The organism is Sphingomonas paucimobilis NBRC 13935 (assembly GCF_000739895.2).
GTDB lineage: Bacteria > Pseudomonadota > Alphaproteobacteria > Sphingomonadales > Sphingomonadaceae > Sphingomonas > Sphingomonas paucimobilis.
In genome coordinates this window covers 1-57,259 of sequence record NZ_BBJS01000018.1, presented here as the reverse complement: position 1 = coordinate 57,259, position 57,259 = coordinate 1, and the positions used below count along the sequence as shown (strand labels likewise).

Annotated in this window: 55 protein-coding genes and 2 tRNA genes (1 of these 57 cut by a window edge); 42 read left to right on the top strand and 15 right to left on the bottom strand. The window is 65.1% G+C overall.

Annotated features, from left to right (window positions below; genetic code table 11):
- Positions 1-307: the final stretch of a glutamate racemase gene (gene murI, locus SP6_RS07850; RefSeq protein WP_037567800.1), read on the top strand. The gene continues 491 nt to the left of window position 1, outside the view; 307 of the gene's 798 nt are visible here — the last part of the coding sequence; its start codon lies beyond the left edge, outside the window; the stop codon is at positions 305-307.
- 236 nt (positions 308-543) lie between these two features.
- Positions 544-1,785 (top strand): 5-aminolevulinate synthase, encoded by a 1,242-nt coding sequence (gene hemA, locus SP6_RS07845; RefSeq protein WP_037567798.1) that lies wholly within the window; start codon positions 544-546, stop codon positions 1,783-1,785.
- Between the two features lie 155 nt (positions 1,786-1,940).
- Here hemA and SP6_RS07840 read toward each other — a convergent pair whose 3' ends face one another.
- Together SP6_RS07840 and SP6_RS07835 are read right to left on the bottom strand one after the other, a co-directional pair.
- Entirely contained in the window at positions 1,941-2,489 is a 549-nt protein-coding gene (locus SP6_RS07840) for a Uma2 family endonuclease (RefSeq protein WP_007403856.1), read from the bottom strand.
- A gap of 44 nt (positions 2,490-2,533) precedes the next feature.
- Positions 2,534-2,983: a hypothetical protein gene (locus SP6_RS07835; protein WP_037567796.1), complete on the bottom strand. Its 450-nt coding sequence runs from the start codon at positions 2,981-2,983 to the stop codon at positions 2,534-2,536.
- Positions 2,984-3,101: 118 nt separating this feature from the next.
- Between SP6_RS07835 and rpiB the strand changes: the two genes are divergently transcribed.
- The 7 genes from rpiB (at position 3,102) to SP6_RS07800 (ending at position 7,092) form a co-directional block, all read left to right on the top strand.
- Positions 3,102-3,545, top strand: coding sequence for a ribose 5-phosphate isomerase B (rpiB, locus tag SP6_RS07830; protein ID WP_007403770.1), 444 nt, complete (start codon positions 3,102-3,104; stop codon positions 3,543-3,545).
- 23 nt (positions 3,546-3,568) lie between these two features.
- On the top strand, positions 3,569-4,861 hold the full coding sequence (gene glyA, locus SP6_RS07825) for a serine hydroxymethyltransferase (protein WP_007403641.1): 1,293 nt from the start codon (positions 3,569-3,571) through the stop codon (positions 4,859-4,861).
- 17 nt (positions 4,862-4,878) lie between these two features.
- Positions 4,879-5,070, top strand: a complete 192-nt coding sequence (locus SP6_RS07820) for a hypothetical protein (RefSeq protein WP_007403767.1) — start codon at positions 4,879-4,881, stop codon at positions 5,068-5,070.
- The gene (gene nrdR, locus SP6_RS07815) at positions 5,071-5,538 is read left to right on the top strand and encodes a transcriptional regulator NrdR (protein ID WP_007403678.1); all 468 of its coding nucleotides are present in this window, start codon (positions 5,071-5,073) and stop codon (positions 5,536-5,538) included. It begins immediately after the preceding gene.
- 180 nt (positions 5,539-5,718) lie between these two features.
- Entirely contained in the window at positions 5,719-5,952 is a 234-nt protein-coding gene (locus SP6_RS21690) for a GIY-YIG nuclease family protein (RefSeq protein ID WP_325065529.1), read from the top strand.
- A 92-nt stretch (positions 5,953-6,044) separates the two neighbouring features.
- Positions 6,045-6,776, top strand: coding sequence for an RNA methyltransferase (locus tag SP6_RS07805; protein ID WP_007403643.1), 732 nt, complete (start codon positions 6,045-6,047; stop codon positions 6,774-6,776).
- 76 nt (positions 6,777-6,852) lie between these two features.
- Entirely contained in the window at positions 6,853-7,092 is a 240-nt protein-coding gene (locus SP6_RS07800; RefSeq protein ID WP_037567794.1) for a hypothetical protein, read from the top strand.
- A gap of 12 nt (positions 7,093-7,104) precedes the next feature.
- On the opposite strand, the gene SP6_RS07795 is transcribed toward SP6_RS07800, so the two are convergent.
- On the bottom strand, positions 7,105-7,410 hold the full coding sequence (locus SP6_RS07795; protein WP_007403778.1) for a chorismate mutase: 306 nt from the start codon (positions 7,408-7,410) through the stop codon (positions 7,105-7,107).
- 100 nt (positions 7,411-7,510) lie between these two features.
- Between SP6_RS07795 and SP6_RS07790 the strand changes: the two genes are divergently transcribed.
- Entirely contained in the window at positions 7,511-7,735 is a 225-nt protein-coding gene (locus tag SP6_RS07790; protein WP_007403815.1) for a hypothetical protein, read from the top strand.
- Between the two features lie 160 nt (positions 7,736-7,895).
- Entirely contained in the window at positions 7,896-8,510 is a 615-nt protein-coding gene (gene rpsD, locus SP6_RS07785; RefSeq protein WP_037567791.1) for a 30S ribosomal protein S4, read from the top strand.
- A gap of 106 nt (positions 8,511-8,616) precedes the next feature.
- Here rpsD and SP6_RS07780 read toward each other — a convergent pair whose 3' ends face one another.
- Positions 8,617-8,994 carry a lysozyme inhibitor LprI family protein gene (locus tag SP6_RS07780; protein ID WP_007403896.1) on the bottom strand — a complete coding sequence of 126 codons (378 nt, stop codon included), beginning with the start codon at positions 8,992-8,994 and terminating at the stop codon, positions 8,617-8,619.
- Between the two features lie 246 nt (positions 8,995-9,240).
- Between SP6_RS07780 and SP6_RS07775 the strand changes: the two genes are divergently transcribed.
- From SP6_RS07775 to aguB, 7 genes are all read left to right on the top strand, one after another.
- Entirely contained in the window at positions 9,241-9,945 is a 705-nt protein-coding gene (locus SP6_RS07775; protein WP_007403936.1) for a bacteriorhodopsin, read from the top strand.
- Positions 9,945-10,793, top strand: a complete 849-nt coding sequence (locus tag SP6_RS07770; protein WP_007403717.1) for a Brp/Blh family beta-carotene 15,15'-dioxygenase — start codon at positions 9,945-9,947, stop codon at positions 10,791-10,793. The genes SP6_RS07775 and SP6_RS07770 overlap by 1 nt, the downstream gene beginning before the upstream one ends.
- 65 nt (positions 10,794-10,858) lie before the next feature.
- On the top strand, positions 10,859-12,490 hold the full coding sequence (locus tag SP6_RS07765; RefSeq protein ID WP_007403923.1) for a M28 family peptidase: 1,632 nt from the start codon (positions 10,859-10,861) through the stop codon (positions 12,488-12,490).
- Between the two features lie 29 nt (positions 12,491-12,519).
- Positions 12,520-13,482, top strand: a complete 963-nt coding sequence (locus SP6_RS07760) for an agmatine deiminase family protein (protein WP_007403658.1) — start codon at positions 12,520-12,522, stop codon at positions 13,480-13,482.
- 152 nt (positions 13,483-13,634) lie between these two features.
- Positions 13,635-14,075: a hypothetical protein gene (locus SP6_RS07755; protein WP_007403877.1), complete on the top strand. Its 441-nt coding sequence runs from the start codon at positions 13,635-13,637 to the stop codon at positions 14,073-14,075.
- A gap of 53 nt (positions 14,076-14,128) precedes the next feature.
- Positions 14,129-15,139, top strand: coding sequence for a hypothetical protein (locus tag SP6_RS07750; RefSeq protein ID WP_007403859.1), 1,011 nt, complete (start codon positions 14,129-14,131; stop codon positions 15,137-15,139).
- Between the two features lie 33 nt (positions 15,140-15,172).
- Entirely contained in the window at positions 15,173-16,021 is an 849-nt protein-coding gene (gene aguB, locus SP6_RS07745; RefSeq protein WP_007403703.1) for an N-carbamoylputrescine amidase, read from the top strand.
- A 38-nt stretch (positions 16,022-16,059) separates the two neighbouring features.
- Here the strand turns inward: aguB and SP6_RS07740 are convergent, their stop codons facing one another.
- Complete coding sequence (locus SP6_RS07740) at positions 16,060-16,731, bottom strand: uracil-DNA glycosylase (protein ID WP_007403762.1); 672 nt, start codon at positions 16,729-16,731, stop codon at positions 16,060-16,062.
- A gap of 22 nt (positions 16,732-16,753) precedes the next feature.
- On the opposite strand from SP6_RS07740, the gene folK reads away from it, so the two are divergent.
- The 5 genes from folK (at position 16,754) to SP6_RS07715 (ending at position 21,071) form a co-directional block, all read left to right on the top strand.
- Entirely contained in the window at positions 16,754-17,242 is a 489-nt protein-coding gene (folK, locus tag SP6_RS07735) for a 2-amino-4-hydroxy-6-hydroxymethyldihydropteridine diphosphokinase (protein ID WP_007403901.1), read from the top strand.
- A 20-nt stretch (positions 17,243-17,262) separates the two neighbouring features.
- Positions 17,263-17,338, top strand: a tRNA-Lys gene (locus SP6_RS07730).
- 771 nt (positions 17,339-18,109) lie between these two features.
- The gene (locus SP6_RS07725) at positions 18,110-19,705 is read left to right on the top strand and encodes a Tad domain-containing protein (RefSeq protein ID WP_050794128.1); all 1,596 of its coding nucleotides are present in this window, start codon (positions 18,110-18,112) and stop codon (positions 19,703-19,705) included.
- A complete protein-coding gene (locus tag SP6_RS07720; protein ID WP_037567784.1) occupies positions 19,702-20,298 on the top strand; it encodes a TadE/TadG family type IV pilus assembly protein in 597 nt (198 codons plus the stop codon). Before SP6_RS07725 ends, SP6_RS07720 begins: the two co-directional genes overlap by 4 nt.
- Positions 20,299-20,351: 53 nt before the next feature.
- Positions 20,352-21,071 carry a TadE/TadG family type IV pilus assembly protein gene (locus tag SP6_RS07715; protein ID WP_050794127.1) on the top strand — a complete coding sequence of 240 codons (720 nt, stop codon included), beginning with the start codon at positions 20,352-20,354 and terminating at the stop codon, positions 21,069-21,071.
- A 164-nt stretch (positions 21,072-21,235) separates the two neighbouring features.
- On the opposite strand, the gene SP6_RS07710 is transcribed toward SP6_RS07715, so the two are convergent.
- Positions 21,236-21,544 (bottom strand): hypothetical protein, encoded by a 309-nt coding sequence (locus SP6_RS07710; protein WP_126053215.1) that lies wholly within the window; start codon positions 21,542-21,544, stop codon positions 21,236-21,238.
- A gap of 152 nt (positions 21,545-21,696) precedes the next feature.
- Positions 21,697-21,957 carry a hypothetical protein gene (locus SP6_RS20870; protein ID WP_126053216.1) on the bottom strand — a complete coding sequence of 87 codons (261 nt, stop codon included), beginning with the start codon at positions 21,955-21,957 and terminating at the stop codon, positions 21,697-21,699.
- 1,517 nt (positions 21,958-23,474) lie between these two features.
- Between SP6_RS20870 and SP6_RS07705 the strand changes: the two genes are divergently transcribed.
- Positions 23,475-24,125 carry a phosphatase PAP2 family protein gene (locus tag SP6_RS07705; protein WP_113667907.1) on the top strand — a complete coding sequence of 217 codons (651 nt, stop codon included), beginning with the start codon at positions 23,475-23,477 and terminating at the stop codon, positions 24,123-24,125.
- Here SP6_RS07705 and SP6_RS07700 read toward each other — a convergent pair.
- On the bottom strand, positions 24,105-24,944 hold the full coding sequence (locus tag SP6_RS07700; RefSeq protein ID WP_007403875.1) for an HpcH/HpaI aldolase/citrate lyase family protein: 840 nt from the start codon (positions 24,942-24,944) through the stop codon (positions 24,105-24,107). The genes SP6_RS07705 and SP6_RS07700 overlap by 21 nt on opposite strands.
- A 6-nt stretch (positions 24,945-24,950) precedes the next feature.
- On the bottom strand, positions 24,951-25,955 hold the full coding sequence (gene galE, locus SP6_RS07695; protein WP_037567778.1) for a UDP-glucose 4-epimerase GalE: 1,005 nt from the start codon (positions 25,953-25,955) through the stop codon (positions 24,951-24,953).
- 79 nt (positions 25,956-26,034) lie between these two features.
- Between galE and msrA the strand changes: the two genes are divergently transcribed.
- Positions 26,035-26,574: a peptide-methionine (S)-S-oxide reductase MsrA gene (gene msrA, locus SP6_RS07690; RefSeq protein WP_007403688.1), complete on the top strand. Its 540-nt coding sequence runs from the start codon at positions 26,035-26,037 to the stop codon at positions 26,572-26,574.
- A 131-nt stretch (positions 26,575-26,705) separates the two neighbouring features.
- Here msrA and SP6_RS07685 read toward each other — a convergent pair whose 3' ends face one another.
- Positions 26,706-27,641, bottom strand: a complete 936-nt coding sequence (locus SP6_RS07685) for an L-threonylcarbamoyladenylate synthase (RefSeq protein ID WP_007403832.1) — start codon at positions 27,639-27,641, stop codon at positions 26,706-26,708.
- An 88-nt stretch (positions 27,642-27,729) separates the two neighbouring features.
- On the opposite strand from SP6_RS07685, the gene SP6_RS07680 reads away from it, so the two are divergent.
- The 13 genes from SP6_RS07680 to SP6_RS07620 all read left to right on the top strand — a co-directional run bounded on the left by SP6_RS07680 (position 27,730) and on the right by SP6_RS07620 (position 42,491).
- Positions 27,730-28,548 (top strand): arylamine N-acetyltransferase family protein, encoded by an 819-nt coding sequence (locus tag SP6_RS07680; protein ID WP_007403855.1) that lies wholly within the window; start codon positions 27,730-27,732, stop codon positions 28,546-28,548.
- A 456-nt stretch (positions 28,549-29,004) separates the two neighbouring features.
- Complete coding sequence (locus SP6_RS07675; RefSeq protein WP_007403826.1) at positions 29,005-29,319, top strand: STAS domain-containing protein; 315 nt, start codon at positions 29,005-29,007, stop codon at positions 29,317-29,319.
- Positions 29,316-29,684 (top strand): response regulator, encoded by a 369-nt coding sequence (locus SP6_RS07670; RefSeq protein WP_007403667.1) that lies wholly within the window; start codon positions 29,316-29,318, stop codon positions 29,682-29,684. Before SP6_RS07675 ends, SP6_RS07670 begins: the two co-directional genes overlap by 4 nt.
- The gene (locus tag SP6_RS07665; RefSeq protein WP_007403742.1) at positions 29,681-31,651 is read left to right on the top strand and encodes a chemotaxis protein CheA; all 1,971 of its coding nucleotides are present in this window, start codon (positions 29,681-29,683) and stop codon (positions 31,649-31,651) included. Before SP6_RS07670 ends, SP6_RS07665 begins: the two co-directional genes overlap by 4 nt.
- Positions 31,638-32,165, top strand: a complete 528-nt coding sequence (locus tag SP6_RS07660) for a chemotaxis protein CheW (protein WP_007403882.1) — start codon at positions 31,638-31,640, stop codon at positions 32,163-32,165. Before SP6_RS07665 ends, SP6_RS07660 begins: the two co-directional genes overlap by 14 nt.
- 27 nt (positions 32,166-32,192) lie before the next feature.
- The gene (locus SP6_RS07655; protein ID WP_037567773.1) at positions 32,193-33,989 is read left to right on the top strand and encodes a methyl-accepting chemotaxis protein; all 1,797 of its coding nucleotides are present in this window, start codon (positions 32,193-32,195) and stop codon (positions 33,987-33,989) included.
- 224 nt (positions 33,990-34,213) lie between these two features.
- Positions 34,214-35,896: a methyl-accepting chemotaxis protein gene (locus SP6_RS07650; protein ID WP_037567771.1), complete on the top strand. Its 1,683-nt coding sequence runs from the start codon at positions 34,214-34,216 to the stop codon at positions 35,894-35,896.
- Positions 35,893-36,390, top strand: a complete 498-nt coding sequence (locus SP6_RS07645) for a chemotaxis protein CheW (RefSeq protein ID WP_007403771.1) — start codon at positions 35,893-35,895, stop codon at positions 36,388-36,390. Before SP6_RS07650 ends, SP6_RS07645 begins: the two co-directional genes overlap by 4 nt.
- 73 nt (positions 36,391-36,463) lie before the next feature.
- The gene (locus SP6_RS07640) at positions 36,464-37,315 is read left to right on the top strand and encodes a CheR family methyltransferase (RefSeq protein ID WP_007403884.1); all 852 of its coding nucleotides are present in this window, start codon (positions 36,464-36,466) and stop codon (positions 37,313-37,315) included.
- A 4-nt stretch (positions 37,316-37,319) separates the two neighbouring features.
- Positions 37,320-38,393, top strand: a complete 1,074-nt coding sequence (locus SP6_RS07635) for a protein-glutamate methylesterase/protein-glutamine glutaminase (RefSeq protein ID WP_007403788.1) — start codon at positions 37,320-37,322, stop codon at positions 38,391-38,393.
- A gap of 16 nt (positions 38,394-38,409) precedes the next feature.
- On the top strand, positions 38,410-40,119 hold the full coding sequence (locus tag SP6_RS07630; protein ID WP_007403867.1) for a hypothetical protein: 1,710 nt from the start codon (positions 38,410-38,412) through the stop codon (positions 40,117-40,119).
- A 132-nt stretch (positions 40,120-40,251) separates the two neighbouring features.
- On the top strand, positions 40,252-41,976 hold the full coding sequence (gene poxB, locus SP6_RS07625; RefSeq protein ID WP_007403908.1) for a ubiquinone-dependent pyruvate dehydrogenase: 1,725 nt from the start codon (positions 40,252-40,254) through the stop codon (positions 41,974-41,976).
- Positions 41,973-42,491, top strand: coding sequence for an FUSC family protein (locus SP6_RS07620; RefSeq protein WP_007403820.1), 519 nt, complete (start codon positions 41,973-41,975; stop codon positions 42,489-42,491). The genes poxB and SP6_RS07620 overlap by 4 nt, the downstream gene beginning before the upstream one ends.
- A gap of 37 nt (positions 42,492-42,528) precedes the next feature.
- On the opposite strand, the gene SP6_RS07615 is transcribed toward SP6_RS07620, so the two are convergent.
- The 4 genes from SP6_RS07615 to SP6_RS07600 form a co-directional block, all read right to left on the bottom strand.
- Positions 42,529-45,294, bottom strand: coding sequence for a TonB-dependent receptor (locus tag SP6_RS07615; protein WP_037567768.1), 2,766 nt, complete (start codon positions 45,292-45,294; stop codon positions 42,529-42,531).
- Positions 45,295-45,379: 85 nt separating this feature from the next.
- Entirely contained in the window at positions 45,380-48,010 is a 2,631-nt protein-coding gene (locus tag SP6_RS07610) for a carbohydrate-binding protein (RefSeq protein ID WP_007403726.1), read from the bottom strand.
- Between the two features lie 23 nt (positions 48,011-48,033).
- The gene (locus SP6_RS07605; RefSeq protein WP_007403861.1) at positions 48,034-49,428 is read right to left on the bottom strand and encodes an MFS transporter; all 1,395 of its coding nucleotides are present in this window, start codon (positions 49,426-49,428) and stop codon (positions 48,034-48,036) included.
- Between the two features lie 62 nt (positions 49,429-49,490).
- Positions 49,491-51,542: a glycoside hydrolase family 31 protein gene (locus tag SP6_RS07600; protein ID WP_007403766.1), complete on the bottom strand. Its 2,052-nt coding sequence runs from the start codon at positions 51,540-51,542 to the stop codon at positions 49,491-49,493.
- A 121-nt stretch (positions 51,543-51,663) separates the two neighbouring features.
- Between SP6_RS07600 and SP6_RS07595 the strand changes: the two genes are divergently transcribed.
- Positions 51,664-52,728, top strand: coding sequence for a substrate-binding domain-containing protein (locus SP6_RS07595; RefSeq protein WP_042468804.1), 1,065 nt, complete (start codon positions 51,664-51,666; stop codon positions 52,726-52,728).
- 273 nt (positions 52,729-53,001) lie between these two features.
- Complete coding sequence (locus tag SP6_RS07590; RefSeq protein WP_082052452.1) at positions 53,002-54,879, top strand: glycoside hydrolase family 127 protein; 1,878 nt, start codon at positions 53,002-53,004, stop codon at positions 54,877-54,879.
- Between the two features lie 307 nt (positions 54,880-55,186).
- Here SP6_RS07590 and SP6_RS07585 read toward each other — a convergent pair.
- Positions 55,187-55,262 (bottom strand) — tRNA-Val (locus SP6_RS07585).
- 188 nt (positions 55,263-55,450) lie between these two features.
- Between SP6_RS07585 and SP6_RS21340 the strand changes: the two genes are divergently transcribed.
- Positions 55,451-55,933 (top strand): hypothetical protein, encoded by a 483-nt coding sequence (locus tag SP6_RS21340; protein WP_007403785.1) that lies wholly within the window; start codon positions 55,451-55,453, stop codon positions 55,931-55,933.
- A complete protein-coding gene (locus SP6_RS07575; protein ID WP_007403879.1) occupies positions 55,933-57,243 on the top strand; it encodes a DNA-packaging protein in 1,311 nt (436 codons plus the stop codon). Before SP6_RS21340 ends, SP6_RS07575 begins: the two co-directional genes overlap by 1 nt.
- Positions 57,244-57,259 lie beyond the last annotated feature (16 nt).

Below are 57,259 nucleotides of genomic sequence, written 5' to 3'. Positions count from 1 at the left end.
ATCCTTCACGGCGGTGCTGGACGGGCTATTCGGGCAGGAGGGCGGAGAGGCGATCGACGTGATCGTCAATGCCTGCACCCATTTCCCGCTGGTCGAGGCGGAGTTGGCCGCGGCGGCGCCCCATCCGGTGCGCTTCGTCGATGGCGGGCCGGGAATCGCGCGGCGGATCGCGTTTCTGACGCAAGGGCAGGACTGGCCCGCCGATCGGGGCGAGGGGGTGGCGGTATTCACCCATCTCGGCGAGCGGGAAGCGGCGTTGCGACCAGGATTGGCGTTGCGGGGTTTCACGCGGATCGAGGCGCTATAGCTCCCAAATCCGGTCAGGGTGAGCGAAAGCGAAGCCCGAGGGAAACCCTTGCGGCCAGCAAATCCCGTGGCCTTCGACTGCGCTCAGGCTGAACGGAGGTTGGTCTGCACCGCCCCTGCGAACCACCCGCATCAGGAACCGATCGATCCGTGGGACAATATGTCCACCATGATCGATCACAGTCAGTGTAGTTCTCGACTCGATTCATTCGCCGGTTCGTCCTACATCTTCATCCCATGAGCATCGACGGTACGGACGCGCGCGTGGATTATTCCCGCGTCTTCACCCAGGCGATCGACCGCCTGCACGCCGAGGGACGTTACCGCGTCTTCATCGACATCCTGCGCAACAAGGGCATGTTCCCCAATGCCCGCTGTTTTGCGGGGCATAACGGACCCAAGCCGATCACGGTCTGGTGCTCCAACGACTATCTGGCGATGGGGCAGCATCCCAAGGTCATCGCCGCGATGGAGGAAGCGCTCCATGACGTCGGCGCGGGCTCGGGCGGCACGCGTAATATCGGTGGCAACACGCATTATCATGTCGATCTCGAGGGCGAGCTGGCCGATCTGCACGGCAAGGAAGCGGCGCTCCTCTTCACCAGCGGCTATGTCTCCAACGAGGCGACGCTGGCGACGCTGGCCAAGATCCTGCCCGGCTGCGTGATCTTTTCCGACGAACTCAACCATGCCTCGATGATCGCCGGCATCCGCAATTCGGGATGCGAGAAGCAGGTCTTCCGCCACAATGACCTCGCGCATCTGGAGGAGCTGCTGGCGGCGGCCGATCCGGCGGTGCCCAAGCTGATCGCGTTCGAGAGCGTCTATTCGATGGAGGGCGATGTCGCGCCGATCGCGGCGATCTGTGATCTGGCCGACAAATATAACGCGCTGACCTATCTCGATGAGGTGCACGCGGTCGGCATGTACGGCGCGCGCGGCGGCGGCATTTCGGAGCGCGACGGCGTCGCCCACCGGCTGACCGTGATCGAGGGGACGCTGGGCAAGGCGTTCGGGGTGATGGGCGGCTATATCGCGGCCGACCGGATGATCGTCGACGTGATCCGGTCCTATGCGCCGGGGTTCATTTTCACCACCTCGCTGTCGCCGGTGCTGGTCGCGGGCGTGCTGGCGAGCGTGCGCCACCTGAAGCAAAGCTCGGTCGAGCGCGAGGGCCAGCAGGCCGCCGCCGCCAAGCTGAAGGCGATGATGCGCGAGGCGGGGCTGCCCGTCATGCTGGGCGAGACGCATATCGTGCCGGTGATGGTCGGCGATCCGGTCAAGGCCAAGAAGATCAGCGACATCCTGCTCGCCGAATATGGCGTGTACGTGCAGCCGATCAATTACCCGACCGTCCCGCGCGGCACCGAGCGGCTGCGCTTCACGCCGGGTCCGGCGCATGACGAGGCGATGATGGCGGAACTGGTCGCGGCATTGGTCGAGATCTGGGAGCGGCTGGACCTGAAGATGGCGGCGTAAGGCCTGGCCACACTTCCCTTCCACCCGGCCAGGGCCGGGGCCCAGTTTCGCTGAATTATCGTCTTCGGCCTTGTCGTCTTGCGCTTCTCAGGCTTGGTGGAAGCTGGACCCCGGCCTTCGCCAGGGCGGTCTCATTTTCCAGAAGGGCGAAGCGCTCAGTCTAGCGTGATCGTGGCGTCGCTGCCCGGCACTGCCAAGGCTTCGCCAAATCGGACCGTGTGGACGCTGCTATATTCGCCCTCCACCGGATCGGCATAAACATGGACGACGCGGCGCATGCCGTCGATCGCCCAGTAGGTGGCGATACCCGCCCGCGCATAGAGCATGCGCTTGAGCCCCAGATCGCGGCTTTGTGTCGTTTGGGCAATCTCGACGACAAGCAACAGGTCGGCCGGTGTAAGGAAACGATCCTCGGCGACGGGGGCGTGGAGCAGGGCCGCATCACACGCCACCACGGTCGAATCGTCAAGGACGATGCCGACCTCGCCCAAGACTCGATTCATCGGCATGACCGATGTCAGCCGGACCAGAATGTTCGTCTGCGCCTTGGCATGGCCACCCATCGGCGGGTTCATCCGTTCCAGCTCCCCGTCGATCAGTTCGACCGTCATGTCCTCGAACGCGCCACTTTCGACCATGCGCAAGAACTCCGCGCTGGTGAAGCGCGCGCGGGTGTCGGGGGACAGGCGGGCCAGTTGGTTCACGGTGGCGATCCTATCATGACGGCCCCGGCGAGCCTAGCCGCGCCTCACGCCTTGCAATAGCCCTCGCCCGGCTTCACCGTCAGGCACTGGGTCTTGCCCGCCAGATACTTCAATCCCGTCGCATCGCCATGGGTCGGGCGCAGCGTCTCGCGCACACCGTTCCGCTCGAACACGATGGTATCGCCGACCTGCTCGCCCCGGAACTCGCCCTTGTGGTCGAGGTCCCATTGCATCTCCAAGCGATAGCGACCCGGCGTCGCGGCGTGTTTGATGGTGAGGTACATGCCCTCCACCCCGATCCAGCGGCCGACATAATCGGGCGCCTTTTCCTTCGGCACGCCGATGAAGGTCGTGCCGTCGCCGGCAGGGCCGGCCGTGGCAGCCGGACCGGGGGTGTTCGTCACGGGTGCGGCGGCGTTCCGGACCTCTTCCGGCGTCTCACGCGAGCAGGCGGCCAAGGAAATCAGGGCGGACAGGATCAGGATGCGCTTCATGCCGCGCAGAACCGACCAGATCGGCCACCCGTTCCCTCCACAAGGGGTAGCCATAGCCCATGCGCGCGCGTAAAGGCGCACCCATTCCATTCCTACCCCCTTCAGGAGCGCCCGTTCCATGCGCATCGCGATCGCATCCGATCATGCCGCCGTCTCGTTGAAGACCGTGCTGGCGGACTGGCTGCGCGGGGAGGGGCATGAGGTGCTGGACCTCGGCACCGATGGCACGGCGAGCGTCGATTATCCCGATTTCGGCCGCGCCGTCGGTGATGCACTGGCCGATGGTCGTGCCGAGCGCGGCGTGGCCCTGTGCGGGTCGGGCATCGGCATTTCGATCGCTGCCAACCGCAATCCCGCCTGCCGTTGCGCGCTGGTCTCCGAGCCGCTTTCGGCGGCGCTCGCCCGCCAGCATAACGACGCCAACGCCATCGCCATGGGCGCGCGCGTCATCGGCGAGGAAATGGCCAAGGCCTGCCTCCAAGCCTTCCTGTCCACCCCGTTCGAGGGCGGACGTCATCAGCGGCGCGTCGACATGCTGTCCACCGCGCCCGCCCAGAATTGATAAGCCAAGGAAACCGCGCCCCCATGAGCACGCTCAACCAAGTCCAGCCCGCCGGCTTCTTCACCCGCACCCTGGCCGATGCCGATCCGGCCGTCTTCGCGGGCGTTTCGCATGAGCTGGAGCGCGAACAGACCCAGATCGAGCTGATCGCATCCGAGAACATCGTCTCCAAGGCGGTGATGGAAGCGCAAGGGTCTGTCTTCACTAACAAGTACGCCGAAGGCTATCCGGGCAAGCGCTACTATCAAGGCTGTGCGCCGTCGGACGAGGTCGAGCAGCTTGCGATCGACCGCGCCAAGCAGATTTTCGGCTGCGGCTTTGCCAATGTCCAGCCGCACTCGGGGGCGCAGGCCAATGGCGCGGTGATGCTGGCGCTGGCCAAGCCCGGCGATACGGTGATGGGCCTGTCGCTCGACGCCGGCGGCCATCTGACGCACGGCGCCAAGGCAGCGTTGTCGGGCAAGTGGTTCAATGCGGTCCAGTACGGCGTCGACCCCGAGACGCATCTGATCGACTATGACCAGGTGGCCAAGCTGGCGCGCGAAAGCCAGCCCAAGATCATCATCGCGGGCGGATCGGCCTATCCGCGCGTCATCGACTTCGCCAAGTTCCGCGCCATCGCGGACGAGGTCGGCGCCTTCTTCATGGTCGACATGGCGCACTTCGCTGGGATCGTCGCGGGCGGGCTGCACCCGACCCCGTTCGGTCATGCGCATGTCGTGACCACCACCACGCACAAGACGCTACGCGGGCCCCGCGGCGGCATGATCATGACCGATGACGAGGCGATCGCGAAGAAGATCAACTCGGCGGTCTTCCCCGGCCTGCAGGGTGGTCCGCTGATGCACGTCATCGCCGCCAAGGCGGTCGCGTTCGGTGAGGCGCTCCAGCCCGACTTCAAGACCTATATCGCCGCCGTGGTGGAGAATGCGCGGACCCTGGCCGCCACGCTCAAGGCGCGCGGTGCGAACCTGGTCGCGGGCGGCACCGACACGCATCTGGCGCTGGTCGACCTGACCCCGTTGGGCATCACCGGCCGCGATGCCGATGAGGCCTTGGAGCGCGCCGGCATCACCTGCAACAAGAACGGCATCCCCAATGACCCGCTGCCCCCGATGAAGACCAGCGGCATCCGCGTCGGCTCGCCGGCCGGCACGACCCGCGGTTTCGGCACTGCCGAGTTCGAGCAGATCGGCCATATGGTCGCCGACGTGCTCGACGGTCTGAAGGCCAAGGGCGAGCATGGGGACCCCGAAGTCGAAGCAAACGTTCGGACCCGTGTGCGTGAGCTTTGCGCACGCTTTCCGATCTATTAGGGATAAGGACGTTTCGAATGGCCAAGTTGGACCAGAAGATTTCCGAGGTGCATGGCGACATCAAGTCGACCCCGGGCCTTGGCAAGAGCATGGCCAAGTGGGGCGCGCTGGGCGCGGTCGTCGCCATCCCGGTGCCGTTCGTTGGCCCGATCTTCGGCGCGGCGGCGGGTGCCGGCTACGCCTATTTCAAGGCAAAGAAGAAGGCCTGAATGCGCTGCCCCTTTTGTGGCCATGAAGACAGTCAAGTAAAGGATAGCCGCCCCACCGAAGATGGGGCGGCTATCCGCCGCCGCCGCCAATGCGAGGGCTGCGGCGCGCGCTTCACCACGTTCGAGCGCATTCAGTTGCGCGAATTGTTCGTGCTGAAGAGCGAGGAGCGGCGCGAGCCGTTCGACCGCGAGAAATTACTCCGGTCCATTTCCATCGCGACCCGCAAGCGCCCGATCGACCCGATGCGAGTGGAAAAGCTCGTCTCCGGCATCCAGCGTCAGCTGGAGACGAGCGGCGAGGGCGAGGTGTCGTCCAAGCGGATCGGCGAGATGGTGATGGAGGGGCTGAAGCGGCTCGATTCGGTCGCTTATATCCGCTTCGCGAGCGTGTACCGGGAGTTTGGCGAGGCGAAGGATTTCGAGGCGTTCGCGGGGACGGTCGAGGAAGTGGCGCCGAAGGGGGAGTGAGTTAGGCTCGTGGTGGGGGCGGGGCGTAGGCTTCGACTTCGCTCAGCCTGAACGGAAGTCGGGGTACTCCGTACTATACAAACAGCCGTTCAGGCTGAGCAAAGTCGAAGCCCAAGGGAATCCCTTTGCTCCAAATCCCGAAAACGATAGCCTTGCGGTGCTCGCTTTCGAGGAAAGTGAATGGCCTTCTATTGCTACATCCTCCGTTGCTCGGACGGCAGCTTCTACACCGGCCACACCGAAAACCTCGAACACCGCATTGCCCAGCACCAGTCCGGCGAAATCCCCTGCTACACCCAGACCCGCCGCCCGGTCACGCTCACGTGGTCGCAGGACTTCCCCCCCCCCGTCACGAACCCCTATCCGCAGAACGCCAGATCAAAGGCTGGTCCCGCGTCAAGAAACAGGCCCTGATCGCATCGGACTGGACGCGCCTTAAAGAAGCCGCGATACCGCGCGCGGAACGTGCCCTTCGACTTTGCTCGGGGCGAACGGAAGATTGAATTTTGTCTCAGCCCCCATCCCAGCCCCCCGTCATCGTCCTGGTCCGCCCGCAGCTCGGCGAGAATATCGGCAAGGCCGCGCGCGCCATGCTCAATTTCGGGCTGGTCGAGATGCGACTCGTCACCCCACGCGACGGCTGGCCCAACCCGCAGGCCGGCCCCGCCGCCTCGGGCGCGGACATCGTGCTGGAACAGGCCAAGGTTTATGAGAGCGTCGCCGATGCGGTGGCCGATTGCGCGCAGGTCTATGCCACGACGGTGCGTAAGCGCGGCGTCACCAAGCCGGTCGTGACCCCGGAAGAGGCCGCACGCGAAATCCATGCCGATACCGTTGGCCGCGCGGCCTTTCTGTTCGGCCCCGAACGCTCGGGCCTAGAGACCGACGATGTCGCCATCGCGCGCAAGATCGTGACGGTGCCGATCAATCCGGAATTCGGCAGCCTGAACCTAGCGCAGGCAGTGATCCTGATCGCGTACGAATGGTCGAAGGGCGTCGATCTCGCCCAGCCGCCCGAAACCGAACTGCCCCCCGTTGCGCCGCAGTTCGAACTGGACGGGATGATCGGCCAGTTGGAGGAGATGCTCGACGGTGCAGGCTATTTCTTTCCGCCCGATCGCACCCCCGCGACCAAGCGCACGCTACGTACGCTGCTGACCAAGCCCGGCTGGTCGAGCCAGGAGGTGCGGACCCTGCGTGGTGTGTTGTCCACTTTGGCCCGTCCGCGCGAGCGGTGATCTTGCCCGCTGGTGTCTTCGTGATACTCTAGTCGCCGGATCTGTCAGACGATCCATCACGCACGGGGGGGTGTTCATGCTGCTTCTACTTGTCGCCTTGCAGATTTCTTCGGTTCCCGCAGAAACCGCGCCGAAGGAAAAGGTGATCTGCAAGACCATCCATGAAACCGGCTCGTTCCTGAAGTCGCGTAAGACGTGTCTGACCGCGGCGCAATGGCGGCGGACGGCCGAGGTGAACCAGGGGGCGGCGCGCAGCGTCGTCGCGGCCAACACCGGCGTGCCCCAGGGAAATGCGGTGTCGCTGACCGGCGAATAACCGGCGACCGCGCTAGTCCCGACGGTCGAACGCCGCCAGTTCATAGGCGATCGACCCCTCGACCAGCGTTTCCCACATCTCCACGACTACCGTCTCCGGCACACCCAGCCGCTGGGCCTCGGCGCGTGCCTGTTCGATCACTTGGGCCTTGCGGTCCTCGTCGCGCACCCGGTCCCGCGTCGGCTTGATGCGGGCGGCGGCGTCCATATAGGCGAAGCGTCGGGCGAGCATCGCCACCAGTTCGCGGTCGAGCTGGTCCACGCCCGCGCGGACCTCCGCCATGGTCGTGCAATCGGGGCCGGCAAGAATCTGAGTCATGACTGGGCTCTGCCGGGTGGTGTTCGCGCTGTCCAGCCCGGCTTGGCGGATGGCCGGCGTCGGGATAGCATATCGGCTCGTTCCAATGGGAGATAGGACGATGCTGACCACGCTCATGCTGCTGGCGCTTGCCGGCCAACAGACCGAACCGACCCCGGTGCCCGCCAAGGAAAAGAAGATCTGCCGGGTGCAGGAAACCACCGGCTCGCGCCTGGGCGCCAAGCGCATCTGCAAGACCCAGGCGGAATGGGACGAGATCGCGGCCAACGCCCGCAACGACGTGGAGAATGCCACGACCAAGCTGAACACCGCCGGCGGCCGCTGACCCACCGCTTCGCTTGACTCCGGCGCGCGCCTCCGCTAGGCGCGCCGCTTCGCGATTGCCCCCGCATCCCGGTGAAGCGGTGGGCCTGCGCTTGTCCCTCAAAGACGGGCATGGTGCGATACCGGGACCAACGTCGTTCGTAATTGCCAAGGAATACAAGATGTCGAAGCGTCAGAGCGCGAAGTACAAGCTCGATCGCCGTATGGGCGAGAACATCTGGGGCCGCCCCAAGAGCCCCGTCAACAAGCGTGAATATGGCCCCGGCCAGCACGGTCAGCGTCGCAAGGGCAAGATGTCGGACTTCGGTCTGCAGCTGCGCGCCAAGCAGAAGCTGAAGGGCTATTATGGCGACGTGACCGAGAAGCAGTTCAAGGCCTGCTACCAGGAAGCCGCCCGCATGAAGGGCGACACCTCGCAGAACCTGATCGGCCTGCTCGAGCAGCGCTTGGACATGATCGTGTACCGCGCCAAGTTCGCGCCGACCATCTTCGCCGCGCGCCAGCTGGTCAGCCATGGCCACATCCGCGTCAACGGCGTGAAGTGCAACGTCGCGTCGCGTCGCTGCTTCGTCGGCGACGAGATCTCGCTGGGCTCGAAGGCCGCCGAAATGGCGCTGGTCCTCGAGGCGCAGCAGCTCGCCGAGCGTGAAGTGCCCGATTACGTCACCGCCGACGGCAACACCAAGGTCGCCCTGACCCGCGTGCCGACGCTGGACGAGGTGCCCTATCCGGTGAAGATGGAACCGAACCTGGTCGTCGAATTCTATTCGCGCTAAGTTTTCGGTCCTACCGAATTACGAAAAAGGGCGGTCCCGATGGGGCCGCCCTTTTTCGTTGCGGGGGAAAGCGGGAATGCCGAAGAGCCGGTATCGCGCATCCGGTTCAGAAGCGGACCTGACGTTCCAGCTCGTCGGCGCGCAACGCCGTCTTGGTGACGATGCAGCCCGTATCGATCGTGTCGCCATTGATCTTGCAACTATAGTCGCGTTCCCGAATCCAGCGGCGCTGCTGGTCGCGCAAGGCTGTCTTAGCCGCCGGGCGCGATGCCAGTTGCCGCATGACCTGCTGATAGGCCTTGTTCAGCCGATCGTCCTGCACCGCCGCCTCACGCTGCGTACAGACGCCGCTCTGCACCGTGTTGCTGCCCGCACGGTCCATGCAATTGGTATAGGCGGCGGAAATATTTGGCGAGATTTGCGCGACAGCCGGCGCGCCCATTCCAACGATGGCCATTGCAGACATGGCGGCGACCAGTTTCATATGTCCCTCCTTTTATCCGGCCGAAAGCTTTCATTGACCGGTACAGGCGTCAACCATTTGTCGTCGCAACAGTTGCGGATCGAGATCATGGGATCGGCCAAGACGGATACTCCAATCCTGAGCGCAGGATGAAGACGGCCAAATTCTAACATTTCTGTCATACGGGATCGACAAGCCTTACTCGCTGTTGAGGGATGTGGGTCGGCCACCTGTCGCCCCGGAACAGGAGGGTTACAGATGGATTGGATGGCATTCCTGATCGGCTTCACGATCATGTCTTTGGCCTCGCTGGCCATCTATGCGAAGGGCAGCAAGACATCACCGGCCCTGCATCATACCTTGTTGCATGCGGCCGTTCCGTTCATCGCGGCCACTGCTTATCTGGCCATGACATTCGGCATCGGGACGCTCGTCAACTTCAACGGATCGGTGACGTATCTTGCGCGCTATGCGGATTGGTCGGTGACGACACCGATCCTTCTGGCCAGCTTGGTGTTGCTGGCTTTTCATGAGCGTGGCCGGACCGGAGAGGTTGGCGGGTATCTCACGGCCATCATTGTCCTCGACGTTCTGATGATCGTGACCGGCCTGATCTCGTCGCTGGCCGTTGTACCGGCGCTGAAATGGGTGTGGTATCTCTGGTCGTGCGCCGCTTTTCTGGGCGTGCTCTATCTGCTGTGGGTACCGTTGCGGGCCATGGCCGTCGAACGGGGCGAAGCGTTGGGAACCGCGTATCAAAAGAATGTCGCATTCCTGACGGTCATTTGGTTCCTGTATCCGATCGTGTTCCTGATCGGGCCGGAAGGGCTGAAGATCATCAGCGATCCGACGTCGGTTTGGGCGATCCTGATCATGGATGTGCTGGCAAAGGTCGTTTACGCCTTTTATGCGGCCGCCAATCTGGAGACGGCGCTGCGGCATCATGACGTGCGTCACGACGATCGCTTCTGATGAATCGAACCCCGGCGATCGGCTGGACCATCTTGACGGGGGCGGCGCTGGCCGCCTCCTTTGGGTCGCTCCTGATCCAGCTGGGCTTCGCGATCCTGGCGATCGGCGTCGTCGGCATGGCGCACGGAGCCAGCGACCTGGCAATCGTCGAACCACGTCGTCGACCATTATTCCTGATACTCTACGCAGCAATATCCCTGATCTGTCTGGCCTGGTGGACGGGCTATCCGCAGGTTGCACTGCCGCTGTTCCTGATCGCGTCGGCCATCCATTTCGGGGTGGAGGACGCGCCGGACGGCTCGTTGTGGGAGCGCGTGGCGCGGGGCCTCTTTCTGGTGACGACCCCGGCCGTTCTGCACCAGCAGGGCTATGGGATCATCCTTTCCTTTGCGGCGGGTAACGAGATTGCGCCTCTGGCCCTTTCCATGGCGAGTATCATGGGAGGTGTTGCAGCGGCCTTCGTTCTGGCATTGGCCCTTCAACGTCGCGACGGACACCTGTTGATCGGCACAGGCGCCCTGCTGATCCTGCCGCCCTTGGTCGGCTTCTCCGTCGGCTTTCTCGTACTTCATGCGCTGCCGCAGACCGATATACGGCGTGCGGAGATCGGCTGCGCGAGCTACCGCGCCTATGTCAGAGCGGTCGCGCCCATTCTTTTGGCGGCGATCATCATCGCCGCATCGGTCGGCGCGCTTTTTTTCTATCGGGAAGGCACCGGCATCCGGGCGCTTTTCGCCGGCATCGCGGCATTGGCCATGCCCCATTTGCTCGTGACGCCTTGGTTTGAGGGACGGATGCGGTTCTGCACCATGACGATGGGCAAGGGCCGGGTCACGCTGTCGTCCTGACGGCTTGCTATTGCTCCTCACCTATCGGCCGGGCACAACATCCCCAAACACAAGGGGAAATCGTCATGCGCCGTCTGGTCCTATTGTCCCTCCTGCTCTCCGGCACCGCGATCGCGCAGGACAAGCCCGACATCTCGGTCGAGACGCTGAAGACCGTCACACAGGTCCTGTCCTCGGATGAATATGAAGGCCGCGCGCCGACCACGCCGGCGGAGGACAAGACCGTCGCCTACATCATCGAGCGCTTTCAAAAGGCCGGGTTGAAGCCGGGCAACAAGGGTAGTTGGACCCAGGACGTGCCGATGGTCGAGATCACCGCCACCGACGTCCGCCCCTTCACCGTGGCGGGCAAGGGCGCCCCCATTTCGCTCGACTATCGCCGCGATATGGTCGTCGGCACCTATCGCGTGACGCCCAAGATCGATCTGAACAACAGCGAGATGGTATTCGTCGGATACGGCATCACCGCGCCCGAAAAGGGCTGGGACGATTATGCCGGGGTCGATGTGCGCGGCAAGACGGTGGTGATCCTGGTCAACGATCCCGATTGGCAGACCATGGGACGCGAGGGGCCGTTCGAGGGGCGGGCGATGACCTGGTATGGCCGCTGGCCGTACAAGTTCGAGAACGCCGCCAAGCACGGTGCCGCCGCCGCGCTAATCGTGCATCAGACCGAGCCGGCCGCTTACCCCTGGGCGGTGGTGCAATCCTCCTGGACCGGACCGCAGCTCGAACTGGACGAGCCCGGCGATCATGCCGACCAGAGCCAGGTCATCGGCTGGATTCAGCAGCCGGTCGCCGAGCGCATCCTGACGGCGGCGGGGCGTGACCTGGCCACCCTGACCAGGGCGGCGCAGACCAAGGGGTTCAAGGCGGTGCCGCTGGGGCTGACCCTGTCGGGCGGCTTCGGCAACGCGATTCGGCGTCAGGCATCGAAGAACGTCATCGGCGTCCTGCCCGGCACGGCCGAGCCCGATGACTATGTCCTCTATTCGGCGCATTGGGACCATCTGGGCCGCTGCGATGCGGTGGACGGCGACGATATCTGCAACGGCGCGCTCGACAATGCGAGCGGGATCGCCGGGCTGGTCGCGCTGGCCGAGGCGCAAGCCAAGGCGGGGCCGGCCAAGCGCTCGATCGCGTTCCTGGCGGTGACGGCGGAGGAAAGCGGGCTGCTGGGCTCGGGCTTTTATGCGCAGCATCCGGTCTTCCCGCTCGCGCGCACGGTCGGCGGGGTGAACATGGACGGGCTGAACATCTCGGGCCGATCCAAGGACTTCGTGCTGGTCGGCAAGGGCAAGTCCGAGATCGAGGATCTGGCCGTGCCCTTCGTAAAGGCGCAAGGCCGCTATATCGGCGAGGAGGCCAATCCCGAGCGTGGCGGCTATTACCGCTCGGACCATTTCTCCTTCGCCAAGCTGGGGGTGCCGATGCTCGATGGCGGATCGGGTGAGGACAAGGTCGTTGGCGGCAAGGCGGCGGGCAAGGCGGCTAGCGACGATTATGTCGCGCATCGCTATCACAAGCCGGCGGACGAATATGATCCCCGCTGGGATTGGACGGGTGCCTTGGAGGATTTGACCGTCTATTACCAACTTGGCAGGACGCTGGCCGACCGGCCGGGCCTGTGGCCCAATTGGTATCCCACCGCCGAATTTCGCGGCATTCGAGACAAGAGCAGGAAGAACGCCCAGTGACGACGCCCTCCACCACGTCTTCCCGGACCATGCCCCCGCCCGCCGAATGGGCGCCCCATGCCGCCGTCTGGATCGGTTTCCCCAGCCATCCCGAATTATGGGAAGAGGATCTGGAGCCTGCGCGTGAGGAGGTGTTGGCCTTTGCGCGTGCGGTTCATGCCGATGGCCGGGGCGAACGGGTGATCCTGGTCGCCGCCGATGGCGAGGCGGCGGATGCGGCGCGCGCCATGGCGGGCAATGTGGCGGACGTGGTGGTACAGCCGTTCGGCGACATCTGGCTGCGCGATACCGGGCCGATCGTCACCGGCGACGGCTCGGCCCGGCTGTTCCAGTTCAACGGCTGGGGCGGGAAATACGATCTGCCTGGCGACGACACGGTCGGCGGGCGGCTGGCCGAGGATCGCGGCCTCGCCGCCACGGCATGCGACTGGGTGCTGGAAGGGGGCGCGATCGATGGCGACGGCACCGGTCTGGTCGTGACCACGCGCCAGTGCCTGCTCAACCCCAACCGCAACCCCGAGCTGGACGAAGCCACGATCGAGCAGCGGCTGGCCGAGGATTTGGGGCTGACCCGCGTGGTCTGGCTGGGCGACGGGCTGCTGAACGATCATACCGACGGCCATGTCGACAATCTGGCGCGCTTCGTCGGGCCGAACCGCGTCGCGATCCCCGAGGCGGCGGAGAACGACCCCAATTGGCAGGTCTATGCCGCCGCCCAGCGCACCGCCAAGGCGGCCGGGTTGGACGTGGTGACGATCCCGTCGCCGGGCCGCGTCCTGCGCGATGAAGAGATCGTGCCGGCCAGCTATATGAACTTCTATATCGGCAATGCGGCGGTGGTCGTGCCCATCTATGGCACCGACAATGACGAGGCCGGCGTCGCGGCGATCCAGGCGATCTTCCCCGATCGTCAGGTGGTGGGCCTGCGCGCCGATGCGATCCTGACCGGCGGCGGCAGCTTTCACTGTATTTCGCAGCAGATTCCGGCCTGATCGCTGCCACTGATCCAAAGCCCGCGCTTCCCCGGCGAAGCGCGGGCTTTTTTACGTCCGCTCGGGGACGGGCCTTTACCCGCCATAAACCGAAACCTGCATAATAGGGCCGATCACCATTCTGGGATCGGGGGCGCGCCTTGAAAGTTACGATGGAGCTGCTCCGAGGTCAGCATGACGAGATCGCCGAAGCGGTGGATGCCCTGCTGATCTTGTTCGACAAGCCTTATGCCGAAGTCGCATCGGTTGTCGGGGCGGCACGGATGCAGATCGCGCGGGTCGTTGCCAAGCATCTCAAGACCGAGGATGAGGTGCTTCTGACCCCACTGCGCGAACGGCGGTTGATGGCCAGCATCGCCGGGTGCGAAGCGATCGTCATCGAAACCCGCAATCTGCGCCTGGCCTATTCCGAACATATCGGCGTGTGGACCGCACGGGCGATCGAGGAGCGGTGGAACGACTATGTCATCGTGACGCGGCAGCTCAACCGCCGTCTGGTGGCATTGTGCGACCAGAAAATGAAGCATTTCTACCCCGTGGCCCTGCGCCATATCCTGTCCGATCCGGCGGCGATCCCAGCCCAATCGGCGTGACGGGCGGCGCGGCGCGGTCTAGCATGGCCAAGCCGCAAAGCAGGGGAGTCGCCGTGACCGCCGTTCGATCCGCCCGCTATGTCGATCGTTCGCGCATGGCGGCGATCGCACCGCCGCTGGTCATTGCCATGGCCGCCGCGCTGCTTCGCTTGCCGATCGCCGCCGCCCATCCGCGGGTGGCGGCTTTGCTATTCCTGTGGATCGCCTCGGACGCGATGATGCTGGGGCTATTGGGACGCACGCGTCGCCCCGGCTGGCGAGCGGGGATCGCCGCCATGGCTTCGGCCGGCATGGCGGTGCTCAGCCTGTCGCCACCTCCCGTTCGAGCGGCGCTGCTTGCCATGCCATGGGCCATCGCTGTACCGGCCGTGGCGATCGCCCTGCATGGCGGCTGGGGGCTGTGGCGGGTTACGGCGCGCATTCGGCAGTGGAATCCGGCCGAGCCGGATCGCTGGCTCCTTCTCTTCGCCGAGATCATGCCCCGGCCGCTGGTACGGCTGGCACTGGGCGAAATCCGGTTGCTTCATCTGGCGCTGTTCCGCTGGGGTGCGGCGCCCGATATCCCGGCGGACACGCGGGGCTTTGCCTATCACCGGCATCTCCAGCCGATGATGATCGCGTTGCTGATCCTGTCCTGCATCGAGATCGGGGTCACCCATCTGCTCGTCGCGCATTGGAGCCGGACGGTGGCGCTGATCCTGTCCGTCGTCAGCGACGTGTCGCTCCTCTATCTGATCGGGCTCATCAAGTCGCTGCGGCTGGCGCCGGTCCTGCTGACCGCGACGGGCGTGCGGCTGCGCGCCGGGTTCCTGGTCGATCGGACCATTCCCTATGACGCGATCGCTGGCGTGACCGCGCATCCCGATGGCGAGACGGTGCGCGCGCCCGACAGCTGGAACATCGCGCTGCTCGCCTGGCCCAATATATTGCTCCGCCTGTCCACGCCCCTGCCGCCGCGGTTGTGGCGGCGGCGCATTCCGGTCCGCGCGGTGGCGTTTCGGCTCGATGAGCCGGGGCCCTTTCTCGACGCCCTGCAAGCCCGGCTGGACGCGGAAGCGGGGTGACGCGCCGCGTGCGAGCCATTAAAGGGCGGGGCCATGACCCAGATCACCGTCGCCGCGCTGCAACTGGCCTTCACCGCCGATATCGACCGCAACATCGCCGAGGTCTCGCGCCTCGTCCGTGAGGCGGCCGCCCGGGGCGCGCAGGTGATCCTGCCGCCCGAATTGTTCGAGGGCGAATATTTCTGCCGCGTCGAGGACGAGGGACTGTTCAGCAACGCCAAGCCGACCGCCGAGCATAAGGCGGTGTTGGCGATGCAGGCGCTGGCGTCCGAGCTGAAGGTCCATATTCCGACCAGCTTCTTCGAGGCGGACGGGCCGCATCATTACAACTCGCTGGCGATGATCAACCCGGACGGCCAGGTCGCGGGCGTCTATCGCAAGAGCCATATTCCGGACGGTCCGGGCTATGAGGAGAAATTCTATTTCCGCCCCGGCAATACCGGGTTCAAGGTGTGGGACGGCCCCGCGACCAAGCTGGGCGTCGGCATATGCTGGGACCAATGGTATCCCGAGACGGCGCGCGCGATGATGCTGATGGGCGCCGAGATCCTGTTCTACCCCACGGCGATCGGCAGCGAGCCGCATGACGACAGCCTCGACACCGCGCGGCTGTGGCGGCGCGCGATGCTCGGCCATGCCGTGTCCAACGTGGTGCCGATCGTCGCGGCCAACCGCGTCGGCTGCGAACATGGCCAGACCTTCTACGGCACCAGCTTCATTTGCGACGAGCGCGGCGACATCCTGGCCGAGCTGGACCGCGAGGAAGAGGGCGTGATCGTCGCGACGCTCGACCTCGACCGGGTCAAGCGCCACCGCGCCGCCTTCGGCTTCTTCCGCGACCGTCGGCCGGAACTGTACGGCCGGCTGGTGCAGGATATCTGAAGCTGCTCCTCCCCGAGCCAAGCTTGGGAGGAATGGGATCATCCCCGCAGTGCCACGGCCCGCGCAAACACCGCCTCGAACATCTCGGGCGTCAGGCGGCCGGTATTCTGGTTGTAGCGCGAGCAGTGATAGCTATCGAGCACCACCGGGCCGCCCGGCATCCGGTGTTCGGCGAGATGCGCGAACCGTGCCTTGGGCAGGCGGCCGCCCAGCGCCTTGACCACCGACTGGTGCGCGATCTGGCCCAGCGCGACGACCACCTTCAACCGGGGCAGCGCCGCCAGCTCTTGTTCCAGAAACGAACGACAGGTGCGGATTTCGTCGGGCGTCGGCTTGTTCTCCGGCGGCAGGCATTTGACCGCGTTCAGGATCACCGCGCCGGTCAGCGTCAGGCCATCATCGATCCGCGCATCAAACTGCCCCTCGGCCAGTCCGAACTTGGCGAGCGTGCCATAGAGCAGCGGCCCCGCGCCATCGCCGGTAAAGGGTCGGCCCGTGCGATGCGCGCCATGCTTGCCGGGCGCAAGGCCGACCACCGCCAGCCAGGCTTCGCCATCGCCGAATGGATAAACGGGGGCGTTCCACCAAGTGGGATATTCCGCCGCGACCGCATGGCGGACCTCGACCAGTCGGGGGCAGAGCGGACAGTCGCGCGGTGGCTGGATCGGGGCGAGGGGTGCCGGGATGGCGGGAAAGGATGCGTCGGGCATCGCGCTCGGGTAGTCGGGGGACATGACGACGACAAGCTATGCCATCGCGCTGGGTTCCAACCGTCCGGGACGCCATGGCGGGCCGCATGCCGAGGTCCGCGCGGCGCTTGCGGCCATGGAGGTCACGATCGGTACGGTGACGGCGGTTTCGCCGATCCTGACCACCGCGCCGGTCGGGCCGTCGATTCGAGCTTTCGCCAATGCCGCCGCCCTGGTCGAAAGCGCGCTAACCCCGTCGGAGATGCTGGCCGAACTGAAGGGCATCGAGCGGCGCTTCGGCCGGCGTCGCGGGCAACGCTGGGGCGCGCGGGTGATCGACCTCGACATCATCCTCTGGTCGGGCGGGAAATGGCGCTCGCCGGAGCTGATCGTGCCGCATATCGCCTATGCCGACCGGGCCTTCGTCCTGCATCCGCTGGCACAGATCGCCGCAGACTGGCGCGATCCGCGTGACGGCCGTCGCATATCTCATATGCGACATGGTGTTGACCGCAGGCGTCCACGCCCCTAGGTCGCTTCCACCCCGATGGAGGGTCCGTAGCTCAGTTGGTAGAGCAAGCGACTTTTAATCGAGAGGTCCCGGGTTCGAGTCCCGGCGGACCCACCACGGGGTTGTTTCAGGGCGTCGCAGCGTGTCTCACGCCCTTGCTAAACCACAGAATTTCAGGTGCGAACGTGTCGCGGGGTGTCTCACCTCGTGCCCACGTATGTCACGCCCCATGGGGGCACGACTGGGGGCGCTGAAATTCAAAGTGGGGCATCGTACCGCTGACCGATAGGCAGTGCCGAAAAGCACAAGGGGCCGAGAAGGATTACAAGCTCGCCGATTCCGCCGGGCTCTATCTGGCATGTTGTGGCGCCGGTTGCGTGAAAGGCCGCATGAAATGCCAAGGGCAGCGCGTGCCCCACTTCCGGCATAGATCGTAGGATCGCGTGATGAGCGACGATACCAGCTTATGAATGGTCCGAGTCGCTCCGCCCTGTGCTTGGGACCCCATCAGCGCACGGGGCTTCAAAGAGGCGGCGGACGAGTACGACATATATGCGCCCCGAGTGCTCGCCATGCCGAAAGCCGATGCGCCGGTCGAGCAAATAGCCGACTGCCTTACGAGCGTTGTTCGGGACCTAATGGGGCTTCCGGCGCGGCCCGAACGATACAGGGATATCCATGCTGCGACAGATGTTCGCCGTCACCCGGTAAGCGGAGGATCCGCTAACGTCTCTTTTCCTGATAAACCTGCTCTTTACATTATGCTTATAAAACAGCCACATGAGTCGCCGATTTTCGTGCCATAGGACGCGTCTACTACGTCATCCATCACGTTCTAAGGGGGCAGGGCCTATAGCCCGGCTTGCTGTCGACCGACGCGGCAATGTCATGATGCTATGGGCGCTTTTCCTCATCCCGCTCGTGGCTCTGGTGGGATCGGGCATTGATCTCGGTACACGATATGTGACGCGCAAGCAGATGCAGATCGCCTGCGATGCCGCTGTCCTTGCCGGCCGGCGTGCCATGACGAACGGTATCGTCGATGACGGGGTGAGGGCCGAAGCGACCAAATTCTTCAACTTTAACTTTCAACAGGGCATGTTCGGATCGAAGCCGTTCACGCCTTCCATCTCTAGCGCCACGACGTCGAAGACGACCGTCGTCATCAACGCCGCCACGACGGTTCCGACGTCGCTGATGCGGATATTCGGCTCCGACGAGCTGCCGGTGAGCGTCAGCTGCAACGCGTCTCAAGATTTCGTGAACACGGACATTGTCTTCGTGCTGGATACGACCGGCTCGATGCGGGACAAGGCGACGTCCAGCGACTCCCAGACCAAGATCGAGGCGCTGCGTTCAGCCGTGCTAGCATTATATGATCAGTTGGCACCGGTTCAGAACCAGTTGGCCGCTTCCGGGATGCGCCTTCGTTATGGTGTTGTTCCCTATGCCAGCGCGGTGAATATCGGCGCGGCAATCCGGGCCGCCAATCCCAATTACATGCTGTCTGGTTCATGGACTTATCAATCCCGGCAGGTCGTAACCGAAAACATGACTTCCTGGAGTTGCGGGTATCGTTCCGGCAGCTATGATTTCGGGAGCGGCATTTGCACCTATTTTCGATATCTTCCTCGTGCTTTCGATACCTCGAAATACGTATCGGGTGCGAGCGTCGATGTGGCGGAACTTGTTGGCACCGCGGCGTACAATGGCGTGACCCCAACCCGAAGCAGTGCCAACAAAGTTACCTGGGCTGGCTGCGTCGAAGAGCGCCAGACGGCCCGCGTGAGCTCCAACGATACGGCCATTCCGCCCGGCGCCACCGATCTCGACATTGATTTGATACCAACCAATGACGCGACAAAGTGGAAGCCCTATTGGCCGGAAGTCGAATATGCCAGCTATCAGGTGGAGATTTACAAAAACGATCCTTACAAACCACAGTTTGCGTGCCCGTCACCAGCCGCATCAATGCAGGGATGGAGCCGGGATGATCTGAAGAAATATCTCAACACCCTCACCCCGGATGGAGGCACCTATCACGACAATGGGATGATGTGGGGCGCGCGCTGGGCATCGTCTGGTGGGATTTTTGGGGGTAACAATCCCGAAAAGTACAACATGATGCCCGTCAAGAAATACATCATCTTCATGACGGACGGGCTTTTTGAGACAGGTTATTCCCGTCTTTATTCGTCCTATGGCGTCGAACAGCTCGATGCTCGGGCCACACCTGGCGGGGCATATTCGAATCAGGATGATCAACTCGCACGCCATAAGCAGCGCTTCAACCTGCTTTGCTCAAAGGCCAAGTCCATGGGATATTCCATCTGGGTATTGGGCTTCGCCACCACACTCGACGCGTCGCTCACCAACTGCGCGAGTACGCCCAGTCAGGCATCCACTTCGTCAAACCAGGCGGCGCTGATGGCGCGCTTCGTCGAAATCGGCAAAAATATTGGCGCATTGAGGCTGACCCAATGAAGGCGCGGTGGATAGAAAAGCTGTGCCGTATCGGTGGAGATCGCCGCGGCGCGTCGGCCGTCGAGTTCGCCCTGCTTTCACTGCCCACGATTGCGATCATGTGTGGCTTGTTTGACCTAGGCTACCGCCAATATGTCGCCACACAATTGCAGGATGCTTTGGACCGCGCGGCCCGACGGGTTACGATAGGTACCGGTACGACGGCGGCCCAGTTGACGGCCATGGTGACTGATAGCGTCAAGGCGATCTCACGGGATGCCGATGTCGTCATTGTCCCCACCAGCTATGGCAAATTTCAGCAAGTCTCCAAGCCTGAGCCGATCACCACTGATACCCAACCGGTGGGAAAGTATAATGTCGGGGATTGTTTTCTCGACATCAACGGAAACGGCGTTTGGGACGCTGATAGCGCACGCGCGGGCACAGGTGGTTCCGACGACGTGGTGCTGTACACCGCGACGGTGACCTATCCCGAGATCGTGCCGATGAGCCGTTTGATCGGAGGGAGCGCGGTTACCAAGCTGACCGCCACGACGATGTTGAAAAACCAGCCCTATGCCTCGCAGACCGAGCCGGTGATCGTATGCCAATAATGCGTCTTACAAAGGGGCTGGAGAGTGTAACGCATGACCGGCGAGGCGTTGCGATGATCGAATTCGCACTCGCGGCACCGGTGATCCTTCTCCTTGGCCTCGGCGGGGTAGAAATCGGCAATTACGTGATAGCGAATTTGCGGGTTTCGCAGATTGCGATGGCTGTCGCCGATAATGCTGGTCGGATCCGCACCACGATCGACGAGGCCGATGTCACGGAAATCATGATCGGGGCCATGAAGATGGGAGAGCCGCTCTCTCTGGCCAGCAAGGGCCGGATCATCCTTTCTGATCTTGAGCAGCGCACTACGACTACCGGGGCAGGGGGTAAAGGGTCGGTATCCGCCAGCAATCCCAACGGATACCGCCAATGGTTTCGGTGGCAGCGCTGTGCCGGTGCACTTTCGGTCCCATCATCGCTAGGTGTTCCCACAAACGATGCCGGTGCTCCAATCACCAATTTGGACGACAAGACGAATGACGACCACGGCGCTGTCGAAACCGCTTCGATCATCGACGGCGTCGGTAAGGCCGGGAACCAGATTGCGGCTCAAGGAGGCACGGCCGTAATGGTGGCCGAGGTCGTCTACGATTACCAACCGATCGTGCCGGTCAACTTGATCACATCCGCAATCCGCAGCCTCAGGATCAAGCGCGTCGTTGCCTTTAACGTCAGGGAACGAAACGCTTTTTCTCTGCACAACGATGGAAATCTGACCGGGGCCAAACGCGCCGATTGCCAGATTTATGATGCGGCGGTTCCGACGGCATAAAGGCGCAATGCCGCTGCCCTGGCATATCCAGGTAATAGCGAATGGGTGATCACTGGTGATGCCCTCGCGGCATGGAATGGCAACTATGCCAGCACCTTGCCGCCATGGAATAGGTGCTGCGCGGCCGTCGCTGCCTCCCGAGCGGTGGCCGTACAAGGGCTGCATCATGCGGCATGACGTAACCGGGGGGGCATCCGATCGAGGCGGATTTCATGGGGCAGGCAAAGAAGAAGCCGGCGAGTATGAAGGTCCGCCGGGCAGTCCGAACCGAGCGCGATCAGGTCAGAGACTTGGCCAGGGCGTGCGGTGTGCCGGACGCGCAAGTCGGTAATCTCGGACTGGCGAAGATCGTCGATCTGAGCGGCGAACTTGGCGAACGTCAGAAGACCTACACCGTGCTGGTGAACCGGGGCGGGACAGCCATTGATAGGTGGATCAGCGGTCGATGCGGCCAAGACGATGGTTGCGTTCACGGCGAGCCTCATTGCGATGTGGCGGGGGCTGTAGAATCACTTTCTGTTCTTGACCGCTGCGCAGCTATGTGCGATGCAAAGGGTAATTGGGAGAGCCGCGCCCGAGAGGGTTGCGGCTCTCTTTGTTTGTGGCTGAGCAGGACGCGGTCAAATTAGGATTTTTGGGTCGTAAAACACCGCTCGATTTCAATGCCGCCCGCCAGTTTCCAAAGCATTTCGGCGGAATCATCACGAAGCTGAACATCGTAGCGTGTGCCGTTGTTGCCTCGCTGAATCGGCTGCGTCTTGGCTGCCCTTGTTGCGGCGAGTAATACCTCTCGAGCATCTCCCGTTTGAGAGGCTGCCCCGCTTATTGGGTCTATAATTACCACTGTTGCGTTCAGTGGAATGTCGAGATTGATTTGACTTGTCATCAACAAAACTTGCCCAACTATAGGTTTTCTTTGGGTAAATTGATGAAGTTTTTTTGGGTCCTTCTGCCCCGGGCGATACGGCGGACTTCGGCGCGAACCGACCTCAGCTATGAATGCCGAAAGGTGTTTCCACTATGGCTGAGCCCGTATCGGTCCGCGCGTTCGCGAAGTTGGACGGCGGCTCGCACACGCCGGTCAGCAAGGCCATAAAGCGCGGAAATCTGCCGGTTACAGCCAATAGCCTAATCGACCCGGCGCTCGCTGGGACGGGCTGGCGAAAGTGGAATCGGGTAGAAACCCAGGGTGGGAACACCGCAGCTGTTTCCGCTCCGGCTGCCGAGGTGGAAACACCCAAGCGGCAGCGCGGCAAGGCCGGAGCCCTGCCGGTCGAGGCCTCTGGGTCCTCATCCTCGGCAAGATGCTGGATGGCAGGATCGATTACTACTGCCGAAAGATAGCGCTCCTGAGATCCGTGATATCATGGTCGATCCAACTCAGTTTTCAAAGCATAGCATCGGCGGCCCTGGATCAGCCGATCCGCTCGGCCTGACCCATGTCTCACTTCGCGACGTGGAAGAGATTCTCGGGACCACCTTTTGCGAAGCCAAGGTAGCAATCGCTGCAGCTGGCCTGCAGGTTGTCCCCCTTTGGAAAAGGGAAGGCTGTGGACCGCGGAGAGTTGAACACCCTCGCCGCAAAGGTCGCGTTCACCGGAGAGGCTTTGGCCAGATCGTCTCTACAGCCGCAGGCTCTACATGGCGAACTGATGCGTATGGGCGTCGAAAGAATGTATGGCGCGTGGAGCAGACGATCACTTTTTGACCTGGGGCTGGCAGACCTTCTTACAACTGGCCCGTGCGACCACGAAACGACCGACCTCGTCCTGATGTCCTCCAGAACGGGCTGAGAATGATCACGCTTCGTGGCGTTATGGCAATGTAAGAGCGCCACAGTGATAGGGTGACGATCCACCCGATCCCAACACATCACTGGAAAAACTTGCGTGCCGGCCTGCTGGCCGCGCGTGACGGGGAGCGCCTATCGTCGCCTTATGGCTTCGGCCCGCGAATGGGCGAGCCGAAGACCGAGGAATCAGAACAGGTGCTGTACCAGCTTCGAGGCGCCGAAGGCGATACCGCCGACCGCGATCCAACTGGCCACGGCGCCAACGGTCAGGACCATCAGGCGGTCCAGCGGGGACATGATGTGCTCGTTCATGGTCTTGACGTCCTCTCCAACCGGTCTTTCCGCCGGTGTGAGACAAAAATGCGACAAAATGCGGGAACACGCAAACCCGTTTTTCGAATGACGTTGATCGGATCTTTGCAAGAACGCGGTCACGGGGCGCTATTTGCGGGGGAAATGACCTGTCTTCATGCGGATGCGTTTCCCTGGTCCGTAATGTCGTGCAGCCTTTAAAGGGAAGCCTGTCGTCCATGATCGATCCCCACTCTTCCGGAACCGCTCGTTTTTTACCCGAATCAACCGAACCCGATATTCGACCATCGACGATGCCGATGGCCTTGCGGGGAGCGGTGGCCGGGGCGGTGGCGCTGGCAGTTCTGTTGCTGGCCGGATTGCTGGTCGATCGCTGGCCCTTCGCCTGGGACCGGGCCATTCTGGTCGGGTTGCGCGAACATGCGCATTCGCAAGCCCTGATGAAGGCGGCGGTTGATATCACCGCGCTGGGCAGCGTGCCGGTGCTCGTGCTGATGGTGGCGGGGGCGGCGATCCTGTTGCTGGCGCGCGGGCTGTGGCTGACCGCATTGGCCGTCGCAGCGGCGGGGATCAGTGGCGGCGCGGTGGTGACGCTGGTCAAGAATGGCGTGTCACGCGCGCGCCCCGATCTGGTGCCGCATTGGGTGGACGTCTCCAATGCCAGCTTCCCCAGCGGTCATGCGGCGGGCAGCGCGATGGTCTATCTGACGCTGGCGGCGCTCGCGACGCAGATTACACGGCATCACCGCATGCGACAGGCGATCGTGGTGCTGGCGCTGCTGCTGGTCGGTGCCATCGGTGCGAGCCGCGTCTATCTGGGCGTGCACTGGCCGTCGGACGTGGCGGCGGGATGGTGTTTCGGAACGCTCTGGGCGCTGGGATGGTGGTGGGCGACCGCGAAGGTGCGGACTTCCTGGGCCGCCGGTGGCTCAGCCGGTCGCGCGCGTTAATAGTGCCTGCGCCGCCTTCAAATGCGGCGCGTCAACCATGCGCCCATCGAGTTGCAGCGCCCCGGCACCGGGATTGGCGGCGAACAGATCGACGATCGCCTGCGCGCGCGCCAATTCGTCGGCCGAGGGGGTGAAGGCGGCGTTGATCACCGGCACCTGCGCGGGGTGGATCGCCATCATACCGGTAAAGCCGTCGCGCCTCCCGCGCGCGGCATAGGCGGCAAGCCCCTCCAGGTCGCGGAAATCGGGATAAACCGTCTCGATCGCCGCGACACCCGCCGCATGCGCACCGAACAGCGTTAGCGAGCGGGCGAGCTGATAGGGCGCGGTATAGCCGCCATCCGCCTCGCGCGCTGCCGTCGCGCCGATCGCTGCCGGCAGATCCTCCGCGCCCCAGGTCAGCCCGGCGAGGGGCAAGCTGGCGCCGGCATAGTCGCCCAGTCGGAAAATGGCCGCCGGCGTCTCGGTCGCGATCGGCAGGACGGGGATATGGGTGATGCCGCGCGCCGCCAGCGCATGGAGGCTGACCAGTCCTTCCGCCTTGGGCAGGACGATGCCATCGGGCCGTGCGTCCGTGATGGCGGCAAGGTCTTCCGCCGCCAGCGGGCCGTCGATCGGGTTGATCCTGACGAACAGCCGCACCGCCGGATCGCGCGGGCCAGAGAGAAATTCGGCGACTGCGATCCGTGCGCGCGGCTTGGCCTCGGGCGCGACCGCATCCTCCAGGTCGAGGATCAGCGCGTCTGCGCCCACCCCCATGGCCTTGGCCATCCGGTCTGGCCGGTCGCCCGGCACGAAGAGGAGCGAGCGCAACCGCATCGGGGCTTAGCGACCCATCTCGGCGAGCTTGCGCTCCCAGGCGAGCGCGTCGCGGACGATGCCGTCCAGATCATCGCGCTCGGGCCGCCAGGGCAGGGTGGAGAGGATCGCGCTGTTGTCAGCGACCAGCTCGGCCGGATCGCCTGCGCGGCGGCCTTCCATGCGGCGCTCGATCGTGTGGTTGGTCACCCGATCGACCGCGTCGAGCACTTCGAGGACCGAGAAGCCCCGACCATAGCCGCAGTTGAGCGTGTGGCTCTCGCCGGGCTGCGCGACCAGCAGTTCGAGCGCGGCGACATGCGCGGCGGCCAGGTCGGAGACATGGATGTAATCGCGCACACCGGTGCCGTCGCGGGTGGGGAAGTCGGTCCCATAAACGCCCACCGCGTCACGCTTGCCGATCGCCGCCTCGACCGCGATCTTGATCAGGTGCGTCGCGCCGACCGTCGACTGGCCCGAGCGTCCTTGCGGATCGGCGCCCGCGACGTTGAAATAGCGCAGCGCGCAGTAATTGATCGGCTGGGCGGCGGCGACGTCCTTCAACATGATCTCGGTCATCAGCTTGGACATGCCGTAAGGGTTTATCGGCGCCTTGGGATCATTCTCCGCGACCGGCACCTTTTCCGGCGTGCCATAGGTGGCGGCGGTCGAGGAGAAGATGAAGTGGGGCACGCCCTCGGCCACGGCGCTTTCGATCAGCGAGCGGCTGGCGGCGGTGTTGTTGCGATAATATTTGAGCGGGTCGCTGACCGATTCCGGCACCACGACCGAACCGGCGAAGTGCATGATCGCGCGCACCTTATGCTCGCGGATCGCGGCGCGGACCTTGTCGTCATCGGCGACGTTCGCCACGACCAGCGACGCGTGGGGATCGACCGCCCAGTCGAACCCGGTGACGAGATTGTCGAGCACGACCACCTCATAGCCGGCGTCGAGCAGCGCCAGCACGGCATGGCTGCCGATATAGCCGGCCCCGCCGGTCACCATCACCTTGCCGTCGATCGTCGCCATTCACTTTGTCCCAATGCCTTGGATTGCCGTCGCCTAGCGCCTTCCTATCTAAACAGACAAGACGACAAGGAGATTCCGTGTGACCGAATATGTGACGCTGGCCGGCGGTTGTTTCTGGTGCACCGAGGCGGTGTTCAAGGATGTGATCGGGGTCGAGTCGGTCGAAAGCGGCTATATCGGCGGCACGCTGCCCCATCCGACCTATAAGCAGGTGTGCGGCGGCGATACCGGCCATGCCGAGGCGATCCGTATCGGCTATGATCCCGAGCAGCTATCGCTGGACGATCTGCTCGACATTTACTTCGCGACGCACGACCCGACGCAACTCAACCGCCAGGGCAATGACGTGGGCACGCAGTACCGCTCGGCGATGTTCCCGGCGGACGAGGCGCAGGAGGCGGCGATGAAGGCCGCGATCGAACGGACCCAGGCGGGGTTGGACCGGCCGGTGGTCACCACGATCGAGCCGATGGCCGAATGGTATCCGGCCGAGGATTATCACCAGGATTATTGGGAGACGTCAGGCCGGTCCAATCCCTATTGCATGGCGGTGATCCCGCCCAAGCTGCAGAAACTGCGCAAGAGCTTTGCCGCGCGGTCGAAGGCGGTGACGGCGTAAGTCTGGCTTGGGGCGAGGTCGGGGCTTGGCCTTCGACTTCGCTCAGGCTGACCGGAAGTTGGGGTCTTGCCCCTCCCTCCGTTCGCGCTGAGCGAAGTCGAAGCGCACGCCCCCGACCTGCGCCCCAAATTCTACCGCGTCGCGGCCCGACGCAACCGGTCGTTGATCGCCTCGCCGATCCCGTCGACCGGGATCGGGGCGACCGCGAGCCTCGGCGGGTCGCTGGCATCCGCGCGGTGGAGCGCGTCGAACAGCCGTGCGGCCGCTTCCACCGGATCGCCGATGGCGGACAGCGTGTCCTGCCCCTCGACCGCGCCGAACCCGATCAGCCATTCATCGGCCGCCGCTTCGGTCACGTTCAGCCGCAGGGGTTTGCGCGGCGCATAATGGCTGGCGAGCTGCCCCGGTGCGGTGACGATGGCGGGGGCCTCCGGGCCCTGTTCGACCGAACCTAGCACTTTGGCCAGCATTGTCCCCGTGACGGGGCCGGGGCGCAGGATGGTGCGACCGGCGACGATCGTCGATTCCAGTCCCGCTTCGGTCGCGCCATCGTCGAGGATCGGCACAGCGGGCCCCAGGCTGGCACGGACATGGGCCGCGCGGGTCGGGCTGATTCCGCCGCTGGCATTGGCGGAGGGCGCAGCAAGGGGGCGACCGCTTGCCGCCAGCAATGCCTGCATCGCACGGTGGCGCGGCACGCGGATCGCCACCGTATCCAGTCCCGCCGTCACCAGCGAGGCGATTCCCGCACCGGCACGCAGCGGCCGGACCAGCGTCAGCGGCCCCGGCCAGAACGCCTCCGCCAGCGCCAGGGCGTCGGCATCGAACTCGGCGAGTTCCCGCGCCGCTGCCAGATCCGGAACATGGACGATCAGCGGATTGAACGATGGCCGTCCCTTGGCGGCATAGATGCGTGCCACCGCTTGCGGCTCGGTCGCATCGGCGGCCAGGCCATAGACCGTCTCGGTCGGCACCGCGACGATGCCGTCCGCGCCGATCACCGCGGCGGCGGCGCGGATGGCGGCGGGGCTGAAGGACAGGGTCGGGTCGTTGGCGGGGAAGGTCATGATCGCCCGAGGCTATAACGGCTTGCACCGCTGCGGATAAGGGGGGAGCCCTTCGACAATCGGCGCGGGCCATCCTATCTGGGGCGTCATGTTCGATCTTGATTCCTATCTCGCCCGCATCGCCCTGCCGTCCCGTGTCACGGTCGATGCCGATGGGCTGGCGCGGCTGCAATGGGCGCATCGCCTGGCCATTCCGTTTGAAAATCTCGACGTCCGGCTCGGTCGCCCGATCGCGATCGACAGCGACAGCGTGTTTGCCAAGCTGGTGACCGGCAAGCGTGGCGGTTATTGTTTCGAGCAGAACCGGCTGTTCCTCGATGCATTGGCTGCGCACGGCTTTTCCGCCCGGCCGCTGCTGGCGCGCGTCTGGCTGCGGGCCACCGACGTGCCGCCCACGACCCATACGCTCAGCCTGGTCCATATCGACGGGCAGGACTGGATCGCCGATGCCGGGTTCGGGGGCAGCTATTCCCCGCCCATGCCGCTGATCGACGGGGCCGAGGCGGAGGCGCCCGATGGCGCGCGGTTCCGCCTGACCCGCGATGCCCAGCATGGCTGGATGCTGCTGCGCGACGGGCATCCGGGCCTGACCGACGGACGGTCGACGGGCGAGGGGTGGGAGCCGCAATATAGCTTCACCACCGATCATGTCTGGGATGCCGATCTGGCGATGGGCAATCATTGGACCTCGCAGGCGGAGGCCAGCCGGTTCCGCCAGGCCAATATCGTCAGCATCATCCTGCCGCGCGGCTTCGCGACACTGACCGATCGGCATTATCGCCGCCGTGTCGCGCAGGAAGAGACGAGCGCGACGATCACCGATCCGCGCGTCTATCGCATGCGGATGAGCCTGATGTTCGGCATCGACCTGTCCCCGGACGAAACGGCGGCTCTGTTCGCCGAATAACCACGGCGGCCCGGCCGCCATGCGAATCGGACAATGCGACGGAGCGGGGGATATATTCTCCGCTCGGTCGTGCCGGTCGAGACGGCATGCTGCCGCCCCAAAAGGTCTCAGTGCAAGCGTGCGAGCCCCGCATCCCGAGCGGTTGCCGAACGCTGCCTTTTTCTTAAGATTCAGAAAAGTCGATATTTTATTGGCGTCGTCATGGTCTTGCATGACCGGCCAGACCAATTGTTGCACATTTAAGCGCGATTTTACTTTTGTCGCATATACCCCAAGGCAACAAGGGGGGGATTAACAACGCCGAGCAATGCAAGGCCGTCCATGTTTCGCGACGACGTCCAGCAATTGCTACCGCCGGTGAACCAGCCGGCCCGTTTTGCCGGCCGTTGCCGGTCCGTTTGATCTGATTGCCTGCGCGCATTCTTGCGCGCTTTGCCCGTGTAAAAGGAGCGCCTGATGTCGATCACTATGGTGACGGCGGCCGAGAACCTGTGCCTGCCAACCATCGGCTTGCTGGCCGAACAACTCGGAACCGCGATCGCACCCGGCGGCACGGTGCGGCTGGACCTGTCCGCCGTCGCCGCGCCCGACCTCAGTGTCGTTCAGCTCGTCCAGTCGGCGCGCCATACCGCGGCGCAATGCGGATGCGATTTCGCCCTCGCCGCGCCGGCCAGCGACCGTTTGCGCGGGCTTCTCGACCGGGCGGGCTTCCTGTCCTGCCCCACCCCCGAACACACCCAATTCTGGTTCCACGGAGATTCCGAGCAATGACCGCTTCCATCCTGACCGTCGACGACAGCGCCAGTCTTCGAATGGCGATCCGGATCGCGCTGACCGGCGCGGGCTATGCGGTGACCGAGGCGAGCGACGGGGCCGAGGGCCTGGCCAAGGCGACCGCGACCCGATTCGACCTGATCGTCACCGACCTCAACATGCCCAACATGGACGGCCTGTCGATGATCCGTGCCCTGCGCCAGCAGCCGGCACAGGCGGGGGTGCCGATCATCTTCCTGACCACCGAATCCGATGATGCGATGAAGGCCCAGGCCAAGGCGGCCGGCGCGACCGGATGGCTGGTCAAGCCGTTCCAGCCAGAACAGCTGATCCGCGTCGCGCAGAAGGTGCTGGCGCGATGAGCGGCCCTGGGAGCGGCGAAGATCCGACAGCCGCCTTTCGGATCGAGGCGGGCGAACTGCTCGAACAGGTCGAACAGGGTCTGCTCGATCTGGGCCATCGCCTGGACGATATGGGTCTGGTCAATGCGGTGTTCCGCGGGCTCCACACGCTGAAGGGCTCGGGCGCGATGTTCGGCTTCGACGCGCTGGCGGCCTTTACCCATCATTGCGAAAGCGCGTTCGACCGGGTGCGCAAGGGCGATGTCCGGGCCACGCCCGAACTGGTCTCGGTGATCCTGTCGGCAGGCGACCATATGCGGGCGCTGGTCGAGGGCGACGCGCCGGCGGCCGAGGGGCAGGTGATCCTTGCCCGGCTGGCGGCGGCGGTCGATGCGGCGGCCGGGGGCGGTGCGTCTGCGTCTGCCGTGGCCGCCAAGCGCGGCTGGACCCTGTCCTTCCGCCTGCCGCCCGATGCGATGGCCAATGGCACCAATCCGCTCGCGCTGCTCGACGAGCTGCGTGAACTGGGCGAGGCGACCATCGTGGCGCGCATCGACGATGTGCCCACGCTCGACGAACTCAACCCCAGCCATTGCATGATCGGCTGGGACTGCACGCTGATCGGCGACATTTCGAAGGACGCGATCGAGGACGTCTTCCTGTTCGTCATGGACGACATGGAAATCACCATCACGCCGCTGACGGTCGAAGACGATGCGCCGGTCGCCGCAGTCGCGGTCGACGATGTCGCCCAGACGACCGAACCGGTTGCGGCCAACGATACCGGCGCCCGCGCCACCACCAGCCGTGTGCAGGGCGAGAATGTCCGTGTCCCCGCCGAGCGGCTCGACGAACTGATGGACCGGGTGGGCGAACTGGTGATCGCGCAGAGCCGTCTGTCGCAGCTTGCCGCCCATGGCCATGACCTGAGCCTGCGTTCCGTTTCGGAAGAGATCGAACGGCTGACCGGCGAGATGCGCGACACGATGATGATCCTGCGCATGGTGCCGGTCTCGACGCTGTTCGGCCGTTTCCGTCGCCTGATCCATGATCTGGCGATCGAGACCGGCAAGGCGATCGAGCTGGTCACCGAGGGCGAGAGCACCGAGGTCGACAAGACCGTGATCGAGCGGCTGTTCGATCCGCTGGTCCACATCATCCGCAACTCGTGCGACCATGGGCTGGAGATGGCCGAGGACCGCCAGGCCGCCGGCAAGCCGGCCGCCGGCCGCATCCGCCTGAGCGCGCATCAGGTGGGTGGCGAGGTTCTGATCACCATCACCGATGACGGGCGCGGCATCGATCGCGAGCGGGTTCGCGCCAAGGCGGAAGCCAATGGCCTGATCCAGCCCGGCCAGGTGTTGACCGACGATGAACTGCTCGGCCTGATCTTCCACCCCGGCTTTTCCACGGCAGCGCAGGTCACCAACCTGTCGGGGCGTGGCGTCGGCATGGACGTGGTCAAGCGCACGATCGAAAGCCTGCGCGGCTCGATCGACGTCAAGAGCGTCGCCGGCCAGGGATCGACCATCACGCTGCGCATTCCGCTGACGCTGGCGATCATCGAAGGGTTGCTCGTCCGGGTGGGCGAGGGGCGCTACGTCATCCCGCTTTCGGCGGTCGAGGAATGCCTGGAACTGTCGCTGGAGGAGGATCTGCGCTCGCGCGGGCGCAGCGTCATCACGCTTCGCGAAACGCTGGTGCCGTTCCTGCGCCTGCGCGAGATGTTCGCGACCGGGACCAAGCCTGATCCGTTCCAGAAGATCGTCGTCGTGTCCACCGGGCGCGAGCGGGTCGGCCTGGTCGTCGATCAGATCATCGGCAACCACCAGACCGTCATCAAGTCGCTGTCCGCCTTTCATCGTGGCGCGGCCAGCTTTTCGGGCGCGACGATCCTGGGCGACGGCAGCGTCGCGTTGATCCTCGACGTCGCGCAACTGGTTGCCATGGCCCAGCCCCAGGAGGAGATGCTTCGTGCCGCAGGATAATTTGCAAGGGGCAGGGGCCCAGGCGTCGACCGATCTGATCGCATGGGACAGCCATGGCGAACTGGAGGTCCTGATCTTCGAGCTGGGCGGCGAGACCTTCGCCCTGGAGGCGATCCTGGTCCAGGAAATCCTGGACCTGCTGCCCGAAACATTCATTCCCGGCGCACCCGCGCTGGTCAGCCATGTCGTCAACTTCCGGGGCAAGATCGTCCCCGTCGCCGACCTGCGTCTGGCCTTTGGGATGGAGCCGGCCCCGCCGACCGCGCACAGCCGGATCGTCGTCATCGAACTGGACCTGGAGGGGGAGGCGACCTTGCTCGGCCTGCGTACCGATCAGGTCCATGAGGTCGCGACCTTCCGCCAGGCGACGAGCGAGGCGGTGCCAACCGTCGGCATCCGATGGCGCCGTGATCATGTGCGCAGCCTGATCCGGTGGAACGACGACCTCGTCGTCCTGCCCGACCTGACCGCCATCCTGGCCCCGGCCATGGGAGCTGCCGTGACGCGTCAGTAGTATTTTTCCATTTTTTGGAGGGGGTTTATGAGAGCAACGATCAAGATGAAGTTGGGCGCGACATTCGCGTTCATCGTCTTTTTCCTTCTGGTCGTGGTGGGGCTGGGGATCGCCAAGCTGAGCACGCTGAACGACACGACGACCCAGATGGTCGCCGGTCCGGCGTCGCGGCTTGAGCGGGCGCAATCGCTGAACGAGCGGGTCAGCTATATGCTGCGCGCCGAAAAGAACATGGCGCTGACCGACGATACGGAACTGACCAACAAGTTCGACGCCGATGTCATGAAGACGCGCGGCGAGGTCGAGGCGCTGATCGCCGCCGGCCTGAGCACGGCAACCGAAAAGGGGCGCCCGGTGTGGAACGACATCCAGGCGGCCTATCGGGTCTACACACCGATCAATGACGCCATTCGCGATCTGGCCAAGCGCAACCAGAATGCCGAGGCGGGCAGGATGTCGATCACCAAGTCGCGCGAAGCCTCGATGCGTATATCGGCCCTTTGCGTTCAGCTGGTCTCTTTGGCCAAGGCGGACCTGCAGACGGCAAGCAACGATGCACAGGCGACGTATGACAACGCCCGCAATGTGATGCTGGGTGTCGCGGCGCTGGCGATCCTGGTTGCGGTCGGCGGCGCCCTGTGGATTTCGCGCATCGTGTCGATGGGCCTGAAGAAGGTGTCGGTCGCGATCGAAGCGGTCGCCGTGGGCGATCTCAGCCAGGATGTCGCGGTCACCAGCAACGACGAGATCAAGGATCTGGTCAACACGGTCAACCGCATGACCGCCAATCTGCGCGAGAGCGCACAGTTGGCCGATACGATCGCGGCGGGCGACCTGACCGTGCAGCATCAGCCGCTGTCGGAGAAGGACGTGCTGGGCCATGCGCTGGTCGCGATGGTCGAGCGTCTGCGCGGCGTGGTCGGCGATGCGACACAGGCAGCGCATAATGTCGCGGCGGGCAGCCAGCAGCTGTCGTCCTCATCCGAGCAGGTGAGCCAGGGCGCGACCGAGCAGGCCGCCGCCGCCGAGGAGGCCTCGGCTTCGATGGAGCAGATGGCCGCCAACATCAAACAGAATGCCGACAACGCGACCCAGACCGAGAAGATCGCCCGCCAGTCGTCGCAGGACGCCGAGCAAAGCGGTGCCGCCGTGCAGAAGGCCGTCGTCGCGATGCGCACCATCGCCGAGAAGATCGGCATCGTGCAGGAAATCGCGCGCCAGACCGATCTCCTCGCGCTGAACGCGGCGGTCGAGGCGGCCCGGGCCGGCGAACATGGTCGTGGCTTCGCGGTCGTCGCCGCCGAGGTCCGCAAGCTGGCCGAACGCAGCCAGACGGCGGCCGCCGAGATCAGCGGCATGTCTTCGGACACCGTCACCGCCGCCACCCAGGCGGGCGAGATGCTGACCAAGCTGGTGCCCGACATCCGCCGCACCGCCGAACTGGTCGCCGAGATCAGCGCCGCCTGCCGCGAACAGGATATCGGTGCCGTCCAGATCAACGAGGCGATCCAGCAGCTCGATCAGGTGACGCAGCAGAACGCATCGGCCTCCGAGCAGATCTCCTCCACCTCGGAGGAACTCGCCAGCCAGGCCGAGGAACTGCAGGAAAGCATCGCCTACTTCACCGTGGACAAGGCGGCCCGCACGACCAGCAGCCGTAGCGCGGCGCCGGTCCGCAAGCCGGCCGCACCCGCGAAGAAGGCCAAGCCCGCGCCGCGTCCCGGTTCGGTAGCCGACCAGCAGGCACGGGTCCGGGGCTTTGCCCTCGATCTGACCAATGGCGGTCCCGATGGCGAGGATGCGGAATTCGGCCGCGCAGCCTGACGGACCCGGCGGCGGGGCGTCATCATCGCCCCGCCGCCGATCATCCAGCGAGAATGCCCCTTTCCGCGCCGGGTGTCGCCCGGTCCGACTAGGCCAATAAATCCTGATCTGAATTAAAAGCAGGGTGGAAACAACCAATCATTCACCCCTTCGGACGTAATCTGGGATGAGGAAGCTGAAGATGAGGCTTTCGTGGCGGTTCGTACTTTAAACGGGGATTTGAGATGCGTGCGACGATCAAGGTGAAATTGGCGACAACATTCACAATAGTGATAGCATTATTGTGCCTTGTCGTAGGCATTGGCGTGATCAAGATGAGCGCGCTGAACGATACGATTTCCGATATCATTGAAGGGCCGACGCGCCGCATCCAATATTCCCTGGCCGCCGATGGCGATATCGGTCGTGCGATTCGCAACGAAAAAAATATGATGATGACCGACGACATGGCCTTGAAACGGAACTTCAATGCCAAGTTCGTCGAGCATGATGGCCGGGTGCAGGACAATCTGAATGCCGGGCTGAAGATCGCAACCGATCAGGGGCGTCCGGTCTGGACCCAGGCGCTGGAGGAATGGCGGGCCTATAAGGCGGTCAGCGAACGCGCCCGCGCTCTGGCGATGCAGGGCCAGAATGCCGAAGCCGCGGAGGTTTCCATGACCGAAGGGCGCGCCATCGTCATTCGACTGGGTGAGACGCTCGCCAAGCTGACGCAACTGACGCAGAATCAGTTGGTCAAGGCCGACCAGGAATCGGATGCGCTTTATGCCTCGGCCCGTATGACGCTGATCGCCACCGCGCTCGTCGCGCTGCTGATCGCGATCTGTGGTGCCGTGTGGGTCGCCATGCTGGTGGCCAATGGTCTTCGCCAAGTGTCGGCAGCCGTGACCGCGATCGCGCAAGGTGATCTGAGCAACGACGTCGCCGTCAAGAGCAATGACGAGATCAGCGATCTGGTCGAAACCGTCAACAGCATGACGGCGCGTCTGCGCGACACGATCGGCCAGACGACCCAGGCGGCGCATAATGTCGCGGCGGGCAGCCAGCAGCTGTCGTCCTCTTCGGAGCAGGTGAGCCAGGGCGCGACCGAGCAGGCCGCCGCCGCCGAGGAGGCCTCGGCTTCGATGGAGCAGATGGCCGCCAACATCAAACAGAATGCCGACAACGCCACCCAGACCGAGAAGATCGCTCGTCAGTCGTCGCAGGACGCCGAGCAGAGCGGTGCCGCCGTGCAGAAGGCCGTCGTGGCGATGCGCACCATCGCCGAGAAGATCGGCATCGTGCAGGAAATCGCGCGTCAGACCGACCTTCTCGCGCTGAACGCGGCGGTTGAGGCGGCCCGGGCCGGTGAACATGGTCGCGGCTTCGCGGTCGTCGCCGCCGAGGTCCGCAAGCTGGCCGAACGCAGCCAGACGGCGGCCGCCGAGATCAGCGGCATGTCCTCGGACACCGTCACCGCCGCTACCCAGGCGGGCGAGATGCTGACCAAGCTGGTGCCCGACATCCGCCGCACCGCCGAACTGGTCGCCGAGATCAGCGCCGCCTGCCGCGAACAGGATATCGGCGCCGTCCAGATCAACGAGGCGATCCAGCAGCTCGACAAGGTGACGCAGCAGAACGCATCGGCCTCCGAGCAGATCTCCTCCACCTCGGAGGAACTCGCCAGCCAGGCCGAGGAACTGCAGGAAAGCATCGCCTTCTTCCGCGTCGGCCAGGAAGAGCCGCGCCGCTTCAAGTCGGTCGGGAGCAAGACGGCCAAGGCGCGTCCCGCCGTGGCAAGGGCGTCCAAGCCCGCGCCGCGTGCCGGCTCGGTCGCCGAGCAGCAGGCGCGGGTCCGGGGCTTCGCCCTCGACCTGACCAATGGTGGCCCCGACGGCGAAGACGCCGAATTCGGACGCGCAGCATGAGCGCCGCGCGGGGAGACATTCAGGTCGTCGTCTTCGGCCTGGGGGAAGAGGAATTCGCCCTGCCGGTGACGGCGGTGCGCGAAATCCTGGACCATCGTCCGGCCTATCGGGTGCCCGGCGCGCCCGCCTGGTTCCTGGGCCTGACCGATGTGCGCGGGGATTCGGTGCCGATGATCGACCTTCGCGTGCGCCTGGGCCTGATGTCGGCCGAGACCACGCTGGCCACCCGTATCCTGGTCGTCGACATCCCTTCGACCCAGGACGGCACCGCCGCGCTGGCGCTGGGGCTGGTGGTCGACCGGGTGCTGGACGTCAGCACCTTCGGACCCGACGCGATCGAGGGATCGCCTGATATCGGCGGTCGCTGGCGCTCGGATCAGATCGAGGCGATCCTGCGGCGTGGTGCCGGGTTCGTCGCGCTGCTCGATCCCGCCCGGCTGTTCGCCGGCGATGGCGGGGTGGATGCCCTGAACACGTTGGGCCTCGCCGCCTGACGATCTATACGCCGGCCGCCGCCCTGGCGCGGTGGCCGGCCGGTTTTCCGCAGACGCCATAGGAGCCGTCTACTTGAGCAATCTGGCCCGTCAGTTGGACTCGTCCGACGCGCTTCAGCGCAGCGATTTCGATCGAATCTCCGCCTATGTGTACCGCGAATGCGGTATCCGTCTGCCACCGGTGAAGATCACGATGATCGAAGGGCGGCTGCGTCGTCGCGTACGGGCGCACGGCCATAGCAGCCTGAGCGATTATTGCAGTTGGCTGTTCGACAGCGACAATCTGGTGACGGAGCGCGAGCATCTGTTGAACGCGGTCACCACCAACAAGACCGATTTCTTTCGCGAGCCCAAGCATTTCGACTATCTGGTCGGCACCGTCCTACCACAGATGCGTAATGCGGGCATCAACCGGTTGCGCGTGTGGAGCGCGGCCTGCTCGACCGGTGCCGAACCTTATACGCTGGCGATGCTGCTCGATACCTTTGCCCGCGATCATCAGGGGCCCGATTTCGGCATCCTGGCGACCGACCTGGACAGCGAGGTGCTGCGCATCGCCAAGCGCGGCGTCTATCCGTCCGCGATGCTCGATCCGGTGCCGCCCTCCTTGCGTGCCCGCTATGCGATGCGCGCCAATGATCCCCGGCGCAGCGAGATGCGGATCGCGGCGGAGCTGCGCGCCGCGGTCGGCTTTGCGCAGATGAACCTGATGGACGACCGCTATCCGGTCGGCGACCCGATGGACATCATCTTCTGCCGCAACGTCCTGATCTATTTCGACAAGCCGACCCAGGAAAAGGTGGTGCGGCGGCTGACCGAATGCCTGCGCCCCGGCGGCCTGCTGTTCCTGGGCCATTCGGAATCGATCACCGGTTTCGACCTTCCCCTGTCCACGGTGGCCAACACCGTCTTCAAGCGGATCTGACGCGATGAAGAAGCTCCGCGTGCTGGTGATCGACGACAGCGCCAGCGTTCGTCAGGCGATGACCGCGATCCTGTCCGCTGATCCGGAAATCCAGGTGATCGCCGCCGCCGCCGATCCCTTCGCCGCCGCGCGTTACATCCAGGAGGAAGTGCCCGACGTCATCACGCTGGACGTCGAGATGCCGCGCATGGACGGCATCACCTTCCTGCGCAAGCTGATGGCGCAGCGGCCGATCCCGGTCGTCATGTGCTCCTCGTTGGTCGAGGAGGGATCGGAAACGCTGCTCCAGGCGCTGGAGGCCGGTGCGGTCGACGTCATCCTGAAGCCGCGCGTCGGCGTCGCCGATCATCTGGCCGAAGCGCATCTGATGATCCGCGAGACGGTGAAGGGCGCCGCCAAGGCGCGGTTGGGCGCGCGTCGCCAGACCCGCACCTCCGCACCCGCGCAGAAGCTGACCGCCGATGCCGTCCTGCCGCCGCCCACCGGCCGCGCAATGAGCCGCACGACCGAAATGGTGGTGTGCATCGGCGCCTCGACCGGCGGCACGGAGGCGCTGCGCGAGGTGTTGGAGGCGCTACCCGCCAATTCGCCGGGCATCGTCATCGTCCAGCACATGCCCGAAAGTTTCACCCGTGCCTTCGCCAAGCGGCTCGACGGGCTGTGCGAGGTCGACGTCAAGGAGGCCGAGGACGGCGACACGGTGATGCGCGGCCGGGTGCTGATCGCGCCGGGCGGTCTTCGCCACACCATGCTGGAGCGGCAGGGGGCGCGCTATGTCGTGTCGGTGCGCGAGGGGCCGCTGGTCTCGCGCCACCGCCCCTCGGTCGACGTGCTGTTCCGCTCGGCGGCGCGCAATGCGGGGGCCAATGCGGTCGGCATCATCCTGACCGGCATGGGGGATGACGGCGCCCGCGGTCTATTGGAAATGAAGCAGGCGGGAGCCCGCACCTTCGCGCAGGACGAGGCGACCTCGATCGTCTTCGGCATGCCCAAGGAAGCGATCGCACGCGGCGCGGCGGACAAGGTAATTCCGCTGGGCAGTGTCGCACGCGAACTGCTCCACGCCACGGCTCGCTGAACGGAGAGGAAAGCCCATGTTGATGGAACGCATCGTTCCCGAGTCGCTGATCCTGACGCCGGTGGCGGAGCTCGCCGACCAGCTGGAAGCGCAGATGAGCGGCCTGGAGGATGCGTTCCGTCAGACCGGCGAAAACCTGGCTGCCGCGATCGACACGATCGACGGCATGGCCCGGGGGGTGGCGGCGATCCGCCAGTCGCTGTCGCCCGAGACGGCGGGCGTGGCGGTCGGCCGGTTGCGGCAGGTCGCCTATCGCCTGACCGCGCTGCCCGTGATCCAGCGCCGCCGCGCGGTGGAGGTCGAGACGCTGACCGGCCGTGCGCGCGAACTGCGCCGCTTGCTGGAGGAAGTCGGCACCATCCTGAAGCTGCTCGGCATCTATGGGATGAACATCAAGATCGCGTCCTCGGGCGAGGCGGCGTTCTTCAACTTCGTCGTCGGCATGGACGACAAGCTGGCGAGCGGCCGGCGCGAGCTTCACCATATCGAGAAGGAGCTCGACCAGTTCGGGCAGGTGGTCAGCGACGTGCAGAAGGCCGACCGGCTGCTCGCCGCCGAGTGTCTGCGCGCGGGCGATGCACTGCCCGCCGAGCTGACCAACAATGCCAATGCGCTGCAGGAGCATGTCGAGGCGGTCATGCGCATGACCGACGAGGCCGACGGCGTCATGCGCACCGTGCAGGGCGAGGTCGCGCGCATCCTGGGCGCGATCCAGATCGGCGACAGTGTGCGCCAGCGGGCCGAACATGGCATCACGATCCTGCGCCGCATCGCGCCGCATCACTCAGACGAGCCCGCCGTTCCCGCCGGCGCGTCGGCGCATATGGCGCGGCTGGTGGCCGCGCAACTGACGGCCATGGCGGAGGATTTCGGGCAGGAGATCAACGCGATCGTCCCCGCGCTCGAACGGCTGGGGCCGCTGGCCGATACGCTGCGCACGCTGCTGGAGTCGCATGGCGGCGATGACGGGCAGATTCTGGTCCAACTGGAAACCGGTATCGCCAAGCTGGGCGACGTGACCGACCAGCTTTGCCAGGCCGATGCGCAATTGGCCGAGCTGACCGGCTTCGTCGGGCAGACGCTGGCCGACCTGACCAGCGGGCTGGCGCGTATCCAGAACATCGCGGTCAATGTGCAGGACATTTCGACCAACACCCAGCTTCTGTGCCGTCGGCATGGCACGCTGGGCCGCGCGGTCGCGGTGATCGCCAAGGAGGTGGCGCCCTGCGCCAGTCGCCTCGACCAGCTCAGCACTTCGGTCGGGCAGTTGATCGGCGTGCTCGCCGCGATCGATCTGGTCCAAGAGGGTGGCGCGGCGGATACCCGCGACGTGCTAGGCGATGCGCTGGCGGTGGTACGCGGTGCCTGCGACAGTTCGAGCGCGGCGATGGCGCGTGCCGGCGGGGATGCCCTGCGCATCGCGGCTTCGCTGGAAGCGACGGCCAGCGATCTGGGGCAGCAGCGCGGCTTCGTCGAGACCTTGCTGCTGGCCGGGCAGGCGCTGTCGCTCTATGCCGATCATGTCGCGCCACGGGTCGCCAATGACGCCGGCCTGAGCGACGCCGACGAGGAGGCGCTCCGCGAATTGCTGCCCTGGGCCGCGCGGCTTTACACCATGGCATGCGAGCGCGACATTCATGCCGCCTTCCTGTTGCCCGGCATGGAGCCGGTGGCGGCGCCGGTGTCCACGGTGACCTTCGACGACGATGATGACGGGCTGTTCTGACATACGCCCGTCACCCGGATTACAGGAATTTCACGCCCTTCGGGGAAGCCAATCGCCCTCACCACCGTTTCGCTGATGCAGCATAGGCGGGATCGAACGCCCGCGCCCTCAGTCAGCAAAGGATGATGGCATATGGCCGAGACGATCGCGGACCTTCTGAACCGGACCCTGGTGGAAGCCGGGGTGAAGCGGATCTGGGGCGTGACGGGCGACAGCCTGAACGCGTTCAACGACAGCTTGCGCAAATCGGGCAAGATCGACTGGATGCATGTCCGCAACGAGGAAGCGGGCGCCTTTGCCGCCGGGGCCGAGGCGGCGGCGACCGGCGCGCTGGCGGTGTGTGCCGGTAGTTGCGGGCCGGGCAATCTTCATCTGATCAACGGCCTGTATGACTGTCATCGCAACCATGTGCCGGTGCTGGCGATCGCCGCGCATATCCCGTCGAGCGAGATCGGCCTGGGCTATTTCCAGGAAACCCATCCCACCGAGCTGTTCCGCGAATGCAGCCATTTCTGTGAGATGGTGCAGGACGCCAAGCAGATGCCCGAACTGCTCCACCGCGCCATCCGCACCGCGATCGGCCAGCGTGGGGTGGCGGTGCTGGTCATTCCCGGCGACGTCGCCTTGCAGGAGGCGCCGCAGACGCGCGTGGTTCCCTTCCCGCCGCTGGCCGCACCGCGCATCCTGCCCGACGACGGCGTGCTGGCGCAGGTCGCGGAGCTGCTCAACGGATCGAAAGCGGTGACGATGCTGTGCGGTGCGGGCACGGCGGGTGCGCATGACGAGGTCGTCGCGCTCGCCGCCGCGCTGAAGGCGCCGATCGTCCATGCCTATCGGGGAAAGGAATGGATCGAATGGGACAATCCTTACGATGTCGGGATGACCGGGCTGATCGGCTTTTCCTCGGGCTATTATGCGATGATGGAATGCGACACGTTGCTGATGCTCGGCACCGACTTTCCCTATCGCAACTTCTATCCTGAAAAGGCCAGGGTGGTGCAGATCGACCGCGACCCCAGCGCGCTCGGCCGGCGCGTGCCGCTCGATCTGGGTGTCGTCGCCGATGTGCGCGAGGCGGCGCGTGCGCTGCTGCCGCGGATCCAAGGCGAGCGTGACGATCGCTTCCTCGACAAGGCGCGTGCCCATTACCGCGATGCGCGCAAGGGGCTGGATGACCTCGCCACCCCGCGCAAGGAGGACAAGCCGCTTCATCCTCAATATGTCGCCCGGCTGGTCGACCGGGTCGCAGCAGAGGATGCGGTGTTCACCGCCGATGTCGGCACACCCGCCGTCTGGGCCGCGCGCTACCTGACGATGAACGGCAAGCGGCGGTTGATCGGGTCGTTCAACCATGGCTCGATGGCCAATGCGCTGCCCCAGGCGCTGGGCGTGCAGGGCGCCTTCCCCGGGCGGCAGGTGGTGTCGCTGTCGGGCGATGGTGGTCTCGCCATGCTGATGGGCGACATGCTGACCGCGGTGCAGATGAAGCTGCCGATCAAGGTCGTCGTCTTCAACAATTCGACGCTGGGTTTCGTCGAGCTGGAGCAGAAGGCGGCAGGTTATGTCGACACCAATGTCGCGCTGCAGAACCCGGACTTCGCCGCGATCGCGCGCGAGATGGGTTATTTCGGGGCGCGGGTGACGCGGTCGGACGCGCTGGAGGAGGCGCTGCGCGAGGCATTCGCGCATGACGGGCCGGCGCTGGTCGATGTCGTGACCGAGACGATGGAATTGATCGTGCCGCCCAAGATCCAGGCGGAGCAGGTGAAGGGCTTCAGCCTGTATGCCGTGCGCGCGGTGCTCAGCGGGCGCGGCGACGAGGTGCTGGAACTGGCCAAGGCCAATCTCTTCCGATGAGGCCCCCGCCCGCACTGCGCTCCTGGGTCACGGCTCATCTGTCCTGGGCGGAGGCGATCCGGGCCGCCGCCTTCGTGATCCGGTGTACGGGCGCGGCGGTGCTGGCGCTGGTGGTCGCCGATGCGCTGCATCTCGACCATCCGATCTGGGCGAGCGTATCGGCGCTGGTCGTGTCGCAGGAAAAGCTGGGCGACACCAATCGCACGCTGGCATGGCGCGTGGTCGCGACCCTCATCGGCGTCGCGGTGGCAACAGCCGTCGCGCTGGTCATGCCGGGGGCCGGGCCGGTGACGATGCTGGCGGTCGCGGTCGGGCTGACGGCGGCGATTGCGCGACTGCGTGTCGATCTGCGCGCGGGCATGTGGACGTCGGTCATCGTGCTGTTGACGGTGCCGCCGGGGGGAACGGTTCCCGCCTCCGCCATGGCCCGCGCGCAGGAGGTACTGTTGGGCGTGGCCATCGGCGCGGCGCTGCACTGGATCGCCGATCGGATGCTGTTCCGTCGGACGGGGTAGGGGGCGGGCCGCTTCCCTCGCGACCCGCCCACGCCCTTCAGAAGCGGAAGCGGACGCCCGCCGACAACAGGCTCGCCTCCCACCGCACGTCGCGCGGATAGCGCGGGTCCTTCACATAGCTGTGATAGGGGGTGCGCAGCAGGTTGGTGGCGTCGACCGTCAGCGTGATATTGTCGTTCAGATTATAACTGGCCGACAGGTCGAGCCGCCCGACGGCGCCCGAATAGACGGTGGTGAACACGCCCGGCGCGCCGAAGCCGTCCACATTGGCGCTGCGGTAATTATAGGCCAGCCGCACGCTCGTCGGCCCCAGTTCGTACAGGCCGATGACGTTGAAGCTGTATTTGGACACACCCGGCAGGGTCTGGCGACCGCCCGCGAAATTGGCCGCCGAATCCAGCACCTGCTCGCCATCGATATAGGTGAAATTCGCCTGTGCGCCGAGCCCGCGCAGCGCACCGGGCAGGAAGTCGAAGAAGGTGGTGCCGGCGACCTCGATCCCCTTGATCGTGCCCGACCCGGCATTTGACGGGCGATAGACCAGGATGTCGCCGAACGGCTGGACATTGACGATCTGCGGGAGCGAATTGATGAAGCCGTTGATCTTGCGATAGAAGCCCGCGACCGACACCGATCCGGTGCGCGAGAAATAATATTCGAGCGAGGCGTCGTAATTGTCCGACCGGATGGGTTGCAGGTTCGGATTGCCGCCATTGCCGGTGTAGGAGATATTGCCGCCGATCGTACCCTGCTGGATGGTCAGCGTCGGGTTGATCTGGTTGAATCCAGGGCGCGACAATGCCTGGGTCCGCGACAGGCGAAGCTTCAACTGATCGGTAAAGTGCAACTGCGCGCTGATATTGGGCAGGATATCGACATACTGGGTCGAGGAGTTGATCGGCACCAGCACCGTGCCGTTCGCGGTGGGCAATTGGTTGGTGCCGTTCAGCCGGTTGCGCGTGATGATGACGCGCCCGCCGATCACGCCATCGACCGGAATGCCGATATCGAAGGCGTAATTGACCTGGGCATAGCTGGTGAACACCTGCTCGCGCGCGTTGAAGGCGTTGAGCGGGTTGAGCGCGGGCCGCTCGGGCGCCCAGGTCTGGCGTGCGCCCGCATCGGCGCCGGCGCGCACCAGTGCCTGGCGGACATAGTCGCGGACATCGTTGATCCGGTTGTTCAGGATATTGGGATCGGGCGCGAACCAGGAGCGGAATTGCTGCACGTTGTCGCCGTGGAACCCCGCCTCGATGATCCGTCCGTCGGACACGCCGGGCACATTGCCGATCGGATCGCGCAGGCTGTTCAGCGCGGCATAGCGATCCCCGAAGACCGAGCTGGCGTTACGATCGGCATAGCGCAGGCCGAACTGGAATTTGGGGAAGAGCGACGATTCGGTATCGATCGCCAGATTGCCCTGCCATTGCCACTGGCTGCCCTCCGCCCGGTTCCGGTTCTCGTAAAGGCCGCGCACCAGGAAGCTGGCGGGATTGTTGAAATCGACGCCGCTAGGCGTGAAATTGACGCTGCGCTGATCGTTCAGCTTCACCGCCAGGGACAGCGGGTTGGCCAGCGTCGTCTGGAATTCATAATAGCTATTGTCGACGGTCGACTTGGTATAGGCGAGGTCGGTGGTGAAGACGGCGTTGCCGATATCCCATTTCGCACCCAGCGCGCCCTGGAAGGTATCGGTGCTCTGCCGCCCCGCCTGCTTGGTCGGGCCGTTGACGATGCCCAGATCGACGTCGAAGGATTCGAGCGTCGTACCGTCCTGGGTCAGCACCGCATTGCGGATCGTCGGCGGATTGCCGCCGCTGGGGCTCGACTGGATGGGGATGCCGAAAAAGTCGTTGGCGATCTTGTTGCGATAGCCCTGATACAGGCCGTCGACATAGATCATCAGATTGTCGGCGGGCTTCCACTGCACCGATCCGTTGATCGACGGGCGCTGGCGATTGCCGCGACCGTAGAACAGGCCGATATCCTGCGGGAAGGTGAAGTTGCGGCCGACCGAGGCGGGCAGGATCGCCTGCGCGGCGGGCACATTGTCCTGGAAGCCCTGATAGCGGACCGAGTTGAGGAACCGCGTCTGGGTGAAGGACGCGTTGATGAGCGCGCCGATCTCCCCGATCCCGGTCTGCCACCGATCGCTGATCAGCAGGCTGCCGATCGGGTCGAGCTTGCGCGATTCGGTATTGTAGACGCCGCGAGCCGCGCCCGCGAGCTGGAAGCCCTTGAGGTCGAAGGGGCGGCGCAGCCCGACATCGATCAGGCCGGCGATGCCGCCCTCCAGATTCTCGGCGGTGGTCGCCTTGAACACATCGACGCGCGACAGCGCCTGAGCCGGGAAATCCTGAATCGCGACCGACCGGCCATCGGCGGTGAATATCTCGCGCCCCTGCACCGTCGTCTGCACATTGGGCAGGCCGCGGATCAGCACGCCGTTCGCCTCGTCGGCATAGCGCGTCACCTGCACGCCGGTGACGCGGGCAATGGCTTCGGACGCGTTGTTGTCGGGGAATTTGCCGATATCCTCGGCGACCAGCGCGTCGACGATCGCGTCCGAGTTGCGCTTGATGTTCTGCGCGCTGCTCAGGCTCTGGCGGAGGCCGGTGACGACGATGTCGGCGCTGCCCGTTTCGTCCTGATCGGCGGTGGCGGGAGCAGCAGCCGGACCTTGCGTCTGATCCGTCGACGTCGGCTGTTCCTGCGCCAGGGCGGGTGCCGCCACCGTCATGGCCGCCATGGCCGCCATGGCCGATACCGATGCCAACAGGCCTGCGATCACTGTCTGTCTCATAATCCCCTCCACATTTTTTGCTTGTAATCGGAAACGTTTACGGAAGAGAGCGAAGCCGGGGCGCGGCTTCGCCGAGGATGGCCGATCAGGGCATGGGCGTCACCGTGATACGGTCGATATTGGGCGCATAGCGCGAGCGGAGCAGTACGCCCGGCCAGGTCTGCGACGCATAGGTGCGGCCATCCCAATTGGGCTGTTCCTCGCCCGAGATCTGGATGCTGTTGGCGCCGGCGCGCAAAGTCACGGGCACCGTCATCTCCCACCAGTTATTGGCGTGGAAGCTGTTGGGGAAGGTCGCCAGCACGGGCTTGGCCCCGTTGACGGAAATCCGCGCGGTCCGGGCGAGGGGATCGGGATTGTAATGCGTCGCCTTGGACTGTTCGTCGTTGGAGAAGCGGATGGTGAGCGCATAGGGGCCCGCCTTGTCCGCCATCACCTGCGGGAAGGTCAGCGTGTTGCCATTGCCCGGCGCGCCGCCGATGTCGAACACGGCGCGGCCGCCGCTGGCGAGCGAGACGTCCCCGATCCGGGCGGTACCGGCGACCTGCGCCGCTTCCGCCTCATATCCATGCGGCGCGGCGCCGCCTCCCGCCGTGACGCGCAGGCCACGCAGCGAGGCCGGGCGGCCGGCCCCCGTCACCACGACCTTGTTGATCCCGCCGAGCAGGAAGGCCTCGCCCGAGGTGACGGCGCGGCCATTGACCGTCATACGGAGTGCCCCGTTGGCCTCGGGAGACAGGCGCGCCAGCCGGTCCTGCGCGCCATATATCCAGAAGGTGGCGCTGGCCCCCGGCGACAGGATGACACTGTCGCTGCCACCGGGCTTCGTGCCCGTCAGCATCGCGTCGCGCACGTCGTAGCGCGTCATCGTCACCGCCGGGTCGGCGGCGGTCAGCGTGATGCGGTCGACCAAGGCATTGCCCCGCGTCGCGCGCGTCCCGTCCAGACTGCGGGTCGCCAGGGTCAGCGTGTGGCGCCCCTGCGGCAGCGAGACGACCGTATCGACATGGTCGAGCACCGAGGGCTTGTAGCCGAGCGGCAGGAACAGCTCGGTCTCGCCGGCCGGCTTGCCGTCGATCCGCAGGAAGACGTTGGTCGGCCCCTGCGCCTCGGCCAGCGGATCCTTGTTGAAGGTGCTGGCCAGCACGCGCAGATCATAGCGGCCCGCACGCGGCACATCGATCGCGAAGTCGAGCGCGGCATCGGCGCCGGTCTTGAACCCCTCGACCGAATAGCCGCCCGAGGTGTGGAAACGGTCGACATTCTTGGGCGAGCCCTCCGGGCCGCGGACGGTCAGGCCGGTTCCGCGCCGCGTCGCCTTTTCCGCTTCATAATCCTGGCTCCAGGGGATGGTGACCGCGGGTATGCGGGCACCGTCGCCGGGCGTCACGACCAGTTCATAGGCCGCTTCCTCGCGCAGCGCCGGCAGGCCGTCCTGGCCGAAGGTCAGCGCGACGCCCCCGTCCCGCACCGGCAGGACCCGGTCGGCGATGACGTCGGGCGGGGTGGCGTCGCCCAACTGCCCGGTCCAGCTGATCATGCGCGCCCGCACCCGGACATTCGCGCCGAAGGCGGCGGGGACATGGGCCAGCGCTATGGTCGCATCGCCGCTCTTGCCGCCGAACAGCACGCGCGCCTGCCGGCGAGTGGGGTCGAGCGTCGCCACGCCCTGCAACGTATAGCTCTCGTCCGGATGCGGCGGCGTGACGGCCAGCGTATGGCCGCTCATCGTCGCATAGGCGTTGAGCAGCCACCACTGCCCGTTCCCGCGATTGGCCTGGACGGCGGAGTCGCTCAGATTGCCGTCGATATTCCAATAGGCGATGTCGGCATCGACCTTGGAATCCTCGATCGCGGCGACCCATTGCACCATCTGGCCGGGGACCGAGGTATGGTAGTTATACGCATATTCGTTGATGTTGATCGGCAGATGGCGGCCCTGCCACTTGGTGCCCGCGAACAGCCGGTCTTCCCATTCGCGATAGCGCCGCACGCTGGTTCGCACCGTCGCGGGGTTGCTGAGTTCGTGCCAGGTCACGATGTCGGGCATGGTGTCCGCCGCGATGGCGTGGCGCAGAAAGCCTTCGACTTCGGGAAACAGGATGCTGGTATTGGGCCCGGCGATCCGGGCGCCGGGCATTTCCTGGCGGATCATCCGCACCGCGCGGTCCCAGGCATCGTTGAAGACGCTGGGGTCCTTCTGCCAACTGACGCCATTGCAGCTCTTGTCGCCGCCGCTGAACATGTTCCCGTCGGGCTCATTATACGGCACGAAGACGATGCGGTCGCGATAGCGCTTGTCCATGCCCTTCACCTGGCGGACCTGGGCGCGCAGCTTTTCGATATAGTTGGTGACCGACTGCGCGCAGTCGCCCGTCTTCCAGTTGTAGGGAAATTCGCGGTTGATATCGGTCATGTAGATATAGGTGTCGCCGCCCGATGCGTCGGTCAGCAGCGTCGCCACCTCCAGCGCGTCGGCGCCGGGATGCTGCGGGCCGTCCTGCGCCTTGGTCGACACGGTGCGAAGGCCGATGCCCTCGACCAGATTGGGGTGGGGCAGGCGCGCGTCGTAAAGCCCGTAGAGCGTGCCCGACGCGCCGCCATGGAAGGCGCCGGTGTCGCTGGCCATGTCCACCGTTAGCCGTTCCTGTGCCATGGCGGGGATGGCGGCGGAACCGAGCAGCGTGACCAGCAACAGGCGAAGCGGGGAGGGCATAAGGCGGGCTTTCGTTGGAAGGGTCATTGGCCGCGTTCCGCAGTCATGCGGTCGATCGTCGCGCGGTTCAGGATCAGGCGGGCGGCGGTGGCGGCCAGTGCCAGGTGCATCAGGCCTGGAATGATCGTCGACAGCGCCCGGATGCCGGTCAGCGAGGTCGGCGTCTGGTTCTCCATCCCGGCCTTGTAGGATACGATCACCAGGACGCCGCTGATCAGCACCCCGGCCAGCGCCCAGGCGAGCTTCACGAAGAACTGGTTGAAGGCAAAGCTCATGCCCGAGGATCGCATCCCCAGCTTCCACTCGCCATATTGGTCGGCGAGCTGGATGAGGGTGAAGTGCAGCGGCAGGGTGCAGCCCAGCACGATGCAACACAAAGCAACCAGCACCAGCCACAGCATCGGATAGCCGCCGGGCACGAAAAAGGCCGCGAAATGCCCGGCCACCAGGATCAGGTTCACCGCGACATAGACGGTCTTCACGTCGAAGCGACGGGTGAAGAAGGGGACGATCACCGATCCCAGAAAGCCGCCCGCCGTCGCGGTGCCGAAGAACAGCGCCTGATAGGTGGTGTCGCCGCCCAGCACATAGGTGATGAAATAGAGCGCCGCGCCGCCCTTGGTGTTGAAGATACCGATCAGCAGCAGCGTCATGATGAAGGTCAGGCGCAGCTGGTCGTTCTTCAGCGTGGTGGCGATCGCGACCTTCAGCGGCACATTGTCGGCATCGGCGGCGACCACGCGTTCGCGCACGAACAGGAAGCAGATCAGGAACATGGCGACCGCCGCCAGGCACAGGATCGCCACCCCGTCGCGATAGCCGCGCGCGATATCCGCGCCGCCCAGTTCGCGCACCATGATCGGCAGGCCGACCGAGACGCAGAAGGAGGCGATGGCGACCATCGCGAACCGCACCGACTGGCACGACACGCCCTCGCGCGCGCTGTCGGTCATGCGGGTGATGAGCGCGCAATAGGGGACGTTGTTGAGCGAGTAGGAGAAGGCGAGCAGGAAATAGGTGATCGCGGCATAGGCGACCTTGCCGTCATAGCCCAGGTCCGGCGACTGGAAGGTCAGGAAGCAACTGAGCCCGACGGGAATTGCGGTCCAAAGCAGATAGGGGCGGAACCGTCCCCAGCGGGTGGAGGTCCGGTCGGCCATGATGCCGATCAGCGGATCGGAAATCGCGTCGAAGATGCGCAGCGACAGGAATAGGATGCCGACGATCCCGGGCGCCAGCCCGAAGACGTCGGTGTAATAGAAGGTCAGGAAATTGGCGATCAGCCCGGTGACGATGGTGCCCCCGGCATCGCCCAGGCCATAGCAGATCTTCTCGAAAAACGGGATGTGCGGATCGGCGGTGCCGATCCGGTCCTCTTCCCCCGCCCCCGGGGGCGCTTGCGCCGCTATGGCTGCCATGACTTCCTCCCTTTTGCCCGGTCCGTCTTTATGGCGGTTCCCGTTACTTTGCTCCGTGACGATCAGTCGGTCAGGACGAACGCCGCCTCCACCGCCGCTCCGGCGCGCACGAACACCGGCAGGCGATCGAGCGGCGCGTCACACCATATCTGGCATCCGCCCTCGACCATCTCGCCCGTCCAGGCATCGCGCCAGCACCCGTCGGGCAGATAGACGTCGCGCTCGACCAGGCCGGCGGTGGTGATCGGCGCAACGACCAGATCGGGACCGAACATATATTGGTCGTCCAGTTCCCAGCATCGCGGATCGTCCGGATAATCGTAGAACATCGGCCGCATCAGCGGATCGCCGCTTTCATGCGCGGCGCGCATCAGCCCGGCGATATAGGGGCGCAGCCGTTCGCGAAGCGCGGCATAGCGGTGCAGCGTATCGAACACCGGTTCGCCGAAGCTCCACAATTCATTGCCTGCGCCGGTATCGCACTGGGCGACGCCGTCGCGGAACGGCTCGGCCGGCGGGGTGATCGGCTCGCGATGCCCGTGCATCCGCAGGACCGGGGTGAAGACCGCCCATTGGAACCAGCGGATCATCAGTTCGTGAAAGGCCGGATCATCGACATCGCCGCCGTGAAAGCCGCCGATATCGGTCGTCCACCACGGAATACCCGCCATTCCCATGTTGAGCCCGGCGCTTAGCTGGTCGCGCATGGCATCGAACGAGCTGTGGATATCCCCCGACCAGACGAGCGCGCCGTAACGCTGGCTGCCCGCCCAGGCGCAGCGGATCAGGCTGACGATCTCGCTTTCCCCTTCGGCATGCAGGCCGTCATACAGGGCCTGGGCATAATGGAGCGGATAGGCGTTGCCGATCTCCAGCACCGGGCCGGCGTGATAGCGGTAATTGTCGAAATCATAGGCGCTATATTCGGGCTCCGCCTCGTCCAGCCAGAACAGTGCCACGCCCTGGTCGCGGTAATTGCGCTTCAGCCTGTCCCACAGAAAGTCGCGTGCGCCGGGATGGGTGGTGTCGATGAAACGGGTATTGCCCAGAAATTCCTGCTGCACGTCCAGCCCGCGATTGGCACGGACCAGATAGCCCTTTTCCGCCATCTCGGGATAATTTTCCGATCGCGGATCGACCGTGGGCCAGACCGAGACGAGCAACTCGGTCCCCATCGCCTTCAACTCGGCGGTCATGCCGGCGGGATCGGGCCATTCGCGTGGGTCGAAGCGCCAGTCGCCCTGCACCGGCCAGTGGAAGAAGTCGGCGACGATCACCGCCAGCGGGATGCCGCGCGCGTGATAGTCGCGCGCGACCGCCAGCAACTCATCTTGCGTGCGGTAGCGCAGCTTGCTCTGCCACAGCCCCAGCGCGAAGTCGGGCATCATCGGCACGGTGCCGGTGACCGCCGCATAGTTGCGCACGATCTCGGCCGGCGTGTCGGCGGCGGTGATCCAGTAATCGATCTCGCGTGCGGCCTGCGCGGTCCAGGTCGCGCCATTGGCGGCGAAATGCACCTCGCCCACCGCCGGCATGTTCCAGAGAAAGCCATAGCCGTCGCTCGACACGACGAAGGGGACGCTGGCCTGCGAATTGCGCTGTGCCAGTTCCAGCGTACAGCCGGCGAGATCGAGCTGGGGCTGTTGATACTGGCCCATGCCATAGAGCCGCTCGCCCTGCTTGGCCTCGAACCGCACGGTGATGTGCGCGGCGCCACCGGGCAGCGGCTTGAACTCGCGACCCGACAGGCCGAGCGCGCTGATCATCCGCACCTCGTCGGTGCCGACGGTCCAATATTTGCTGATCGTATCGCGCTGCCGCCATTTTTCCTCGAGCAGCAGCCGGCCATCGGCATTCAGGAAGCGGACCCGGCCCTGAAGATCGACCTCGGCGGTGATCCGGCCATTGGTGATGCGCGCGGTCGCACCATCGCGCGTGACCAGCGGAGCGGTCCCTTCCACGCCATCGTCGAGAAGCGCGCCGGGCTTGGCCGCGTCCTGCGCATAGGTCGAGGCCCGCAGGCGCAGGCCGTCGCGACCATGCGCTTCGACCCGCAACCAGTTGCCGTCATAGGACCAGGCGACCGCACGGTTTTCCAGAATGAGTGTGTCCAACCGGCCGTTCCTCTCCATGGCCGTTCTCCGACAGCCGTAAACGTTTACGGTTTTTGCTCGCTTTGCGATGGCTGTCAACAGGCCTCTTGTGCGAAACGCGCCGGACCGCGATCACGGGCAAATGGACATCCGTACGCTCGCCCGGCATCTCGGGCTCTCGATCGGCACCGTGTCGCGGGCCCTGAACGATCGCAAGGACGTCAGCCCCGAGACTCGCAAACGCGTGGTCGAGGCGGCGGCGGCGCATGGCTATATCCCCAACCAGTCGGGGCGGACGCTGCGCAGCGGGCGGACGGGAACGATCGGCTTCATGCTGACGCTGGAGCATGACAGCGCGATCCATGGCGATCCGTTCTTCATGGCCTTGCTGGAGGGGTTGCAGAACGGATTGAGCGAGCACGACCTCGATCTGGTCGTCCTGCTGGCACGCAAGGGGGAGGACGGGCTGACCTTCCTGCGGCGGCATGTCGCGCGCGGCACCGTCGATGGATGGGTGCTGTCGGGCACGAATCGCGCCGATCCGCGCATCCATTTCCTGCTCGATCGCGGCATCCCCTTCGTCGCGCTGGGGCGGACCGCGACCGAGCGCGATTATGCCTGGATCGACCTGGATTTCGAGAGCCTCGTCACCCAGGCTATGGCGCTGCTGACCGAGGCGGGCCACTATCGGATCGGCCTGGTCGCGCCGCCGGTGACGATCAACAACAGCCATATCGTGGTCGAGCGCTATCGCGCCGCATTGGAGCGGGCAAGCTTGCCCTTCGACCCGGCGCTGGTCCACCATGGCGAGACGGACGAGAGCGATGGCGAGGCGACCGCGCGCGAGTTGATGGCGCTGGCCGACCGTCCCACCGCGCTGCTGCTGATGGGCGAAACCGCGCCGGTGGGGGCGTATCGCGCGCTGCGCGGCATGGGGCTGGAGCCCGGGCGCGATGTCGCGGTGATCGGGCTGCGTGACAATCCGGCCTGCCGCGCGCTGTCGCCCGACCTGACCTGCTTCACCCTGGACCTCGACGATCTCGGCCTGGCGCTGGCGCAGGGCGTGGTTGCGTTGCTGCCCGGACAGCGGCGGCCGGGGGTGCCTTTGGTGCAGATGCTCTGGGCGATGAACCTGCGCATGGGGCAGAGCCATGTGGGGATGCCGGCGGCTTCCCATGGTCAAGCCATGACGATCGCGGAGCAGTGAATCAGTCCGACAAAAGATCGCTAATGTAATCGGGTGGGAAACGGTACGGGTTGGAGTCGGATCGAGCCCGGGGCAGGCTGAAGGTAAAAAAATCCCAGGTTTATAGAGTGATGCTGGATCGATCCTCCGACGTGCGACAAAAGATGTTGCTGAGCGGGCGGCTTGGTCGCTACGCTTGGGCAAAATAGAAATTGTCGGAGAAGATCGGTGCACTCATGCTGCCATGCCCCCGTGTCGCGTCGCGACGTCCTTGCCACCGCCAGCATCGGGGCCATGGCGACCGGTATGGGCATGGTGATGCCCGCCAGCGCCTGGGCGGCGCCGCAAGGGGCGACCCGGTTGCCCGCAACCGTCGTGCAGCCCTTCGACATGGCCGATGTGACGCTGGACGGAGGGCCCTTCCTTCACGCGCAGCGCATGACCGAGGCGTATCTGATGCGCCTCCAGCCCGACCGACTGCTCGCCAATTTCCGCGCCAATGCCGGACTGAAGCCCAAGGCCCCGGCCTATGGCGGCTGGGAGTCGGAGCCGGAATGGGCGGACATCAACTGCCATGGCCATACGCTGGGCCATTACCTTTCGGCCTGCGCGCTTGCGTATCGGGCGACCAAGGACAAGCGCTATCGTCAGCGGATCGACTATATCGCGAACGAACTGGCGGCCTGCCAGAAGGCGTCGGGCAGCGGCTTGGTCTGCGCCTTCCCCAAGGGGCCGGCGCTGGTCGCGGCGCATCTGCGGGGTGAGCCGATCACCGGCGTGCCCTGGTACACGCTGCACAAGGTCTATGCGGGGCTCCGCGACTCGGTGCAACTGGCCGATAGCGAGCCGTCGCGCGGCGTGCTGTTCCGACTGGCCGATTGGGGCGTCGTGGCGACCAAGCCCTTGTCGGACGAACAGTTCGAGAAGATGCTGGAAACCGAATATGGCGGCATGAACGAGATCTATGCCGATCTGTATTTCATGACCGGCAACGAGGATTATCGCCGCGTCGCCGAGCGCTTCTCGCAAAAGGCGATCATGAACCCGCTGGCGCAGGGCCGCGACTATCTCGACGGCATGCATGCCAACACGCAGATTCCGAAGATCATCGGCTTCCAGCGCGTGTTCGAGGCGACCGGCGACGACAAATATCACAACGCCGCCGCCTTTTTCTGGCGGACCGTGGCGCATACCCGCGCCTTCGCGACCGGCGGGCATGGCGATGCCGAGCATTTCTTCGCCATGGCCGATTTCGACAAGCATGTCTTCTCGGCCAAGGGGTCGGAAACCTGCTGCCAGCACAACATGCTCAAGCTGACCCGCGCGCTGTTCCTGCGCGATCCGCGCGCGGAATATGCCGATTATTACGAGCGCACGCTCTACAACGGCATCCTCGCCTCGCAGGACCCGGATTCGGGCATGGCGACCTATTTCCAGGGTGCGCGGCCCGGCTACATGAAGCTCTACCACACCCCGGAAGACAGCTTCTGGTGCTGCACCGGTACGGGGATGGAGAATCACGTCAAATATCGCGACTCGATCTACTTCCACGACGATCGCGCGCTCTATGTGAACCTGTTCATCCCCTCGACCGTGACCTGGGCGGACAAGGGCGCGGTGCTGACCCAGGCGACGACCTTCCCGGACGCGGCCAACACCCAGTTCCGCTGGAAGCTGCGCCAGCCGACCGAGCTGACGCTGAAGCTGCGTCATCCGAAATGGAGCCCGACCGCCACGCTGCTTGTCAACGGGGCCGAAGTCTCGCACTCCGACAAGCCCGGCAGCTATGCCGAGCTGACCCGGACCTGGAAGACCGGCGATACGGTGGAAATGCGCCTCGTCATGGAGCCCGCCGTCGAAAGCGCCCCCGCCGCGCCGGAGATCGTCGCCTTCACCTATGGCCCGCTGGTGCTGGCCGGTGCGCTGGGCCGCGAGGGGCTGGCGCCGGGGGCCGACATCATCATCAGCGAGCGTAAATATGGCGAGTATAACGACACGCCGTTCCAGGCGCCCACGCTGTCCGGCGATCCGAAAGCCTTGGCCCAGCAGATCCGGGCCACGGCCCGGCCGCTGGAATTCACCATCCCGGCGTCGGATGGCCAGCCGGTGCGGCTGGTCCCCTACCACCGCATCGCGCATGAGCGGTACGCGACTTACTGGAAACTGGCCTGATCGCGGGCCATTGGCGGACCACCCCAGCGAAAGCCGGGGTCCAGATGCCATGCATGCGATGAAACGGTAGCGAGTCGAGAGAGATTTTGTTCGCGCGGAGGGGCGGATAACGCGGACGTGTCCCGCCTGTCGCGGCTTCATGCCTCTCTCCACTTGGTGATGAAGACGAGCCGCAGCCAATCGGACGACCTCTCTGCGTCCTCCGCGCGCCCCGCGCGAACAAATCATTTTGTTAGGAATAGCCGTAATGAGACGGCAACTGGCCCCCGGCCTTCACCGGAATGGGGCTATTCGATGATGTTTGGAATGGTGGGCGATGACGGGCTCGAACCGCCGACATTCTCGGTGTAAACGAGACGCTCTACCAACTGAGCTAATCGCCCCCTCTCGGGAAGCTTCGCCTAATGCCGACGCCTTCTGCGTCTGGCAAGCCGCTTTTGTGCGACCAACCAACTGGGTTCGTTTGTTGGATACAAACCCCACAGCTTTCGGTACATAACAGGAACATCGGGGGCGAGTGGGGTCGAAGGGAGCGACCGCATCTGCCCCCGGTGCTTCGGGGGAGCGGGGAATGGCCGGAACGGGGGAGGGCGCGCGGTGGACGCAGGCGCGGCGACGGCAATTCCTGGAGGCGCTGGCGATCAGTGCCGATGCGGGCGTGGCGGCGCGGGCGGTGGGAGAGACGCTCGGCGCGGCACGGGGATTGCGGCGACGCGATCCCGGCTTCGCGAAGGGCTGGGCCGAGGCGATCGGAGCGGCGCATGCGCTGGTCGAGGAAGGTCTGCTGCGCCGTATGCTGATCCTGTTGTCTGTGGCTGAGGGTGGGGAGGACGGGGGAGAGGCCGGTGCGGGGACCGCCGGCCTCTCCATCACCCCGCCGCTCAGCGCCACTGAGGTGCAATTCTATCTGAAGCTGCTCGCGCGGCGCGATGCACTGGCCAAGGCTGGTGATGGCGTCAGCGAAGCGGTGCGGGCCGATGCAGCCGAGACCGATGCGGCGCTGGAACGCGCGCTCGACGGGTTGGCACGGCGGCGGTTGAAGGGGATGGCGTGATGGCGGGACAGGATGCGGCAACGCGGCTCGCCACGCTGGCGATGCTGGAACCCTGCGCGCGCGAACAAGCGCTGGCCGCGCTGACGGCCGCGCAGAAGCGCGAACTGGTCGAGCGATGGGAATTATGGGCGCATGACGGACAGGTGGCGCCACCGGGCGACTGGCGGGTCTGGCTGATCCGGGCGGGACGCGGTTTCGGCAAGACGCGTGCGGGTGCTGAATGGGTGAGCGCGCTGGCCCGCGACAATCCTGGCGCGCGGATCGCGCTGATGGGCGCAACGCTCCGCGATGTTGAACGGGTAATGGTGCGCGGCGAAAGTGGGCTGCTGGCGGTGGCGCGCAAGGGCGAAGCGCCCAAATGGATCGGCAGCCTGGGACAGGTGCATTTCACGTCGGGCGCGATCGGCTTCGCTTACTCGGCGGCGGCGCCCGAGGCTTTGCGCGGGCCGCAGCATCACGCCGCCTGGTGCGACGAACTGGGCAAGTGGAAGGGGGAGGCCGGATGGGACAATCTGATGATGACGCTCCGGCTGGGCGAGCATCCGCGCGTGCTGGTCACGACCACGCCGCGCGCGACGCCGCTGATGCGCAAGGTCATGGCACTGCCCGACTGTGTCGAGACGATCGGGCGGACCAGCGACAATGCGCATCTGCCCGACAGCTTTCAGGATGCGATGCTCTCCCAGTATGGCGACACGCGGCTGGGGCGGCAGGAGCTGGACGGCGAGATGGTCGACGACCGCGAGGGGGCGCTGTGGACCCGCGCGCTGCTCGACCGGCAGCGGGTGAAGACGGTGCCCGCGCTCGACCGGGTGGTGGTCGGCGTCGATCCGCCTGCGACGAGCAGCGGCGATGCCTGCGGGATCGTTGCGGTCGGGCTCGGGCGCGACGGGCATGGCTATGTGCTAGAGGATGCCAGCGAGGCGGGGCTGTCACCCGAAGGCTGGGCGGCGCGCGTGGCGGGCTGTGCTCGGCGCAACCGCGCCGACCGGGTGGTGGCCGAGCGCAACCAGGGCGGGGATATGGTCGAAAGCGTGCTGCGGCTCGCCGACCCGACCCTGCCGGTGCATCTGGTCTATGCCTCGATCGGAAAGGCCGCGCGGGCGGAGCCGGTGTCCTTTCTCTATGCGCAAGGACGCGTGTGGCATGCGCGGGGATTTCCGGCGCTGGAGGACGAGCTCTGCGGGCTAGGGGTGGCCGGGGCCTATGACGGGCCGGGCCACTCGCCGGATCGCGCCGATGCGCTGGTCTGGGCGCTGACCGAGCTGATGCTGTCCGGGCGGGGCCCGCCGGGGATACGGAATTTGTGAGGGCATCTTTTCCTCC

Coding starts and splice junctions, on each gene's coding strand:
- folK (WP_007403901.1), top strand. CDS start 16,754: ATGACGACGACAAGCTATGCCATCGCGCTGGGTTCCAACCGTCCGGGA.
- SP6_RS07775 (WP_007403936.1), top strand. CDS start 9,241: ATGGCATTCCTGATCGGCTTCACGATCATGTCTTTGGCCTCGCTGGCC.
- rpiB (WP_007403770.1), top strand. CDS start 3,102: ATGCGCATCGCGATCGCATCCGATCATGCCGCCGTCTCGTTGAAGACC.
- SP6_RS07605 (WP_007403861.1), bottom strand. CDS start 49,428: ATGGCAGCCATAGCGGCGCAAGCGCCCCCGGGGGCGGGGGAAGAGGAC.
- SP6_RS07740 (WP_007403762.1), bottom strand. CDS start 16,731: ATGCCCGACGCATCCTTTCCCGCCATCCCGGCACCCCTCGCCCCGATC.
- SP6_RS07680 (WP_007403855.1), top strand. CDS start 27,730: ATGTTCGATCTTGATTCCTATCTCGCCCGCATCGCCCTGCCGTCCCGT.
- SP6_RS07720 (WP_037567784.1), top strand. CDS start 19,702: ATGAAGGCGCGGTGGATAGAAAAGCTGTGCCGTATCGGTGGAGATCGC.
- SP6_RS07665 (WP_007403742.1), top strand. CDS start 29,681: ATGAGCGGCCCTGGGAGCGGCGAAGATCCGACAGCCGCCTTTCGGATC.
- SP6_RS07765 (WP_007403923.1), top strand. CDS start 10,859: ATGCGCCGTCTGGTCCTATTGTCCCTCCTGCTCTCCGGCACCGCGATC.
- hemA (WP_037567798.1), top strand. CDS start 544: ATGAGCATCGACGGTACGGACGCGCGCGTGGATTATTCCCGCGTCTTC.
- SP6_RS07705 (WP_113667907.1), top strand. CDS start 23,475: ATGGCCTTGCGGGGAGCGGTGGCCGGGGCGGTGGCGCTGGCAGTTCTG.
- SP6_RS07700 (WP_007403875.1), bottom strand. CDS start 24,944: ATGCGGTTGCGCTCGCTCCTCTTCGTGCCGGGCGACCGGCCAGACCGG.
- SP6_RS07770 (WP_007403717.1), top strand. CDS start 9,945: ATGAATCGAACCCCGGCGATCGGCTGGACCATCTTGACGGGGGCGGCG.
- aguB (WP_007403703.1), top strand. CDS start 15,173: ATGACCCAGATCACCGTCGCCGCGCTGCAACTGGCCTTCACCGCCGAT.
- SP6_RS07655 (WP_037567773.1), top strand. CDS start 32,193: ATGAGAGCAACGATCAAGATGAAGTTGGGCGCGACATTCGCGTTCATC.
- SP6_RS07760 (WP_007403658.1), top strand. CDS start 12,520: ATGCCCCCGCCCGCCGAATGGGCGCCCCATGCCGCCGTCTGGATCGGT.
- SP6_RS07675 (WP_007403826.1), top strand. CDS start 29,005: ATGTCGATCACTATGGTGACGGCGGCCGAGAACCTGTGCCTGCCAACC.
- SP6_RS07820 (WP_007403767.1), top strand. CDS start 4,879: ATGGCCAAGTTGGACCAGAAGATTTCCGAGGTGCATGGCGACATCAAG.
- SP6_RS07685 (WP_007403832.1), bottom strand. CDS start 27,641: ATGACCTTCCCCGCCAACGACCCGACCCTGTCCTTCAGCCCCGCCGCC.
- SP6_RS07650 (WP_037567771.1), top strand. CDS start 34,214: ATGCGTGCGACGATCAAGGTGAAATTGGCGACAACATTCACAATAGTG.
- SP6_RS07780 (WP_007403896.1), bottom strand. CDS start 8,994: ATGAAACTGGTCGCCGCCATGTCTGCAATGGCCATCGTTGGAATGGGC.
- poxB (WP_007403908.1), top strand. CDS start 40,252: ATGGCCGAGACGATCGCGGACCTTCTGAACCGGACCCTGGTGGAAGCC.
- SP6_RS07800 (WP_037567794.1), top strand. CDS start 6,853: ATGCTGCTTCTACTTGTCGCCTTGCAGATTTCTTCGGTTCCCGCAGAA.
- SP6_RS07755 (WP_007403877.1), top strand. CDS start 13,635: ATGGAGCTGCTCCGAGGTCAGCATGACGAGATCGCCGAAGCGGTGGAT.
- SP6_RS07610 (WP_007403726.1), bottom strand. CDS start 48,010: ATGCCCTCCCCGCTTCGCCTGTTGCTGGTCACGCTGCTCGGTTCCGCC.
- SP6_RS07670 (WP_007403667.1), top strand. CDS start 29,316: ATGACCGCTTCCATCCTGACCGTCGACGACAGCGCCAGTCTTCGAATG.
- SP6_RS07615 (WP_037567768.1), bottom strand. CDS start 45,294: ATGAGACAGACAGTGATCGCAGGCCTGTTGGCATCGGTATCGGCCATG.
- rpsD (WP_037567791.1), top strand. CDS start 7,896: ATGTCGAAGCGTCAGAGCGCGAAGTACAAGCTCGATCGCCGTATGGGC.
- SP6_RS07575 (WP_007403879.1), top strand. CDS start 55,933: ATGGCGGGACAGGATGCGGCAACGCGGCTCGCCACGCTGGCGATGCTG.
- SP6_RS07835 (WP_037567796.1), bottom strand. CDS start 2,983: ATGAAGCGCATCCTGATCCTGTCCGCCCTGATTTCCTTGGCCGCCTGC.
- SP6_RS07635 (WP_007403788.1), top strand. CDS start 37,320: ATGAAGAAGCTCCGCGTGCTGGTGATCGACGACAGCGCCAGCGTTCGT.
- SP6_RS21690 (WP_325065529.1), top strand. CDS start 5,719: ATGGCCTTCTATTGCTACATCCTCCGTTGCTCGGACGGCAGCTTCTAC.
- glyA (WP_007403641.1), top strand. CDS start 3,569: ATGAGCACGCTCAACCAAGTCCAGCCCGCCGGCTTCTTCACCCGCACC.
- nrdR (WP_007403678.1), top strand. CDS start 5,071: ATGCGCTGCCCCTTTTGTGGCCATGAAGACAGTCAAGTAAAGGATAGC.
- SP6_RS07795 (WP_007403778.1), bottom strand. CDS start 7,410: ATGACTCAGATTCTTGCCGGCCCCGATTGCACGACCATGGCGGAGGTC.
- SP6_RS07630 (WP_007403867.1), top strand. CDS start 38,410: ATGTTGATGGAACGCATCGTTCCCGAGTCGCTGATCCTGACGCCGGTG.
- SP6_RS07725 (WP_050794128.1), top strand. CDS start 18,110: ATGATGCTATGGGCGCTTTTCCTCATCCCGCTCGTGGCTCTGGTGGGA.
- SP6_RS20870 (WP_126053216.1), bottom strand. CDS start 21,957: ATGACAAGTCAAATCAATCTCGACATTCCACTGAACGCAACAGTGGTA.
- SP6_RS07620 (WP_007403820.1), top strand. CDS start 41,973: ATGAGGCCCCCGCCCGCACTGCGCTCCTGGGTCACGGCTCATCTGTCC.
- SP6_RS07595 (WP_042468804.1), top strand. CDS start 51,664: ATGGACATCCGTACGCTCGCCCGGCATCTCGGGCTCTCGATCGGCACC.
- SP6_RS07715 (WP_050794127.1), top strand. CDS start 20,352: ATGATCGAATTCGCACTCGCGGCACCGGTGATCCTTCTCCTTGGCCTC.
- galE (WP_037567778.1), bottom strand. CDS start 25,955: ATGGCGACGATCGACGGCAAGGTGATGGTGACCGGCGGGGCCGGCTAT.
- SP6_RS07645 (WP_007403771.1), top strand. CDS start 35,893: ATGAGCGCCGCGCGGGGAGACATTCAGGTCGTCGTCTTCGGCCTGGGG.
- SP6_RS07590 (WP_082052452.1), top strand. CDS start 53,002: ATGGCGACCGGTATGGGCATGGTGATGCCCGCCAGCGCCTGGGCGGCG.
- SP6_RS07790 (WP_007403815.1), top strand. CDS start 7,511: ATGCTGACCACGCTCATGCTGCTGGCGCTTGCCGGCCAACAGACCGAA.
- SP6_RS21340 (WP_007403785.1), top strand. CDS start 55,451: ATGGCCGGAACGGGGGAGGGCGCGCGGTGGACGCAGGCGCGGCGACGG.